Annotated in this window: 45 protein-coding genes and 1 tRNA gene (2 of these 46 only partly in view); 28 read left to right on the top strand and 18 right to left on the bottom strand. The window is 50.9% G+C overall.

Annotated elements, in window-relative coordinates; translation table 11 throughout:
- The 4 genes in view from C7T94_RS13445 to C7T94_RS13435 are tightly spaced (at most 24 nt apart) and all read right to left on the bottom strand, a layout consistent with a single transcriptional unit that may run on beyond the window.
- A protein-coding gene (locus tag C7T94_RS13445) for a hybrid sensor histidine kinase/response regulator (protein ID WP_107215808.1) crosses the window boundary here: on the bottom strand, window positions 1-678 show its 5' portion. 408 nt of this gene lie to the left of the window's left edge; 678 of the gene's 1086 nt are visible here — the first part of the coding sequence; the start codon lies at window positions 676-678; its stop codon lies beyond the left edge, outside the window.
- Between the two features lie 24 nt (window positions 679-702).
- Window positions 703-2853, bottom strand: a complete 2151-nt coding sequence (locus C7T94_RS13440) for a sensor histidine kinase (RefSeq protein WP_162618682.1) — start codon at window positions 2851-2853, stop codon at window positions 703-705.
- Entirely contained in the window at window positions 2846-3541 is a 696-nt protein-coding gene (locus C7T94_RS19385; protein WP_162618681.1) for a hypothetical protein, read from the bottom strand. The genes C7T94_RS13440 and C7T94_RS19385 overlap by 8 nt, the downstream gene beginning before the upstream one ends.
- Window positions 3542-5839, bottom strand: coding sequence for an Rv1355c family protein (locus C7T94_RS13435; RefSeq protein WP_107215806.1), 2298 nt, complete (start codon window positions 5837-5839; stop codon window positions 3542-3544).
- A 119-nt stretch (window positions 5840-5958) separates the two neighbouring features.
- Here C7T94_RS13435 and C7T94_RS13430 point away from each other — a divergent pair, with 119 nt between their 5' ends.
- Together C7T94_RS13430 and C7T94_RS13425 are read left to right on the top strand one after the other, a co-directional pair.
- Window positions 5959-6423 (top strand): response regulator, encoded by a 465-nt coding sequence (locus C7T94_RS13430; protein WP_107215805.1) that lies wholly within the window; start codon window positions 5959-5961, stop codon window positions 6421-6423.
- An 82-nt stretch (window positions 6424-6505) separates the two neighbouring features.
- Window positions 6506-6979: a response regulator gene (locus tag C7T94_RS13425; RefSeq protein WP_107215804.1), complete on the top strand. Its 474-nt coding sequence runs from the start codon at window positions 6506-6508 to the stop codon at window positions 6977-6979.
- 10 nt (window positions 6980-6989) lie between these two features.
- Here C7T94_RS13425 and rpoN read toward each other — a convergent pair whose 3' ends face one another.
- Entirely contained in the window at window positions 6990-8462 is a 1473-nt protein-coding gene (gene rpoN, locus C7T94_RS13420; RefSeq protein WP_107215803.1) for an RNA polymerase factor sigma-54, read from the bottom strand.
- Between the two features lie 186 nt (window positions 8463-8648).
- On the opposite strand from rpoN, the gene mscL reads away from it, so the two are divergent.
- Entirely contained in the window at window positions 8649-9095 is a 447-nt protein-coding gene (mscL, locus tag C7T94_RS13415) for a large conductance mechanosensitive channel protein MscL (protein ID WP_107215802.1), read from the top strand.
- A gap of 16 nt (window positions 9096-9111) precedes the next feature.
- Here the strand turns inward: mscL and C7T94_RS13410 are convergent, their stop codons facing one another.
- The gene (locus C7T94_RS13410) at window positions 9112-10467 is read right to left on the bottom strand and encodes a sensor histidine kinase (protein WP_107215801.1); all 1356 of its coding nucleotides are present in this window, start codon (window positions 10465-10467) and stop codon (window positions 9112-9114) included.
- 10 nt (window positions 10468-10477) lie between these two features.
- Window positions 10478-11845: a sigma-54-dependent transcriptional regulator gene (locus C7T94_RS13405; protein WP_107215800.1), complete on the bottom strand. Its 1368-nt coding sequence runs from the start codon at window positions 11843-11845 to the stop codon at window positions 10478-10480.
- Between the two features lie 263 nt (window positions 11846-12108).
- On the opposite strand from C7T94_RS13405, the gene C7T94_RS13400 reads away from it, so the two are divergent.
- From C7T94_RS13400 to C7T94_RS13355, 10 genes are all read left to right on the top strand, one after another.
- Complete coding sequence (locus tag C7T94_RS13400; protein WP_107215799.1) at window positions 12109-13353, top strand: efflux RND transporter periplasmic adaptor subunit; 1245 nt, start codon at window positions 12109-12111, stop codon at window positions 13351-13353.
- A 26-nt stretch (window positions 13354-13379) separates the two neighbouring features.
- Window positions 13380-14078, top strand: coding sequence for an ABC transporter ATP-binding protein (locus tag C7T94_RS13395; protein ID WP_107215798.1), 699 nt, complete (start codon window positions 13380-13382; stop codon window positions 14076-14078).
- Window positions 14079-14232: 154 nt separating this feature from the next.
- On the top strand, window positions 14233-16545 hold the full coding sequence (locus tag C7T94_RS13390; protein WP_162618680.1) for an ABC transporter permease: 2313 nt from the start codon (window positions 14233-14235) through the stop codon (window positions 16543-16545).
- An 87-nt stretch (window positions 16546-16632) separates the two neighbouring features.
- Complete coding sequence (locus C7T94_RS13385; RefSeq protein WP_107215796.1) at window positions 16633-19005, top strand: FtsX-like permease family protein; 2373 nt, start codon at window positions 16633-16635, stop codon at window positions 19003-19005.
- A gap of 38 nt (window positions 19006-19043) precedes the next feature.
- A complete protein-coding gene (locus C7T94_RS13380; protein ID WP_107215795.1) occupies window positions 19044-21416 on the top strand; it encodes an ABC transporter permease in 2373 nt (790 codons plus the stop codon).
- Between the two features lie 42 nt (window positions 21417-21458).
- Window positions 21459-23846 (top strand): ABC transporter permease, encoded by a 2388-nt coding sequence (locus tag C7T94_RS13375; protein WP_107215794.1) that lies wholly within the window; start codon window positions 21459-21461, stop codon window positions 23844-23846.
- Between the two features lie 34 nt (window positions 23847-23880).
- Window positions 23881-26301, top strand: a complete 2421-nt coding sequence (locus tag C7T94_RS13370) for an ABC transporter permease (protein WP_162618679.1) — start codon at window positions 23881-23883, stop codon at window positions 26299-26301.
- A gap of 15 nt (window positions 26302-26316) precedes the next feature.
- Window positions 26317-27006, top strand: a complete 690-nt coding sequence (locus C7T94_RS13365; RefSeq protein WP_107215792.1) for an ABC transporter ATP-binding protein — start codon at window positions 26317-26319, stop codon at window positions 27004-27006.
- 80 nt (window positions 27007-27086) lie between these two features.
- Window positions 27087-27893: a helical backbone metal receptor gene (locus C7T94_RS13360; protein WP_107216121.1), complete on the top strand. Its 807-nt coding sequence runs from the start codon at window positions 27087-27089 to the stop codon at window positions 27891-27893.
- 116 nt (window positions 27894-28009) lie between these two features.
- A tRNA-Leu gene (locus C7T94_RS13355) sits at window positions 28010-28091 on the top strand.
- Window positions 28092-28581: 490 nt separating this feature from the next.
- Here C7T94_RS13355 and C7T94_RS13350 read toward each other — a convergent pair.
- The gene (locus C7T94_RS13350) at window positions 28582-29052 is read right to left on the bottom strand and encodes a hypothetical protein (protein ID WP_107215791.1); all 471 of its coding nucleotides are present in this window, start codon (window positions 29050-29052) and stop codon (window positions 28582-28584) included.
- Window positions 29053-29221: 169 nt separating this feature from the next.
- On the opposite strand from C7T94_RS13350, the gene C7T94_RS13345 reads away from it, so the two are divergent.
- The 5 genes from C7T94_RS13345 to C7T94_RS13325 all read left to right on the top strand — a co-directional run bounded on the left by C7T94_RS13345 (window position 29222) and on the right by C7T94_RS13325 (window position 35121).
- A complete protein-coding gene (locus C7T94_RS13345; protein ID WP_107215790.1) occupies window positions 29222-30421 on the top strand; it encodes a GAF domain-containing sensor histidine kinase in 1200 nt (399 codons plus the stop codon).
- 152 nt (window positions 30422-30573) lie between these two features.
- The gene (gene tig, locus C7T94_RS13340; RefSeq protein WP_107215789.1) at window positions 30574-31923 is read left to right on the top strand and encodes a trigger factor; all 1350 of its coding nucleotides are present in this window, start codon (window positions 30574-30576) and stop codon (window positions 31921-31923) included.
- Window positions 31924-32268: 345 nt separating this feature from the next.
- Window positions 32269-32961, top strand: a complete 693-nt coding sequence (gene clpP / locus C7T94_RS13335) for an ATP-dependent Clp endopeptidase proteolytic subunit ClpP (protein ID WP_107215788.1) — start codon at window positions 32269-32271, stop codon at window positions 32959-32961.
- Window positions 32961-34199, top strand: coding sequence for an ATP-dependent Clp protease ATP-binding subunit ClpX (gene clpX, locus C7T94_RS13330; RefSeq protein WP_107215787.1), 1239 nt, complete (start codon window positions 32961-32963; stop codon window positions 34197-34199). The genes clpP and clpX overlap by 1 nt, the downstream gene beginning before the upstream one ends.
- 58 nt (window positions 34200-34257) lie before the next feature.
- Window positions 34258-35121, top strand: a complete 864-nt coding sequence (locus C7T94_RS13325) for an AMP nucleosidase (protein WP_107215786.1) — start codon at window positions 34258-34260, stop codon at window positions 35119-35121.
- Here C7T94_RS13325 and C7T94_RS13320 read toward each other — a convergent pair.
- Genes C7T94_RS13320 through C7T94_RS13310 form a run of 3 tightly spaced genes read right to left on the bottom strand, consistent with a single transcriptional unit; the run spans window position 35118 to window position 37232 of the window.
- Window positions 35118-35609 carry a SixA phosphatase family protein gene (locus C7T94_RS13320; RefSeq protein ID WP_107215785.1) on the bottom strand — a complete coding sequence of 164 codons (492 nt, stop codon included), beginning with the start codon at window positions 35607-35609 and terminating at the stop codon, window positions 35118-35120. The genes C7T94_RS13325 and C7T94_RS13320 overlap by 4 nt on opposite strands.
- The gene (locus C7T94_RS13315) at window positions 35606-36628 is read right to left on the bottom strand and encodes a glycosyltransferase family 9 protein (RefSeq protein WP_107215784.1); all 1023 of its coding nucleotides are present in this window, start codon (window positions 36626-36628) and stop codon (window positions 35606-35608) included. The genes C7T94_RS13320 and C7T94_RS13315 overlap by 4 nt, the downstream gene beginning before the upstream one ends.
- Window position 36629: 1 nt before the next feature.
- Window positions 36630-37232: a DUF4254 domain-containing protein gene (locus C7T94_RS13310; protein ID WP_107215783.1), complete on the bottom strand. Its 603-nt coding sequence runs from the start codon at window positions 37230-37232 to the stop codon at window positions 36630-36632.
- A gap of 163 nt (window positions 37233-37395) precedes the next feature.
- Here C7T94_RS13310 and C7T94_RS13305 point away from each other — a divergent pair, with 163 nt between their 5' ends.
- The 7 genes from C7T94_RS13305 to C7T94_RS13275 all read left to right on the top strand — a co-directional run bounded on the left by C7T94_RS13305 (window position 37396) and on the right by C7T94_RS13275 (window position 45017).
- Window positions 37396-39933, top strand: a complete 2538-nt coding sequence (locus C7T94_RS13305) for a hybrid sensor histidine kinase/response regulator (protein ID WP_107215782.1) — start codon at window positions 37396-37398, stop codon at window positions 39931-39933.
- 60 nt (window positions 39934-39993) lie between these two features.
- Window positions 39994-40368: a SpoIIAA family protein gene (locus C7T94_RS13300; RefSeq protein WP_107215781.1), complete on the top strand. Its 375-nt coding sequence runs from the start codon at window positions 39994-39996 to the stop codon at window positions 40366-40368.
- Window positions 40369-40370: 2 nt separating this feature from the next.
- Entirely contained in the window at window positions 40371-40811 is a 441-nt protein-coding gene (locus tag C7T94_RS13295; RefSeq protein ID WP_107215780.1) for a hypothetical protein, read from the top strand.
- A gap of 14 nt (window positions 40812-40825) precedes the next feature.
- The gene (locus C7T94_RS13290) at window positions 40826-41368 is read left to right on the top strand and encodes a cupin domain-containing protein (protein ID WP_107215779.1); all 543 of its coding nucleotides are present in this window, start codon (window positions 40826-40828) and stop codon (window positions 41366-41368) included.
- A gap of 110 nt (window positions 41369-41478) precedes the next feature.
- Window positions 41479-42570, top strand: a complete 1092-nt coding sequence (locus C7T94_RS13285; protein ID WP_107215778.1) for a formylglycine-generating enzyme family protein — start codon at window positions 41479-41481, stop codon at window positions 42568-42570.
- A 192-nt stretch (window positions 42571-42762) separates the two neighbouring features.
- Complete coding sequence (locus tag C7T94_RS13280) at window positions 42763-43662, top strand: NAD(P)/FAD-dependent oxidoreductase (RefSeq protein WP_107215777.1); 900 nt, start codon at window positions 42763-42765, stop codon at window positions 43660-43662.
- 101 nt (window positions 43663-43763) lie between these two features.
- Window positions 43764-45017, top strand: coding sequence for a DUF2130 domain-containing protein (locus C7T94_RS13275; RefSeq protein WP_107215776.1), 1254 nt, complete (start codon window positions 43764-43766; stop codon window positions 45015-45017).
- A 9-nt stretch (window positions 45018-45026) separates the two neighbouring features.
- Here C7T94_RS13275 and C7T94_RS13270 read toward each other — a convergent pair whose 3' ends face one another.
- Complete coding sequence (locus C7T94_RS13270) at window positions 45027-46733, bottom strand: ABC transporter ATP-binding protein (protein ID WP_107215775.1); 1707 nt, start codon at window positions 46731-46733, stop codon at window positions 45027-45029.
- A complete protein-coding gene (locus tag C7T94_RS13265) occupies window positions 46733-47413 on the bottom strand; it encodes a 3'-5' exonuclease (RefSeq protein ID WP_239495013.1) in 681 nt (226 codons plus the stop codon). The genes C7T94_RS13270 and C7T94_RS13265 overlap by 1 nt, the downstream gene beginning before the upstream one ends.
- Window positions 47414-47622: 209 nt before the next feature.
- On the opposite strand from C7T94_RS13265, the gene C7T94_RS13260 reads away from it, so the two are divergent.
- Together C7T94_RS13260 and C7T94_RS13255 are read left to right on the top strand one after the other, a co-directional pair.
- A complete protein-coding gene (locus C7T94_RS13260; protein WP_107215773.1) occupies window positions 47623-49221 on the top strand; it encodes a beta-N-acetylhexosaminidase in 1599 nt (532 codons plus the stop codon).
- Between the two features lie 86 nt (window positions 49222-49307).
- A complete protein-coding gene (locus tag C7T94_RS13255; RefSeq protein WP_107215772.1) occupies window positions 49308-49985 on the top strand; it encodes an NAD-dependent epimerase/dehydratase family protein in 678 nt (225 codons plus the stop codon).
- A 98-nt stretch (window positions 49986-50083) separates the two neighbouring features.
- On the opposite strand, the gene C7T94_RS13250 is transcribed toward C7T94_RS13255, so the two are convergent.
- From C7T94_RS13250 to C7T94_RS13235, 4 genes are all read right to left on the bottom strand, one after another.
- On the bottom strand, window positions 50084-51175 hold the full coding sequence (locus C7T94_RS13250; RefSeq protein ID WP_107215771.1) for a family 43 glycosylhydrolase: 1092 nt from the start codon (window positions 51173-51175) through the stop codon (window positions 50084-50086).
- A 205-nt stretch (window positions 51176-51380) separates the two neighbouring features.
- Window positions 51381-52775, bottom strand: a complete 1395-nt coding sequence (locus C7T94_RS13245; RefSeq protein ID WP_107215770.1) for an arginine decarboxylase — start codon at window positions 52773-52775, stop codon at window positions 51381-51383.
- 169 nt (window positions 52776-52944) lie between these two features.
- Complete coding sequence (ctlX, locus tag C7T94_RS13240) at window positions 52945-53835, bottom strand: citrulline utilization hydrolase CtlX (protein ID WP_239495012.1); 891 nt, start codon at window positions 53833-53835, stop codon at window positions 52945-52947.
- A gap of 29 nt (window positions 53836-53864) precedes the next feature.
- Entirely contained in the window at window positions 53865-55319 is a 1455-nt protein-coding gene (locus C7T94_RS13235; RefSeq protein WP_107216120.1) for an arginine deiminase family protein, read from the bottom strand.
- A 168-nt stretch (window positions 55320-55487) separates the two neighbouring features.
- Between C7T94_RS13235 and argS the strand changes: the two genes are divergently transcribed.
- The gene (gene argS, locus C7T94_RS13230; RefSeq protein WP_107215768.1) at window positions 55488-57257 is read left to right on the top strand and encodes an arginine--tRNA ligase; all 1770 of its coding nucleotides are present in this window, start codon (window positions 55488-55490) and stop codon (window positions 57255-57257) included.
- A gap of 119 nt (window positions 57258-57376) precedes the next feature.
- Here the strand turns inward: argS and C7T94_RS13225 are convergent, their stop codons facing one another.
- Window positions 57377-57671, bottom strand: partial view of an AI-2E family transporter gene (locus tag C7T94_RS13225; protein ID WP_107215767.1) — the 3' portion only. Its footprint extends 839 nt past the window's final position; 295 of the gene's 1134 nt are visible here — the last part of the coding sequence; its start codon lies off the right edge, out of view; it ends in the stop codon at window positions 57377-57379.

Below are 57671 nucleotides of genomic sequence, written 5' to 3'. Positions count from 1 at the left end.
TTCAACCAGTTCAGGGACAAGCGTTTTGAAATCGATCTCAGAATTCTCAGCAGCCGACTTGTTGTTTTTATAATACTGAAGGGTTTTCTGAATGTAGTATTCGAGTTTGTTCGAACAGGTTTCGATCAGTTTCCAGTATTCTCCGCTTGAATTAAAAAGCCCCTCCATCTTGACCAGGTTAATAATGCCAATTACCGAAACCAACGGAGCCCGGAGCTCATGAGAAATGCTGTAAATGAACCGGTTCAATTCGTCGTTCGTCTTCTCAAGTTCTGAGATTTTGTTCCTGAGGTTGATCTTGGACATGTAGGCATCGAACGCGTTCTTGATCGAATTGTGCAGTTCGAGGTCATTCCATGGCTTTTGAATGTAGCGGTAAATATCGCCGTGATTGATTGCGTCTGCCAGCGCTTCGATGTCGGTATAACCGGTTAAAAGGATTCTCGTGGGGTCGGGATGGCTCGTAATAATGCTTTTGAAGAATTCGACGCCCGTCATCTGGGGCATTTTCTGGTCGGCTATGATGACATGAATGGGAACGTTATCCAGGATTTTTAGCCCTTCGGCCGCAGAAATTGCTGTGTAGATCTCGTACTGCCGCCTGAAGCCGGCTTTAAATGCATGAAGGTTATTTTCTTCATCGTCGATGTAAAGAACCCTGATTGTAGAACTACTCATAGTTGGTTTCCTCTTAGCTATTTATTACGCATTTACTGGCAATGTAATAATAAATTCTGTTCCAACATTTATTGTTGATAAAACTTCTATTGTGCCCTTGTGTGTCTCTATGATACGAAATACGATGGATAAACCAAGCCCGGTTCCCTCGCCTACGCTCTTGGTGGTGAAGAAAGGTTCGAAAATCTTATTTTTCACTTCCTCGGTCATTCCCGTGCCGCTGTCTTTGATGCTGACTGCTACGCGGTCGCCCAGGTTTTTAGTCGTGATGGTCAGGAACTCCTCATCCCGCTGTTCAGGCTTATTTTTTATGGCATAAATGGCATTGGAGATCAGGTTCATGAACACCTGGTTAATCTTGCCAGGCAGGCATTCAACCTTTGGCAGGTTGTCGTAATTTTTAATGACCTGCAGGTTGGAAGGATAGATGTTACGCACCAGCACCAAAGTTGAGTCGAGGCCTTCGTTCAGATCGACGGGCTTGGTATCGTTTTCATCCAGCCTGCTAAAATTTTTCAGGCTGCGGATGATCTCGGCTGTGCGCCGGGCACCTTCACCGATTCCTGATAATAAGGTGTTGATCTCATCGTTGACAAAACCAAGGTCGATCTGCCGTTTAAAGCTATTAATGGCTTCCAGTTGCGGATTAAGCTCTTTTTCAGGATCGATCTGTTCGTACATTGATATCACCTCGCGCAGGTCTTTAATGTCGAGCTCCAGCGGTTTGATATTTGATGTGACAAAGTTAATCGGGTTATTGATCTCATGCGCAATGCCTGCAGTCAGCTGACCAAGGCCTGCCATTTTTTCGGCATCGACCAATTGACTCTGCGCATCTTTCAGGTCTTTCAGGGTCTGTTCGAGCGAGGCGTTGGCGCTTTGTAATTCAACGGTACGCTCATTTACCTTGCGCTCCAACTGAATGTTCTGTTCCTTGATGAGGCGCTCGTTTTCCTGGAGCACACGCAGGGCTTCTTCCTGTGACTGCTCTTTCTCTTTCCGGTACACGTTGATCTTGTCTGCAAGTGCGAAAGAGAGGAGTGTAACTTCTACCGCAGAGCCAAGCGGCATCATGTTGTACGTAATCGTGTTGTACGGCAGCAGGTTGTAATCTTTCAGCACAAAAATACAAAGGCCGAGCAGGAAGAACGACCAGGCTATGATAAAATATTTTGCCGGCTGAAAACCTTTGGTATGAACACGCCATGCCGTATAAAGCATCGTAATTGCAATAACTACGGCAGTAACTTGCAAGAGTTGGTAAGACAGGTTCAAATTGCCTATAATGGCAAAAATACCGGCTATGCCGTAAGGCACATAAAAGATATTCAGCCACCGGTGCAGTTTGGGCACGTAAATGTCGCTATGCAAAAAGCGCTTCATAAATTCAAGCGCAGAAAGGGCAGCCAGCGGCGTAAGCAGGTAAACTGCGTAGGTCGCAACCACCGTATTATCGGGCCAGAGGTATTTAAACGTAAATCCCTGAAAATTCGCCTGGAGCAAACCGATAAAGAAAATGTAAATAATATAAAAAAGATATGTGTTGTCTCGCGTACTGATGAACAGGAAAAAGTTGTAAATAAACATCACAATGATAATTCCTGCGTACATACCAAAGACCAGAAAGGCATCTGCATTTTTCCTGTCAATGGTGTCGCTTTTGGTGAGGATCAGAGGCACCTGGACCTGTTCACCACCGCTTACGCGGATCAAGATGGTAGCGGTCTCTTTGCTTTCTAACGAAAAGACGAAGGTGCTGAACGGATTATCAAACTCCCGGCTGTAGTAAGGTCTTGAATCTCCCATTTTCCCGGTTTTCAATAAGTTTCCTCCCTCGTCATATTGATAGAAGTCTACTTTGTCTAAGGTAGGCAACGGAATTTGCAGTGTAAGCTCGCGACCAGAAGTCTCGTTCCTGACCAGCATTTTGAGCCAATAGGCACTGTTGCTGATACCCAGGTTAGGTACATCAGAATCCAGGCGGATGTAATTGGTTGATCTGAAAGCTGCATCAGTCGTCAGTTTTTGCTCAGCATCTGCGAGCATGGACAGGCTTTTGCCAAAATTTGATTTGACCTGCCCGTCTGCGATTTGAATGGTATCTGCCTGTATGGCCAGGACTGCCTGGCAGGTAAGAAAAAATGCGCAGATGCTAAGAAAGATCCGTTTACTCATATGTGGGTATAACCAATTGATAATCGACTTCCAGGTCGCCTTTAGGTCCGGTTTCGATTGTGATCTGCTGTGGATTGTTGCGCAGGTCAAAAATGCGTTCCCGGTCGAATGCCTCAGCCGTTTCCAGCGTTTCGGCATTCATCTTGCGCAGCACGCGCGCAATGTAATTCTCGTTCGGGTAGACAAATTCACCAGCGTTTCCCAGGCTGTCTTCTACCACAAAACCGACCTTTCGTACCATGGGCATGGTGTAATCAGCACAGATTGTGAAAAGAGAGGCCAGCCTGATCTGGTTCACGATCGCAATACCAGCCCTAACCAGCAGGATGCTGATGCCGATACCGGCTACGCTTTTGGCATTCCACAACCCGCACAACTCGCCCGTGCCATCGTCAAAATACTGGTTAATCACCTTGCTCACAAAAGGGTCCATATAACCGACGGCGTCTTCGACCGGCAGCGGATGTACACCATCGGCAATATGAACCCGGACACCACCTACTACAGTGCCGTCTTCCGCCTCCGCTACGATCCCATGAACAGTCGGCAGAGACATCCATTGCCTGTTGTTCGTGGTGATGTTTGTAATTCCATAATCCTTCAGCACCTGCACATGACCCGCCAGGTATCTTTCACAAGTTTCTGGTTCCTTAATGGCGGTGAAAGAACGGAACGTCAATTTTATCATCTATTTTTCGCTTATATGCAAAATCTCCTCAATTGGTTTTCTAAGGGTACGGATGGTCGCTTCGTCAGCATGTGACAAGCGGAACATGAATATACCCTGCTTCTCTGAAAGGGATGAAAAAACCTGGTGCAGGTTTTGTTCAAGCGCCTTGAGTTCCTGCACCATTTTGGCCGGCATGGCTAATTCCTGTTCGTACTTCAGGCGTGCAAACATGAAAAGCGGCGCAGTAAGCGGCTGAACAGCAAGTCCGAGCGTATTTGCGAGCAGCCACGCGCGTTCAAGCGCCTGTCCGCCCTTTAAGAAATTAAGCGGATCATAGTTGGGAAGACTGATCAAACAGATTGCCGAGCTCGATGCGATGGCCTTTTTTGATAGTTTTTCAAAAGCAGCACCACCGCCCCAGCGGTTCAGCATTTTGATAACATCAGGGTTCGAGGCAACCCTCAGCCCGGTCTTGTCGGTCTCAGATAATTCAAGTGTTCGGATGTCCAAACCTTCAGTTACCGGCGCATCGCCGTCAGCGGTCCAGCGGATTTCCTTGTTATAAAAGTCAAAGTGGCCCTGCGGCAGCAGAAATCGCAGTCTTTCGGTAGCTGAAACGACATCTGCCACCCGCTGTATGTCAGCTGCGTCGGTTGTAATCTGCAGGTCTGCAAGTGGCTCTATTTCAACGACAGCCTTCAAACGTGCGGCCACATCGTCAGAGAGGGGCTCGCGGTTGCCAGGTTTCCTGTTGGTTAGGCGCAGGTCAAGACCGCTCCTAAGTTCGGGTAAATATTCAGTTGGCGATGCCGCTGACCGCTCGAAAGTGGCGATGAATTTCCGGTCGGCAGCAGGGAAGATGGTTTCTTCTAGTTCAATGCCAATCTCGGAAGCTTTGATCTTCAGGTTTTCAATGGCCGCACCGAGTGCTACATAAGAGGCGCTGTGTTTGAAATCGATCCAGGACGCAGATTGTTTCTCATCATGGAACAGGTGCAGCCGTCCACCCAGGTAGAGCCATTTCCAGGGCTGCGTATTTCCGCCCGATGGTGCAAAACCCGCTGCCGTAACCAATTTTTCCATTTGTTCCTTTTCAATGGGAAGTTCGGCCGGAACAGCTGCGAAACTCAATGCCAGGTGTTCCATTTCAGCTTCCGTCAGTTCGGGTGCACTATGGTCGATATACGTATATTCGTTGTCTTGTTTCTTTTCTTTATCGCCAACCAAATCTTCCAGATCAACAAAGTACCGTCCCGATTCGTGGTATTGGTCCAGGATAATGCGGCGGCACACATCTGCACCCAGCGCCCCGCCCAGCGTTACAGACGATGCCAGCTGCGGCCAGGTAGAAATCGACTGCCCGACCTCGACCATCGAGGCCTTAAGCCGTGTCGATATCGTATCGATGCCGATCATGGCAAGCAGGAAAGGCACCTTATCTTCATTCGTTTTCAGGTATTTTACCTGTGTATGGTCCAGGTGATCGATCATGCCATGCAGCAGCGGCCGGTCCGGTTCCAGGTCAAACCGCTCCACATCCAGGGTACCGCGATCACTCGTGTCCATGACCACCGGAATTTTCAGATCGCGTGCCATGTAACGCAGCAGGATCTTAATGTCAAGTCCGTCGCACTCGTCGACGACAATGTCCAGGTTGCCCCCTTTGGTAAAGAAATCGCGCATGTTTTCTTCTGTCATCCCGTCGGTATAACAGGTTACTTTCAGGAAAGGATCGATCTCCTTGATCTCGCGGGCCACTATAACAACCTTCGGCACGCCGAGGTGGTGAACCCCAGTACGGATGCGGTTCAGGTTGGTCAGCTCCAGCAGGTCAAAATCTGCAAGGCGGATCTCGCCGAAACTCCGCTCCATGGCCATGGTAATGGAAATCGATTGCCCGACAGAAAGGCCGACCACGCCGATCTTCTGTTTGCCCAGGATATCCCGCTCTTCGGGCGTAATTTTATAAATGTTGCGGTTGGTGCGTACCTCGACGAACTCCGCTTCATCAAGCAGGTGAACCAGGCGTTCGCTCCAGGGGTAATAAACCCAGACGCCGTATTCAAGCATGCTCATGCTGCCGATGTGCGCAGCCTTGAGCTGCTCCAGCTCGGTGTCTGACGGTTTGGCCTTTGGCCGCTTAAGTTTCATCAAATCATCCAGTTGGGTCGACAACTGGTCGTGCACCTGGATGAACGGTTTGCTTTTCAGGAGGCTTTCCAGCGACTTACGGTCTTCTTCATTATAAATACGAAAGAATTGAGGCTCAAAAGAATGTATTTCATCTTTTGATAAATGTTCAAGTAAAAACTCCATTGCAATAAAAATAGGGGGTTGTTTGTTTTTTAGTCTGCGTGTCACAAAATTAGGTATATTTTATAGATTATTTAGTTTTTTGAAGGGATTTCCTCACTTTTGTAACATAAAAGAAATGCATGCAGAGCGAGCCGATTAATATACTTTACGTTGACGATGAGGTGCATAATTTGAATGCATTTAAAGCCGCTTTCCGGCGCTCGTTCAACGTGTTTACGGCTGATTCTGCGAAAGCTGGTATGGTGATACTCGGACAGACACCGATCCACATCATTGTGACCGATCAGCGCATGCCGGAGATGACCGGTATCCAGTTCCTGGAGTCCATTATTCCGCTTTATCCAGAGCCCATTCGCATACTGTTAACCGGTTACGCAGATATCGATGCGGTAATCGATGCGATCAATAAAGGGCAGGTTTACCTGTATATTGCCAAACCCTGGCAGGAAGATGAATTGCGCCTTAACCTGGAAAAAGCATTCGAAGTTTTTGCACTGCGTAAGGCCAACAAAGAATTGAACGAAAAATTGTTTGTAGCCAACCAACAGCTGGAGTTCATGCTCCGGCAAAAATTGCTGTCATAGCCCCCAATCCGGATTCCTGGTCTGCATCACACCTGTTGTACATGATAGATCAATTACTTAGTTTTAGCTTGAATTTGAAAAGATGGATGTATCTGAGCCTATAAGTGTCTTGTACGTAGATGACGAAGTTCATAACCTGAACTCCTTTCGCGCCAGTTTTCGGCGCATATTTCGGGTACATACTGCCGAATCGGCCGCCGAGGGAAGGAAAATCCTGGAGCAGCATCCCGTGCAGGTCATCATTACAGACCAGCGCATGCCGCACATGACCGGCATCGAGTTCCTGGCCTGGATCATTCCCGATTTCCCCGACCCGATCCGCATCCTGCTCACCGGGTACGCCGACATCAATGCGGTGATCGATGCCATTAACCTCGGACAAGTTTATAAGTACCTGCAAAAACCCTGGACAGAGGACGACCTCCGAATTACCATTGAGAAAGCGCACGAACTGTACATGCTGCGAAAGGAAAACAAAGACCTGACTCAGAAATTGATCGAGGCGAACGCACGACTGGAAGAAGGGTTGAAAAAGGATTTCGGTACCGGAGTCTGATCCGGCCTGATTAAAGTTCTTTTCTCAAACGGGCTACCGGGATATTCATCTGCTCCCGGTACTTGGCCACAGTTCTCCTGGCAATGTTATAGCCTCGGTCTTTCAGAATATCTGTCAGCTTCTCATCGGCCAGCGGCTTGCGCTTGTCTTCATTGCCAATACAGTCTTCCAGGATCTTCTTGACCTCTTTGTTTGAAACTTCCTCGCCGGAATCGGTCTGAATGGCCTCAGAGAAGAAAGATTTCAGCAAGAAGGTGCCGAATTCGGTCTGTACGTATTTGGAGTTGGCCACACGCGAAACGGTCGAAATGTCCATGTCGATCTTATCCGCGATATCTTTCAGGATCATAGGCCGCATCTTGCGTTCATCGCCGGTTAGGAAATATTCATACTGATATTGCATGATCGCGTTCATGGTCTTCAGCAAGGTCTGCTGCCGCTGTTTGATGGCATCGATAAACCATTTGGCCGAGTCCAGTTTTTGTTTAACGAACTGCACGGCTTCTTTGAGCTTGCGGTCCTTTTGCGAAGCCTTGTCATAATGCTCAAACATTTCCTGGTAAGACCGGCTTACGCGTAGCTCGGGCGCATTTTTGGAGTTAAGTGTCAGGATCAGCACACCATCATTGTTGTTGATGTGAAAATCCGGAATAATCTGCATCTGTTTGGTTGTTACCTGGTTGGCATCACCCGGCTTCGGGTTCAAACGCAGAATTTCGGCTACCGCCTCCTTGAGTTCCTCGCTGCTCAACCCAAGCGAGCGCTCCAGCTTGTCGTAATGTTTCCTGATAAACTCTTCCAGGTTGTTTTCTACGATTTTAATGGCCTGTTGAATAACGCGGTTCGACTGATCTTTCCTTCTAAGCTGAATGAGCAGGCATTCCTGCAGGTCGCGGGCACCGATGCCCGGAGGGTCGAAACTCTGGATCAGCCGGAGCATTTCCAGAACATCCTCTTCTTCGACAATCACATTTTGGGAGAAAGCCAGATCGTCGATCATCGAGGTGATGGGCCGGCGCAGGTAGCCGTCGTCGTCCAGGCTGCCAATAATCTGTTTGCCGACCACAAAATCTTTATCCGACAAGGGGATCAGGTCCAGTTGTTCCTGCAGGCTCTCGAAGAACGTACTTTCGATGGCGATCGGCGTTTCTTTCTTTTCGTCGTCATCATCAGAATTGTTGTAAGACGTACTGTAATCATTGGCTGAATCGTCCTGCAGATAATCGTCTACGTTGAATTCGTCAAATCCGTCGTCGGTCGATTCGCCTTCAAACTCTTCCTTATTGTCGCTCACGTCGTCGTACTCGCCCTTTGGTTCTTCGAGTGTCATCAGGCTGGGGTCTTCAAGGGCCGGGTTCTCTTCCAGTTCTTCTTTTATCCGGGTATCTAAAGCAACGGTCGGCACCTGCAGCAGTTTAATAAACTGGATCTGCTGTGGTGAAAGTTTTTGAAGAAGTTTTTGTTGTAAATGTTGCTTTAGCATCTGTCTATTGTAGATTACGGGCAAAAATAAGCAATTGATTCCGATAAATATAATTGCGCGGAAGCCTGTCTGCTCGCTTTACGCCCGGTTGATGGCGAAAATTTATTTTGCTCAATAACACGCTCAATGCCGGTAATGTTTCTTACTTTTAATTAATCAAACTAACTTTTTTCAAACAGACCTCCTATGGGATTTATCAAAGAATTCAAGGAATTTGCAATTAAGGGCAATGTAATTGATCTGGCTGTCGGTGTGATTATTGGTGGTGCATTTGGTAAGATCGTGCAATCCCTTGTAAACGACCTGATTATGCCGCCCATTAGTTTGCTGATCGGTGATAAGGGCTTTACCAATTTCTACGTGCCGCTGAATGCGCAGGTACGTGCGGCTTACGATGCCAATCCGAACCTTTCGCTTGAAGACGCCAAAAAAGTGGGGCCCGTTTTTGCCTGGGGTAATTTCGCCACCGAGGTCATCAATTTCCTCATTCTTGCATTCATCATTTTCCTGATGGTAAAGGCCATCAATTCGATGAAAAGAAAACAGGAGGCCGCACCTGCAGCGCCGGCTGCCCCGCCGCGGGAGGAGGTCTTGCTTACCGAGATCAGGGACCTGCTCAAGGCCAGGCAATAGAAAGGCTTACACCCGGTTAGTTGTAATTAAACACCAGCGCGAACGTAGCACCAAGGCCCTCCTGAGAACTGACCTCAATGCTGCCCTTGTGCATTTTCATGATGTTGCGGCTGATCGTCAGACCAATGCCGGAGCCATTTTTCCGTGTTGTAAAAAACGGTACGAATATCTTCTCAAGGTTTTCTGCAGCGATACCTTTTCCATTGTCCTGTACCTCCAGCAGCAGGCGGTTCTGTTCAAGGCGGTAGCCAATGCTGATCTGCGGATTTTCAACCTCTTCTACCGCGTAAATGGCGTTGGTGATGAGGTTGATCAGAACCTGCTCAACCAGTTTGATATCGATCCAAATGCTGACTTTAGAGGAGGTCTGCCCTATGCCAAGCTGCACATTTTTGCCTTCGGCGAAGGGGCGCATCAACACCCTGGTGTGCGAGAGGATCTCCCCAATGCTGTGCAGCTCCAGCCGCGGGGTCGGAAGTTCTGCAATAAGCCTATAGTCTTTGACAAAATCGAGCAATCCTTCAGAGCGGCGTTTAATTGTTTGTACTGCCGGCACCAGATCTTCCAGTTCGGCCGCGCCCAGTTCTGTCCGGCCGGCTACCATGCTGTTCAGGGTATCTGACAGCGAACTGATCGGTGTAATGGAATTCAGGATCTCGTGCGATATGACACCGATCAGACGGTTCCAGGCCTCTGTTTCCTTTTGCTCAATCTCGTCTTTGATGTTCTGGAAAGAAATGATGGTATAATTGGTCTGGTAAAGCTGCAGGGGAATGACTTCGGTAGAAAGCTGGATCAGTTTTTCCTGCAGCCGGAGCTCGATAAAACGTTTGCCACCCCGCATAATGCGCCTGACCTCTGCGCCAAATTCGGGCAGGTGCCGTTCCACGCGCTGCCAGTATTTATAAGCAGGCACGTTCAGCATGCTGCTGGCTGCCTGGTTAAAGAACACAACCTCCGAGCGGTCTGCCGCCTGCGGGTCTTTGATCACGATCACGCCCGCAGGTACTTGTTCCAGGATCGTTTTCATGAGCTGGTACATGGCCTCCTGCTCCAGCTGGATACTTTTCTGACTTTGTATGATCTCATCAAAAGAGGTGTACAGTTCCGGGAAGCTGCCAATGGTCGATTTGTTTCTGAAGTTGAGGGTGTGGTCCCGGGTCTTAACGGCTAATACAAACCGCCTGATGTCTGAGCGGATCTCATTGACAAATGAAAACAGGGAGACCAGTGCACCTGCCAGAATCATGCTCACGCCGGCAATGGTGAACCAGAGTTCAGTGCGGCTAACCAGGTAAAAAAGCAGGGCTGCAAGTAGGTTGATGACGAGCAGCCTGCACATAAGCCTGAAAGTGAATTGCTGGTAAAACATAAGAATGTTGCTAAAGACCAAATTTTTCGATGCGCCGGTACAGGGCAGCGCGGGTCAGGCCCAGTTCACCAGCCGCCTTTGAAATATTGCCCTTGTGTTTGTTCAGTGCGTTGCTGACCATCAGTCTTTCCATTTCTTCCAGCTGCATGTCGCTCGCAGCCGCTGCAGCCGGAAAGTGTGTCTGCCGGAGTTGCAGATCATGCTCGCTGATCCGGTCATCGTCTGCCATGATCACGGCCCTTTCAATAACATGCTGTAATTCACGGATGTTGCCTGGCCAGGCGTATTGTTGAATCAGGCGCGCCGCCTGCGGGTCGATCGTTCTGCAGTCCTTGTGGTACCTGGTGCTGAAGGCATTCGCAAAATGAGCTGCCAGTTCCAGGACATCATCTCCGCGTTGCCGCAACGGCGGGAGCAGCAATTCGACCGTGTTGATGCGAAACAGCAGGTCCTGTCTGAACGTGCCTTTGGCTACCATCTCGTCAAGCGGCATGTTGGTCGCGGCAATCAGGCGAACATCGATCTTCCGCTCGCGGCTTTCGCCCAGGCGTGTCACCGTCCGGTTTTGCAGTACCGTCAGCAATTTCGCCTGCAGGGGGAGGGAAAGGTTGCCAATTTCATCAAGAAAGATCGTTCCGCCTTCTGCCAGTTCAAACCGCCCGGGTTTATCGTCGCGGGCGTCGGTAAACGCACCTTTGGCATACCCGAACAATTCACTTTCGAACAGGTTCTCGTTCAGGGCCCCCAGGTCTACATGCATAAATACCTGGTTGCGCCGGTTCGAAAGCTGGTGCAGTTCGTGGGCAAAAACCTGTTTGCCGGTACCATTTTCGCCCAGGATCAGTACATTGGCGTCTGTGGGCGCCACCTTGCCCAGGGTTCGCTGTACACCAAGCAGGGCCGGCGAACTCCCTATAATGGCGCCGGCCCGGTTGGCCAAGTCGCTCTGCAGGGAAGACCGGATCTTTTCCAGGCGCGATGCCTTCCTGGTCGATTGCCGCAGTTTCCAGGCAGCAGAAAGGGTAGCAAATAACTTTTCATTTTCCCAGGGCTTCAGGATAAAGTCGGTAGCGCCCTTCTTGATGGCACGCACGGCCAATTCCACATTCCCGTAAGCTGTCATGAGTATCACGACATATTCCCGGTCTACTGAAAGGATGTGCTCCAGCCAGTATAAACCTTCGCGGCCGTCGCTGGCGCCTTTCTGGTAGTTCATGTCCAGCAGAATGATATCGACCTCATTTCTGCTTAGCAACACATTGATCTCTTTGGGTGAGCGGCAGGTAGTGACCTGGCTGAAATGGGACTTCAAAAATAGCCTGGCACTTAAAAGGATATCGTCGTCGTCGTCAATAACAAGAATGGTTGCGTTAATCATAGCTGTAAGCGTTGGGTTTGGTTGCGGTTACCTGCATCATGCCTATACTTTGATGGCTGCCGGCCCCGGTGCTGAATTGCCGGGCTGCCCCGGCAGACCGTACAGGGCAAAAGTAAAAATAACTGTCCGCCAACGTACGCCGATTGTCCGGAAACGGACAGTTAAAATAAATAATTTTATTTAAATTTCTGAAAATCAAATAATTATATATTAGTTTTTCTTTGGCATGTGCTTGGCAAAGGGCTAGGCAACCAGCAACTACAATGGATAAAATCATTGAGAAAAAAAGATTTGGCAGGAAAACGATCATCATCGCAGCAGGGGCAGTTATCTTCCTGGGCATGGTGGCTTACGGCTACAGCCTCTCGCTGACCAGGACTTACCGTGCCGATGCCGACAAGCTGACCATCAGCAAGGTGGCCTATGGCGATTTCGAAGATGTTGTCTTGCTGAACGCAAGTGTTGTTCCGCTTACATCGGTTATTGTCAGCTCGTCTGAGGGCGGCGTGGTTGAACAGATCTTTACCGAGAACGGCGCAACGGTGCAAAAGGGAACCCCGCTGCTGAAAATTGCGAACCCCAACGCCATGCTGGGTTACACGTCGAATGAAACGGGAATCACCGAACAGATCAACCAGCTCCGAAAACTGCGGCTCGATCTGGAGCAGAACCAGCGTGTGCTGAACCAGGACATGCTGGACATAGAAAATAGCCTGCGTACGGCCACCAGGCAATACCGGATAGACAGCCAGCTTTTTGCGAAAAAGGTGATCACCCAGATGGAGTTTGCCAAATCATCGCAGGACTATGCTTATTACCAGGGTAAGAAAAAAATCCTGCGCCAGGCAATAGACCAGGAAAACCAGAGCCGTAAATTGCAACTCGCGCAGATCGACCAATCGGTTAACCGCATGAACGAGAGCCTGGAGATCATCCGCAAGAACATAGAGAATATGACGATCAAGGCGCCGGTCTCGGGCAAACTATCTTCTTACGATCCGGTCGTAGGCAAATCATACGGCAGCAATGAAATGATTGGCAAGATCGACGTGATGCAGGGTTACAAACTGCAGGCCGGTGTAGACGAATATTACATCAACCGGGTCAGGGAGGGCCAGTCTGCCCAGTGCGAATTTAACGGCAAAACCTACCGGATGACCGTTAGTAAGGTCATTCCGGAAGTTACTTCAGGCCAGTTCCAGGTCGAACTGGTGTTTGGAAGCGGCGCACCCAACGGGCTCAGGCGCGGACTTTCACTCCAGATCAAACTGACGCTTTCAGACAACAGCAAGTCGCTGCTGCTTGCACAGGGCCAGTTCTTTCAGAGCACCGGCGGCTCCTGGGTGTTTGTTGTCAGCAACGGCAGCGCACAGAAACGCAACATCCGAATTGGCAGAAAAAATTACCTGTATTACGAGGTGCTTGACGGGCTGCAGAACGGGGAGCAGGTCATTACTTCTTCATATGACCAGTTTACACAGTACGACGTCATTGAAATAGATCAATAAATCGCAAACACGATACCATACCAGCAATGATTACCATAGAAAACCTTCAGAAAGTATACAAGACCGAAGAAATTGAAACCACGGCCCTGAATGGCATCAACATGCATGTAGCCGAAGGGGAATTCGTATCGATCATGGGCCCTTCGGGCTGCGGCAAATCGACCCTGCTTAACGTCATGGGATTGCTAGACAAGCCCGAGAGCGGCAGTTACCGTTTCCTCGACACTGAACTGCTTACCCTGCGTGACCGGGACCGGTCGGCCTTCAGGAAAAAGAACATGGGATTCGTGTTCCAGAACTTCAATCTGATCGATGAACTGACCGTCTTTGAAAATATCGAACTGCCGCTCATTTACAACAAAGTAAATGCGAGCGAGCGCAAGAAGCTGGTCAATGAGATCATTGAGCGCATGAACATTGTAAACCGCAACAAACATTTTCCGCAGCAGCTTTCAGGCGGGCAGCAGCAGCGGGTGGCCGTTGCCCGGGCATTGGTGAACAGGCCGAAACTCGTACTGGCAGATGAACCGACGGGCAACCTGGACAGTGCCCATGGCAATGAAGTAATGGAGCTGCTCTGTGAGCTGAATGAACAGGGTACCACGATCGTTATGGTTACCCACTCGGCGCACGACGCCAGCTTTTCAAACCGCATCGTGAACCTGAAAGATGGTCATGTGATCTCTGAAAAAATTAATAAGTCACGCTCGGCAGAGCTGATCTGAGCAAGGTAGTTTTTAGTTAATGATCCTGTATGCGGGCCGCTTCCGAAAGGAAAGCGCCCGGACCGCAGGCACACCGGTAAACGACATGTTTAAACTGAATTTTAAAATCGCACTGAGAAATCTTTGGAAACACAAAGGTTTTACACTTATTAACATGTCCGGATTAACGATTGGGCTGGCTTCCTGCCTCATGTTGCTCCTGTACGTGGGGTATGAATGGAATTTTGACCGGCAGTTCGGTAAGATAGACCGCATTTACGGTGTTTGTAAGAACTACACAAACAATGGCGATACGGCAACTTACGGACCGGTATCCTACGCGTTACCCAACCTTTTGGTCCCCACTGCCCTCGAGCAGGTGCCGGGTATCGAAGCGGCCAGCCGCACTACTTCTGCCTACAGGCTGCTCAGTTACCGCAGGCAGGCGCTGAACATGTCGGCGTTATTTGCTGACCCCGATTTCTTCAAAATATTTGATTATACATTTCTGGAGGGGCATGCGGGAGCACTGCTGGACCCGAACGCGGTCGTCATGACAGCCCGGGCAGCCCGGAAAATGTTCGGTGAAAGCGATGCCATTGGCCGCGCGGTTACCTGGGATAACCGGAGGGTGCTTAAGGTAGGCGCTGTGATTGCAGACCCTGCGCCGAATCAAACTTACCAGTTCGATGTCATGATGAACTGGACCTTCCTGCAGCAGGATGAACCAACCCGAAAATACCAGAACTGGGGCAGTGGTTTCTCGAACGCGGTCGTACTGCTCAAAGCAGAAGCTGACTTCGGCATGGCTGACCGGGCCATGCGGCAACTTATCCGTAAGAACCAGGCCGATCTGGATACTGAAGCGTTTCTTTTTCCCTTTGCAAAAACGCACCTGTACAACCGGTTTGAAAACGGCAAAGCCACGGGCGGCACTGTAGACCAGGTCAGGATCTTTTTCCTGCTGGCCGTTTGCGTGCTCCTGATTGCCTGCATCAACTACATGAATTTGTCAACCGCCCGCTCTGAAAAACGGGCGCAGGAAGTCGGTATCCGCAAAACCCTGGGTTCAGACCGCACCGGCCTGGCGCTTCAGTTTCTGAATGAATCGCTTGTGTTGACGGTGATTGCCCTGGTAGTTGCCTTTGTGCTTGTTGAATTGTGTCTTCCCTTTTTCAATAACCTGCTTCAGATCAGCATGCACATTGACTACGGCAGCCATGAAATCTGGTTGTTGCTTTTGCTGCTTGCCCTTCTTACCGGTGCACTTGCCGGCAGCTATCCCGCGCTTTACCTTTCCTCGTTCTCGCCCATGCGTGCATTAAAGGGAGTAAAGGGCGGCAGACCAAATTTTTCATTTAGGAAACTCCTGGTCATTTTGCAGTTCGGCTGTTCGGTCTGTATGATCGTGGGCGCCATTGTCATTTACCGTCAGATCGCCTATCTAAAGAACAAACCGCTTGGCTTCAATGACCAGAACCTGCTCGAAATGCGGCGAACCGGCAGACTCGAAAACGAATCGGCAAATGAATTGTTGAAGTCGGCTTTATTGCGCTCGGGAGCAGTCATGGCCATCTCGGGCTTGTCTACCTCACTGACCAATAACGGGAATAACAGTGATGACGTGAGCTGGCCCGGAAAGCAGGCAAATGAGCGGATTGTCATGAACATACGCACGACAGATCGCGAGCTGGCTCAAACGCTTGGGTTAACAACCGCTGCCGGCCGTGGCTTCGATGCGGCCCTGCGGAGCGACAGCAGCGGGGTCGTTCTGAATGAAAGCGCAGCCTCGGCCATGCGGCTTGGCAAAGAAGGCATCGGCAAACAGATCTGGTTTGGCGGCCAGGCGTATACCGTGCTTGGCATCTGGAAAAACTTTTCTTACGAATCATCGGCTTACCGCGTGTCGCCCACACTTTTTTTCAAGTCAGACTCGGGACGAAGAAAAACCAATACGCTGCTGATCAGGCTGAATCCCGCCATGGGTATGCAGGCATCGTTAGAAGCTGTACAGGAACTGTTCCAGAAATTTAATCCCGGCTACCCTGCAGAAACAACCTTTATCAGCGAATCGCTCGCGGGCAAACTCGAAAACGAACGTAGGCTGGGTGTGCTTGCGAATGTCTTTGGCGGTTTCGCCATCTTTATTTCCTGCCTTGGCCTGCTTGGACTTGCCTTGTACATGGCCGAACAGCGAAGTAAGGAGGTCAGTATCCGGAAAGTGCTTGGCGCTGATGTGTTCAGCATTTTGGTGCTGCTTAACAAGGATTTTATCTCGCTTGTGCTCGTAGCCAATTTGCTGGCCTGCCCGCTGGCCTGGGTTATTGCGAGCCGCTGGCTGGAGCGGTTTGACTACCGGGCCGCGCCTGGCGTATGGCCGTTTGCAGCGGCTGTCCTGATATCGCTGGTGGTGGCGCTCCTGGCGGTGAGCCTGCAGACCTGGAAAATTGCGCGCTCAAACCCCGCAGCGGTATTGAAGCATGAATAACCGAAAGACGAGCCAAAGCGCAGAAAAGTCGCTGCGGTGCTCCCGTCATAAGCGATTTAACCTGTTATCACGATTAAAAAATAGAATATGTTCCGGCTCAACCTGAAAATCGCCTTGCGAAACCTTTGGAAGCATAAACTGGTCACCGCTATCAACATCGGCGGGCTCTCGGTTGCACTGGCTGCTTTCCTGCTGATCACCTTGTATGTCGGTTATGAAACCTCGTACGACGCTTCAGTTCCTGGCCGGGAGCGTGTTTTCCAGGTTTGCCGGAGCTTGCCTGATTCAAAAACGCCTTACACACCAGCAGCGCTGGGTCAGTTGCTTAAGCGTTCCCTGCCAGATATAGAAGCGACAGGTACGGTTAAAAAAGGCGGCTTTGATTTCGCCGTGACGAAAGAAGACCGAACTTATTTCACAACAGATTACACGCTGATCGATTACGAAGGGGCCAGGCTTTTTGATCTGAAGCCGCAGGGCGGTCTGAAAGAACCTGAAAATGACCAAACGGGGCAGTTCTACCTGAGCGACGCCGCCTTCCAACTGCTTTTTCCCAAAAAAAGGGACAACGCACCCGAACTCGTCGTGCTGGGCAGCAAGTCGGCAGGGTTTACCGCGCCGGTAGCGGGAGCGGCCCATGCAAACCCACACTCAGTTCTTCAATATGATGCATTGTCTGTTCAGAAACAACTTGGCTCGGGCGAAGGTTTCGACAGCAATAACTACTTTACCTATGTTCGCGTAAAGCCGGGAACCAATAAAAGTGTCCTGGAAGCGGAGATCACGAAACTGTACCGGTCGGCGCTTATCGGTGCAGGGGCAGATGCCGGGAGCTCCGAAGTTAAAACGGCGGCCATTATCCTTGATCCCCTGAACAACCTGCACCTGAAGCCGGCATATGGCAGCGATGCTCCCTATAAGACCGTCGTCGCACTTCTTGCGTTGGGCATGCTGATCCTGGTTATTGCCTGCATCAATTTTACGAACCTGAGCATTGCACAGGCCGCCGGCCGGGCACGCGAGGTAGGCATCAGGAAGGTCATGGGCGCTGCCCGCCGCAGGCTTGCACAGCAGTTTATTGCAGAGATCTTTCTCCAGTGCCTGCTTGCGGCCGCTCTTGGTCTCGTCATGGCCGAGCTGCTCATACCCAGGTTTAATTCTGTATTCCAGGTGCCGCTGACCATCCGGCCTTTCGAGAACGGCCTTTTGTGGAAGTTTCCGCTGATCATCATTTTTATCTCTCTGGCAGCAGGGGCCTACCCGGCCGTGGTTTTGTCGGGTTTCAGGCCGGCAGCCGTGCTGAAAGGGAATTTTCAGACATCGGCCGAAACAACCTGGCTCAGAAAAGGCCTGCTTGTTTTTCAGTTTACTGCAGCAGCCGTGTTTATCGCGAGCTTACTTATTGTATCGGCACAGCTCCGCTACATGCGTACCGAAGACAAAGGTTTCCGGGCAGAACAGGTGCTTGCGGTTACGAACATGCGGATTTACAGCGATCCGAAAAAATTTGAACCGGCGCGCGCGCAGCTGCTCGGTATTCCGGGGGTTCGCAATGCCACGGTGGCAACCGATATACCTGACGGTTCTAAAACGGGTACGGCCAGGTATACCATCTCTGGCAAAGAAATCATGACGGGGTTCGTCAATGTTGATTTCGATTACTTCGAAACCCTTTCCATTCCGATCGTCTCGGGCCGATCATTCTCGCCGGCCTTTAAGACCGACACGGCCGATGCCGCCATACTGAATGAGCGCGCGGTTGCGCGCTTCGGACTGACCGACCCTGTCGGAAAGCTGATCCGGGGATGCGACAAGACCTACCGCATTGTTGGCGTTGCAAAAGATGCAAAGGCACAGGGTTTCGCGCAGGCAGTTGAGCCAACAATTTATACCATGAAGAACACCTGTGCAAACCCGAAGGTCCGCATCCTTATCAAGGTTGAAGCCAGCGAAATGTTGTCGGCAATTGCCGCGCTCAGGAAGCGCTGGCCGGAAATTAATAAGGGCGATGGCGAATTCTTCAGGTACCGGTTCCTGGACGAAATTTACGGTCGGCTCTTTCACAAAGAGGAGCAATTGCAGCAGGTTTTTACGGCGGCGGCCGTCCTTACCGTACTGATCGCCATGATGGGCCTTTTCGCCTACGCCCGCTACCTGATCGGAAGCAGAAACAAAGAGATTGCTGTACGCAAAGTCTTGGGCGCGGGCAGTTTTCAGCTGCTGCAGTTATTCAATGCCGGATTCCTCAAACTCGTGCTGCTTGCCAACCTGCTGGCCTGGCCGCTTGCCTATCTGTTTATGCAGGCATGGCTTGGCGGTTTTGCCTACCGGATCAGCATTCCCCTGTTTCCTTTTCTCGCTGCCTGCATGCTAACCGTATTTCTTACGCTTATTACAGTCAGCGCACAGGCATGGAGGGCAATGAAGGCAAGTCCGGCAGGGACACTTAAATATGAATAGCGAAGCACTGAAATAATGACTTTTAAAACCGATAACACATGTTCAAACTAAATATTCGCATTGCGCTGCGCAGCCTGTTGCGCAACAAACCTGCTGCGCTGATCAACATTACCGGTCTGACCATCGGCCTCACTGCCTGCCTCATGTTGCTCCTGTACGTTACTTATGAACGTAATTTTGATCGCCATGACGCGAGAACTACCCGTGTTTATGGCGTCATGACCAATGTTCCGGATGGTAAAGGCGGAATTACGGCCACATTTGATGGCACAACGACGGCCCTGGCGCCAATGTTACGGCAGTCGCTGCCTGCACTTGAAGCCGTTTGCAGGTTAAGTTATGGAAGCATACGTCTGATTGCCAGTGGCGAGCATGCCTTTAAAAAGGAAGCGCGTTTTGCTGAACCAGAAATTTTCCAAATGTACGGGTACCGGTTCCTGAGCGGCGACTCGACAACCGCCCTGGCCGATCCGCACTCGGTTGTACTGACCGCCTCTATGGCCAAAACGCTCTTCGGCAGGCTGGATGTGACCGGTTCCCGGCTGCGTTATCAGGACCAGTATGACCTTAAAGTGACTGCGGTTATAGAAGATCTTCCGCTGAACAGTTCCAACCGGTTCGATTACCTGATGCCCTGGTTATTCTATGAGACTGTCGATCCTTCCGCAAAGGAACTGAACTGGACTAATTACAGCTTCATAACCCTTTTAAAGCTGAAGCCTGGAATTGCCCCTGAAACTGTAAATAAAAGCCTGGTCACGCTGCTTAAGTCTTCGGGAAGCGACAGCGAGCAGCCGCATTTTATCTTTCCGCTGCAGCGCCTGCATTTATACGGCAAGTTCGAGCAGGGCAGGAGTGTAGGCGGCGATATTGAACAGGTCAGGCTTTTTACTGCGCTGGCACTGGGTATCCTGCTGCTGGCTTGTATCAATTTCATGAACCTTGCTACTGCCCGGGCGGGACGCAGGGCCAGGGAAGTAGGGGTAAAGAAAACGCTTGGTGCCGACCGGCGATCGCTGGTATTCCAGTTCCTAACCGAGTCAATGGTGCTTTGCCTGATCAGCGTAGCGCTGGCTGTTGCACTGGCCGAATTGCTGATTCCTGCTTTCAACAGCTTGCTTCGCGTGCAGTTGAATGTGGGTTATTTTAATGGCACAACCTGGTTGGCGCTGTTGGCCATCGTGCTTTTTACAGGTATCCTCGCTGGAAGTTATCCGGCCTTTTACCTGTCTTCCTTCAACGTGATCGGAAGCCTGAAACGAAATGCCCCCCTGCGCCGGTTCCTGCCCTTTTCCATGCGTCAGGTGCTGGTCGTGGTGCAATTCTGTTTTGCTGTCTCCCTGATTGTTGCAACCCTCGTCATCTACAAGCAGATCAGTTACATCAAAAACAGGCCGCTGGGAGTAGAGGTGCAGGCGCTTGTAGAAATGCCGCTTGAAGGCAACCTGAAAACCCGGTTCGAACTGTTCAAAAAGCGGCTGCTTGCCTCGGGCGCAGTAAGCGCGATGTACCAGTCTTCAGTTAAACTGGCGCATCACAGTTCGAATTTTACAGACATTCGCTGGCCAGGTATGCAAGCAGCGGTAAACCGGGTAATGTTTAATAAAGTAGGTACAGGTTATGACTTTATTAAAACCAATGGCATAAAAATGCTGGCCGGCAGGGACTTTTCGCCGGCTTTACCCACAGACTCCGGTGGTGTATTGCTGAGTGCACGCGCAGCGAAAATCATGGGACTGAAAGATCCGCTGGGAAAAGTGATCCAGGTCATGGGTGAGCGCCGCACGGTTATCGGGGTGTTTGCTGATTATGTATGGGATGAACCTGCCAAAACAAATAACCCGATGGTCGTACAGATGGAACCACTGCGCGGCGGCAGCATGACCATGCGTTTAAACACCGCGCACAGCCTGGAAGACAATATCGCGGCCATTTCCAAGATCGCCCGCGAAATGAATCCGGCTTACCCTGTCGAGCTCAGTTTCATGAACCAGGTATATGCCGGAAAATTAGAAAGTGAGCGGTTGCTTGGCCTGCTTTCCAGGATCTTCGGCGGCCTGGCCATTTTGATATCCTGCCTGGGCCTTTATGGCCTGGTCAGTTTCAGTGCGGAGCAGCGCACCCGGGAGTTTGGCGTAAGAAGGGTGCTCGGTGCAACCCTGCTAAACATCATGCAGCTCTTGTCGGCCGCTTTTCTGAAGCTTATTGCCGTGGCGCTGGTCATTGCCGTTCCGCTTTCTTGCGCGCTGATGAACACCTGGCTGCAGGGATTTGAATTTCATACATCCGTATCATTCTGGACCATCGCCGTGGCAACGCTGCTTACTTTGGCGCTCGCCCTGGTTACCATCGGCCTGCAGGCGGTACAGGCCGCGCGGGCCAACCCCGTCGATGCCCTGAAATATGAATAGCCGTTTTATAACTACACGAATGATCCTCATTGTAAAAATTATATGTTTAAATTGAACCTGAAAATAGCCTTGCGAAACCTTTGGAGAAATAAAGGTTATACTGCGATCAATATCCTGGGCCTCTCGGTCGGAATGGCCTGCTGCCTGCTCATTTTCCTGTTTATCCGGTACCAGACAAGTTTTGACAATAATTTTGCGAATGCATCACGCATTTTTCGCGTTGTATCGACATGGGAATATCCTGAAGGGATTTTCCGTTCAAAGGGAACGCCGCGGCCGCTGCCCCCGGCCATGCGCGAGGACATCAAAGAATTCGAAAAAGTGGCAGCCGTTCAGCACAGCAGTGCGATCCTGAAAGTGAACCTGCCGGATGGCAGCGAGAAGCTCAAGGTGAATCGCGCTATTTTTTTTGCGGAACCTGAATTGTTTGAAATTTTCAACTTCAATTGGCTCAAAGGCAATCCGTCGGTACTCAATACACCCAATACCGTCGTGCTGACTGACACCGTCGCCCGGACTTTTTTTGGTAGCGCCGAACAGGCTATCGGCCAGTCTGTCATCATGAATCAGGGACAGCCCTTACGGGTAGCCGGTGTGCTGGCCAATATGCAGCCAAACTCATCCTTTCCCCTGAACATCGTTGTATCGTATAAAACCTATAGAGACCCAAACATGCAAAGCTGGGGCTCGGTGACGTCGGCGTCAGAATGTTATGTGCTGCTTAAGCCTGGCGTTCACCCTGCTTCGCTGCAAGCCCCGATAAGCCGGTTTTTAAAAAAATATTACGATGGTACAGCCCCGGGAAAAGAAGGTCATTTGCTGCAGCCCCTGGCTGATTTGCATTACAATGCCGATTATGGAAACCTGGCTGGACAGATCATGCCACGCAACGAGCTGTATGGCCTGGCGGTGATTGGAATTTTCCTGATCCTCACCGCATGTATTAATTTTGTTAATATGGCCACGGCCCAGGCGGTAGGCCGCTCAAAAGAGGTAGGCATTCGTAAAGTGATGGGGAGCCGCAGAAAAGAACTCATTGTGCAATTCCTGACAGAGACCCTGGCCATATCGGTTTTATCCCTGCTGCTCGCCTGCGTGCTGGCCGAAATGGCACTGCCGGGCCTGAATTCCCTGTTCAGGGAAAACCTTTCATTCAGCCTGTTCAGCCATCCGGTGATCTTTGTTTTTATGGTCGGCCTGGTTCTCCTGGTCAGCTTCCTGGCGGGATTTTACCCGGCCCTGGTCATCTCCGGTTTCAGTCCGGCGCTGGCCATCAAAAACAAAATCAGCCAGGCTGCTTCGGGTGGAATGGGCCTGCGGCGGGTGCTGGTCGTTGTTCAGTTCGCCATTACTATTGTGCTGATTATCGGTACCATCGTCATCCTGGAGCAGATGCGCTACGTCAGGAACCAGCCGCTGGGTTTCGACACGCAGGCCGTAGCACTCGTCAGCGTCCCGAACGACAGTTTGTCACGGCCGCGGTTCGCCAACCTGCGCGACCGGATCACAAAAATACCTGGAGTTACAGAGGTGAGCCTCTGTGATGCACCACCATCGTCTATGAACAACAACCAGAGCAGTTTTAGCTACAACAGTACCCGCGACGAAACGTTCCAGATCAACGTGAAATTCGCAGACGAGCATTACCAGCGGGCATTCGGCCTGAAGCTGGCCGCCGGCCGCTTCCTTGCACGCAGAGATATCACAGCCGAATATGTTGTGAACGAGACACTGCTGAAAAAACTGAACGTTCGTGAGCCCGCCGATGCCCTGGGAAAGTACATTGTCTGTCAGGGTGTGAAGGCTCCCATTGTAGGGGTTGTAAGGGATTTTAACAACATGACGCTTCGCGAAACGATTTCGCCGCTTTTGCTTTGCAGCCGTGCGGCCTCTTACGAACTGCTGGCCGTGAAGATGGAAGGTAAAGCCATCATGCAGGCGATGCCGCAAGTTGAAAAAACCTGGAATGAAGTATTGCCAGAGTACGTTTACAGCTCCTCTTTTATGGACGAACAGATTGCAAACTACTATGAAAGCGAACGGGTAACAGGGACGCTTTTCAAAGTATTTGCCGGTGTGATCATGTTTATATCGTTCATCGGCCTGTTCGGGCTCATATCTTACGTAGCGACCCAGCGCACGCGAGAACTGGCCATCAGGAAGGTACTGGGCGCCTCCACAGCCGAACTCGTTCAATTGTTGAACCGCTCTTTCATCGTCATGGTTTGCTGCGCAAACCTGGTCGCCTGGCCGCTGGCCTATCTCTTTGTGACCCGCTGGTTGTCCCAATTTAATTACCGGATTGAACTGACGGTCTGGCCCTTTGCACTGGCCATGCTGGTATCCATAACTGTTACGCTGGCTACCGTAACGCTCCGTTCATACCGGGCGGCAAAAACCAATGCCATAGACGCTTTAAAATATGAATAACCGGCCTAACCAGGCCGCATTTAAATGAATGACCATGTTCAGACTCAACTTTCGCATCGCAGTTCGCAACCTGCTCAAAAATAAGGCTTATGCTGCCATTAATATAGCCGGGCTGTCGCTTGGGCTTACGGCATTTATCCTGCTCCTGTTGTACATGAACCATGAACGCAGTTACGATGAATGGTCGCCGGGCCTGGAAAATGTTTACCAGGTACGCGAACGCCATGATTTTTCTTCGCCCGATAACCAGGAACGCTGGCAGGATTTCGTAGACAGTCGGGCAGCCGCGCTGCTTGGCTCCAAAGTGCCCTCCATTACCTATGCTACCCGGGTAGATAACAACTGGGATAACGAGGCCAGCTCGGTCCGGCCTGAGCGGGGCGAGCCGCAGCTGGTGAAGGGGCTTCTTGATGCTGATGAAAATTTTTTTAGGGTCTTTCCCTATGTCTTTGTCTGGGGCGATCCGGTAAGCGCCCTGAAAAAGCCCGGAACGGTTGTCCTGAAGCAGGCGACAGCCTTGCGGCTGTTTGGAACCGACCGCGTGCTGGGCAAAACGGTTCGCCTGTTCAGGTGGCGCACCGACCCGGGGCAGGCGCTCACCGTTACTGGTGTTATCAAAGAACCCAAAGGCCCGCAAAGCCTGGCCATGTCTGGAATTCTGCGCACGGGTAACCGCGATAAAGATCCCGACCGGCCTGCCGCTTCAACGTACTGCGCCGTATACGTACGAACACGACCAGCTGCAGACACCTCAGCCCTGGCAAAAACGGTTAGCAGGGTGTACCTGGAACACAGGAAATGGTTGTTCGCTGCACGTAAGATTTCCTGGAAAGCCTACCGGGCAAAAGGCAACTATGCCGGCATGAAACTGCTGCCGTTGAAACAAGTGCACGCCAATCCGCCTTTCGGCGAAAATTGGCTCGAAAAATTGAAGCCTCTGCTCGTCATCTCCGTTTTCCTTTTCCTGATATCGGTTATCAATTTTGTTAACCTGGCAACGGCGCAGTCTGTACAACGCGCCAAGGAGGTGGGGGTAAAGAAGGTGCTGGGTGTGTACCGCAGACAGCTTGTGTTACAATTTCTGCTGGAAGCCGGTCTCCAGGCTTTTCTTGCCTTGTTTGTGTGCATTGCGCTGGTCGAACTGCTGTTGCCGGCATTTAATGCACATTTTGGCGTGTCGCTGACGTTCTGGCACCATCCGGATATCGCAAGCCTCTGTTTGCAGTTGCTGCTGGCCTTTGTACTGGTCAGTTTACTCGCCGGACTTTATCCTGCGCTCGTGCTGGCCAACTATGACCCAGTGCGGGTGCTTAAAGGCAGCTACGAACATGGGTTGAAAGGACTGCGGCTGCGCAACGCGCTGGTTATTTTTCAGTTTGTAATTTCCGTCAGTTTCATTATAGCAATGGGGGTCATGCAGATGCAGATGAATTTCATGACGCATCGAAACCTGGGATTTGAAAAAGCTCACCTGATCAATCTGAGAACAAATTATTCAGAAGATTTCGCAGAACGGCTGCGGCGCATTCCCGGTGTCGAATCGGTTTCGACCACAACGCAGGTCTTAGGTAACACCTTCAACGTGCCCGAAGAGATTACCTATAAAGGCAGGAAAATCAATCTGAGCACCGTTACGGTCAGCATGGATGCGTTGTCGGCGCTAAAGGTTCGCGCCGTGTCGGGACGGCTCTTTTCACCGAACTTTAAACAGGACACGATCAATTCGGTGGTGATCAATGAACAGGCAGCGAAGCTGATTGGCCCTAATCCTGTTGGCCAGGCTTACGATGTGTTGAGCGAGAAGGAAAAAAACACCTTCAGGATCATCGGCGTCATTGCAGATTACCATTACGATGGGTTTGATAAGCCCGTGCTGCCCACGGTTTACAAAGTAACTGCACTCGGGGGGACCTCGAGCACCAATAACTTGCTGCTGCGCATTGCTGCAGGGAATCAGCAAGCTGTATTGGCTCGGGTTGCGGCCGAATGGAAGCGCATGTACCCCGATTTTCCGGTCCGGTACTTTCCGGTTGCCGATGCTTTTGAGCAGGTCATGCAAGCCGATATCCGCCTAAAGAACCTCACAGCCGTATTTAGTGTACTTTCAGTCGTGCTCTCCTTGCTCGGCCTCTTCGCGCTGTCTACATTTACAGCGCGGCGCAGAACCAGGGAGATCGCCGTCCGGAAGGTGCTTGGGGCAACAGACCTGCAGATCGTATCCATGCTGAACCGCTCATTTGTGGTCCTGATCATCGCCGCTAACCTGGTTGCCTGGCCCGTTGCCTACCTGCTTATGGCCAGGTGGCTGAGTGGTTACGCTTACCGGATCGATGTGCCGCTGTTTCCCTTCGCAGCAGCAACAGTGTTGTCTGTGCTCGTGTGCCTGCTTACTGTGAGCATCCAGGCGGGTCGCGCCGCCCAGGCAGACCCCGTTAAGGCCCTGAAATATGAATAATTCAATCCACTTGTTATGATCGAACTGAATAATATAGAAAAATACCATCCTGCCAAGGGCATAAAGCATTATGTGTTGCGGCATGTCTCGGCCTCCATCGCCAGCGGCGAGTTTGTCTCGGTTATGGGGCCTTCCGGCGCTGGTAAGTCCACACTGCTCAATATTCTCGGTATGCTCGAAGAACCGACCTATGGCACATATCATTTTATGGGCGAGGACATCACTTCCATGAATGAACGCAAACGCATTGAGTTGTATCGCAACCACATCGGGTTTGTTTTCCAGGCGTATCACCTCATCGACGAGATGACAGTGCAGGAAAATATCGAGGCGCCGCTTATCTATAAAAAGATCGTTGCTTCTGAGCGCAAAAGCCGCGTAGCTGATCTGCTTGACCGCTTCAACATGGTGGCGAAAAAGGACCTGTTTCCAAGCCAGCTAAGCGGCGGCCAGCAGCAGCTGGTCGGTATAGCCAGGGCGCTTGTTGCTGAACCTTCGTTAATCCTGGCAGACGAACCCACAGGTAATTTACAGTCAGCCCAGGCCGCCGAGATCATGAGCCTGTTTCGTAAACTGAACCGGGAAGAAGGAATTACAATTGTGCAGGTTACGCATTCGGAAAAAAATGCCCAGTATGGCAACCGGATACTGACCATAGAAGACGGCGTTGTACGAACGGACACTCCGGTGGCAGGACAGCTGTAAGAGGGAGCGGGCGCGGTGTCGACAAGGCCGGAACGGTTTGCTGCTGGTTGGTGCATGCAGATTTCGTAGCTTTGCATGCCATGGCAACAAGAACTTACACCGATCAGCTCGGGCGAACGGTTACCGTACCTTTCAGGCCGCAAAAGATCGTTTCGGTCGTTCCTTCGCTGACCGAATTGCTTTTTGACCTTGGCCTGGATAAGGAGGTAGCCGGGGTGACCAAATTCTGCATTCACCCGATCGGCAAATTTGCCGGCCGGCCAAAGGTTGGTGGTACGAAAAAGCTTAAACTCGATATCATTGAAGCGATCGGGCCCGATCTGATCATTGCCAGCAAAGAGGAAAATACCCGCGCAGACATCGAGGCCCTCTCGGCCCGTTTTCCGGTTTGGGTGAGCGATATTGTGACAATCGAAGACAGCTTGCAGGCGCTGACAGAAATCGGGGCCATGGTAGACCGTGAGCCCGAAGCCGCATACCTGAAGCACCTGATCACGGCCGGATTCAACGACCTCGGTTCGCTGGCGCTGAACAGGCAGATTGCGCACAAAACCATGTACCTGATCTGGCGAAACCCATGGATGGCGGCAGGCCAGTCTACATACATAGATTCGATCATGCGCCAGAACGGATTACAGAATGTAGTACAGGAGGAACGTTACCCCGCGCTGGCCGAGGCAGATTTAAAGAAACTTGATCCCGGCCTGGTGCTGCTGTCGTCAGAACCATTTCCCTTCCGCTCAGAACATGCGGCAGAACTGCAGGCCATTCTTCCAAATGCCCGGATTCTGCTGGTCGATGGAGAAATGTTCAGCTGGTATGGAAGCAGGATGGTGAAGGCTGTACAATATTTTTTTGAATGGCAAAAGCTGGTTCAGGGCACCTGAAGCATCGCTCTTCCAAAAATAAAGTGCTGAAAATCTTTGAAGAACGTGCCAAATGCATTATTTTTTTTGAAAAACGCGTTGAACCCTTATCTTTGCAGTCTGAAACAATCCTAACTGCGGAAGTGGCGTAATTGGTAGCCGCACCAGACTTAGGATCTGGCGCTTCACGGCGTGGGGGTTCGAGTCCCTTCTTCCGCACTTGTTTTGAAATCCTGGCCCGACGGCCGGGATTTTTTTTGCTCCGGAGCCCATTGCGCCCGAAGCCAGAAGAGCGCCGGTTTATAAAACCTGCCGTTCTCCACATCAAAATTATGCTTTCATGAACAGGCGGCAACACCTGGCCCTTATGCTGGAGGTTATATTCAGAATCGCCTGATTATTCGCTGTGCTTCTGAACTGGATTGGCGGCCTGTCCCTCTCACGGTGGCACCCTGACGCGCAGCAATAAAAAGTTGCATTGTGTAACCAGATCATAGAGAGGAAGCGAATTTCCCTGCAGCCGGTAAGAGGATCTCGAGGGCATGCATCTGCAAGCGGCCTCATGCCTTTATTTTACTGAATTAAATTTTTTATAGACATATTCAGGATGGCCCGGTCTGGTACCGGAGACTGCTCAGTACCGGGCGCCCGGGGTCTGGTTTATGGCTGACCGGTCTTTCGCAGAAACAATATTTAACGACAGGATGCCCTAAACCGCTTCGCTGTGTTTTTGAGCCTTCGTTAATTTAATCAGGCCGAATATCAGGTTGCCGATCAGCAGCAATTGCCCGAGAACAAAGGCTGCAATCAATTTCTCAAAGATTTTCATCTCTGCCGGCGGCGTTATAAACGGACTTTCGCTGTTAAACCCGCCAATGCGGCCAAGTAGATAAATAATAGGTACCAGGGTGAGAAACAGATGCAGGAAGACCAGCCATTTGGATAACAGCGAACGGCTGTTGAGCTGGTAAACGAGGTAGCACAACACCAGGAACAGGCCAGCGGCGTAATACAGTGTACGTTTTGATAGCACATAATACGTGTCAGCAAGATTGATATCGAAGACGGCAGCGCGGGGGATAAAAAAAGATAGGCCCAGAATTGACAAGGCAACAATGAGCAGCATCTTAAAGGTTTTTTTTCCTGCAGCAGATGCAGCGAATGGTAATGGAGCAGCCATGGAATTGAATTTTGGCAAAGATAGGCAAAAGCTGTTTCGGACTCCCATGTTCTGCGGTTGCAGGGTAGCTTCTTGCAGCTTTTTGACACATCGACCCTGCAAAAATTTGTCGGGCAGATTGGAATTGTCCGAAAAATATTAGCTTTGGCTTAAGCCTTATTTGAAACTTATGGAAGATAACCAACCGATTCCGGCGCACGAAAACGAACGGGTTCTGAGCCTGGCTGAACTTGACATCGATTATTCGGGGCTGAAGGATAACTTCAAGGATCTAACCGAACTAGCTGCCCGCGTAGCGGGAACCGAAATATCACTTATTAACCTGATTGATTCATATACCCAGTGGAGTGTGGCCAGCCATGGCCTCGATGTGGATCAGATGCCCCGCGAAGAGTCCGTTTGCCAGCATACCATTATGGGTGAACGGTCTTTTGAAGTACCTGACCTGTCTGATGATGACCGCTTCAAGGATAAATTTTATGTCAAAGGACCGCTTGAGCTGCGGTACTATTTTGGTCTGCCACTCGAGGTCGAACCCGGCCGGGCAGTCGGCGCGTTGTGTGTCATGGACAGCCGGCGCCAGCAACTCGATCCTGAAAAAGTGGCCATGCTCCGCATTATTGCGGATGAGATCGTGAACCGGCTCAGGTCTTATAAAGCCATTGGCGACCTGAAAGAACAGGTCAAAAAAGTTGATGAGACCCGAAAAAAAGTAGCGCACGATATTCGTGGTCCGCTGGCCGGGATCATCGGGCTTTCTGAGGTGATCAGCCAGCAGGGGCAGGCAAATAAACTGGACGAAGTGCTCGACTTTATTGCCATGATTCATAAAAGCAGCAAATCATTGCTCGATCTGGCTGACGAGATCCTCTCAGACGATCAGGCAAAGCTGAAAACGGGCGACCAATATTTTAATATGCTCGTCCTGAAAGAAAAGTTACTGCGCTTATATGCACCGCAGGCTCATGGTAAAGAAATAGCTCTTCATATCGAGGTAAACCCTGAACGTGCCTCGATTCCTTTTCCAAAACCGAAGCTGATGCAGATTTCAGGGAACCTGATCTCGAACGCCATTAAATTCACGCCGCGGGGCGGCAGCATCCATGTAGATTTTGACCTGCTCACAGATGTAAGCAGCCAGAAGCTGAAAATCCTGGTAACAGACACAGGAGAAGGGATGGACGAGTCCGTTATTCAAGAGATAAACCAGGGTGGCGTAAAAAGCCGTACCGGAACAGCAGGCGAGAAGGGTTACGGTTTCGGGCTGTCGCTCGTCAAGCACCTTATTGAACAGCAGAAAGGCCAATTGAGAATCAGTTCCACCAAAGGGAGGGGTTCCAGGTTCGAAGTGATCCTGCCGCTCGACTAGCAGACTTGACGGGGCCGCCGCTAAATTCCGCCCATTCTTTCATTTGGCTGAAATTTTTCATACTTTTGCAACCCATAAAATAGCCCCTTAAAAGCTGTAGTTCGGCGCGAATTTGTTTTGGGGGGCTGGAAAACAAAAAAGACTTCAACAGAATGAATATCACACAGGAAAAGCAAGGCAACCTTGGTGCGGTCGTAAAAATCAAGATCACACCCGAAGATTACACCCAGAAGGTCGAGAAAGCCATCAAAGAGCAGGCTAAAAAAGCCAATCTCCCGGGCTTCCGTAAAGGAATGGTTCCTCCCGCACACATCAAAAGAATGTATGGCAAAAGCATCCTGGTAGATGAGATCAACAACCTGCTGAACGACACCCTGAACAATTATATTGGCGAGCAGAAACTCGAGATACTCGGACAGCCGCTTCCAAAAATGGACGATACCAAAGAATTTAACTGGGATGGTAACGACGAGTTTGAGTTCGACTACGAACTGGGTCTTGCGCCTTCTTTCGATGTGGATATCACTTCTGCCGATAAATTTACAGGCTATGTTGTAAAGGCTGACCAGGAAACCCTCGATGCCCGTATCAAGAACATCCGCAAAAGTTATGGTAAAATGACCAATCCTGAAGCTGCTGAGAGTGGCGACGTACTTTGGTCAGAGCTGACACAACTTTCACCAGACGGTTCGGTTTTCGAAGGCGGCATCACCAATACAGCTTCCGTTCGTCTTGACCTGATCGAAGACGGCGAGATCCTGAAATCATTGATCGGCCTGAAAGCAGGAGACGAGGTTGAAATTGATCTTAAAAAAGCCTTCGCTGATGACGCGCAGTTGGCAAAGGTGCTGAACATCAGCGAAGAAGACGCAAAAGAACTGCAGTCTAAATTCAGGCTGACCGTAAAAAACGTAAACAGACTTGAAGAAGCGGATCTGAACCAGGAGTTTTTTGACAAACTTTTTGGCAAAGACACCGTGACAGATGAGGCTGGTTTCGTTGCTAAGATAACTGAAGAGGTGGAAGGTATGTTCAAACAGGACGCAGACCGCCAGTTGTCTAACGATATTTACGAAAAATTGCTGCAAAAGTATACACTCGAACTTCCTGATGAATTTTTGAAAAGGTGGCTGAAAGCTACCAATGAGAAACTAAGCGACGAGGAACTGGAGCAGGGATATGCTGATTTTGCTAAAAATCTCCGCTGGACATTGATCGAGAACAAGATCATGAAAGACAACAGCATCGAGATCAAATACGAAGATGTATTCAAAACGGCTAAAGAACGCCTTGATGCACAGTTTCGCATGTACAGCCCGAGCCCGATGCCTGAAGATCAGCTTGCTCAGTACACCGTTCAGTTCCTGCAGGACAAAGAAAACGCCAACCGCATTTTCGAAGAGGTCAAAGCCATCAAGACTTTTGATTACATCAAATCTGTAGCCACGATCGATGAGCAGGAAATTGATTACAAGAAGTTCACCGAACTGACCAAAGCGTAAATCTTTGACAGTGCCGGCCCCGAACGCTGACCGTTTGTCAGTTGCCGGCATGATGACGATATAAAAAAGGAGCAGCATTTACGCTGCTCTTTTTGTACCTGCTGCCAGGGTCAGGGCTTGAAATATCTTCATTTTCTGGTATTTATGTCGGGTTATGAAATGCTTTACAGCGGCGGGCGACGGGCCGGGCGGCTGGTTCCCCGCTGAATAAATTTTATAATCTGGAATATTTAAATAAATTGGCACGTAAATTAACTATACAGTCTGCAGTTATAAAAACGTATCAATTCCCCGGGAGCAGGCAGCCGCAACAGGTAAAAACGACCGGGCCAAAATCATTATTACATGAATATAGACGCTAAAGAATTCAGAAAATTCGCCGTGAAACACCAGGGAATAGGTGGTTTGCACGTAGATAAATTTATTGCACAGGCCAACCTCTCGCCGCAGTCGATGACTCCTTACATCATCGAAGAACGTCAACTCAACGTGGCGCAAATGGACGTTTTTTCTCGTTTAATGATGGATCGCATCATTTTCCTGGGCGATGCGATTTATGATCAGAATGCCAACATTATCCAGGCTCAGTTGTTATTTCTTCAATCGGCAGATGCAGAGCGGGACATCCAGATCTACATCAACTCTCCGGGCGGGTCTGTATATGCAGGTTTAGGGATTTATGATACCATGCAGTATATTCAACCTGATGTAGCTACGATCTGTACCGGCATGGCCGCATCAATGGGTGCAGTACTGCTGGTAGCCGGAGCCAAAGGTAAACGTGCTGCCTTGCCGCACTCGCGTGTCATGATCCACCAGCCATCGGGCGGTGCGCAGGGTGTTGCTGCAGATATGGAGATCAACCTGCGGGAAATGCTGAAATTGAAAAAAGAATTATACGATATCATCTCAGAACACTCGGGGCAAACCTTTGAATGGGTTGAAAAAGCCTCAGACCGCGACTACTGGATGACGGCAGATGAAGCCAAAGCGATGGGTATGGTCGACGAGGTTCTGAGCCGAAACGAAAAAAAATAATGGCCAAAAGTTCAAAAGACATTCGCTGCTCATTTTGCGGCTCCGGCAAACAGGATACACTCATGCTGATTGAGGGGCTGGATGCACACATTTGCGACAAATGCGTATCACAGGCCCATCAGCTGGTTATGCAGGAGATGGGCAATAAAAAGTCGGCAGCTGCCCAGCAAACGCTGACCTTGCTCAAACCGCTGGAAATAAAGCGGCACCTGGATCAGTACGTGATCGGGCAGGACGATGCAAAGAAGGTGCTGGCTGTTGCAGTATACAACCATTACAAACGCCTGAACCAAAAGGTTGACCAGGACGAGGTGGAGATCGAGAAATCGAACATCATGCTGGTCGGGGAGACCGGTACGGGTAAGACTTTGCTTGCAAAGACCATTGCCAAGATCTTACATGTGCCGTTTTGCATCTGTGATGCTACGGTGCTAACAGAGGCCGGTTATGTAGGCGAAGATGTGGAAAGCATCCTGACCAGATTGCTGCAGGCAGCAGATTATGATGTGGCTGCCGCAGAACGCGGTATTGTTTACATTGACGAAGTGGATAAAGTTGCACGCAAAAGCGACAATCCCTCTATTACACGCGACGTATCTGGCGAAGGCGTTCAGCAGGCTTTGCTGAAAATCCTGGAAGGTACCGTGGTTAACGTGCCTCCACAGGGTGGGCGCAAACACCCCGACCAGAAGATGATTGCGGTCAATACCAACAACATCTTATTTATCTGCGGCGGTGCTTTCGACGGCATTGAACGCAAAATTGCAGGCAGGCTGCGTACCCAGGCTGTAGGGTATAAAGTGAAACGTGATGATGCGGAACTGGACCTGAAAAATTTGTACAAGTACATTACGCCGCAGGACCTGAAGTCTTTCGGACTGATTCCCGAGCTGATTGGCCGTATTCCGGTACTGTCGCACCTGAATCCGCTCGACCGCGAGGCGCTGCGCAACATCCTGACCGAGCCGAAAAATTCGCTTGTAAGGCAATATGTAAAGTTGTTCGCCTACGAAAATGTAGACCTGGTGTTTGAAGATGATGTGCTGAACTTCATTGTAGACAAGGCGATGGAATACAAGCTCGGCGCAAGGGGATTGCGGTCTATCTGCGAAGCCATTATGCTCGATGCGATGTTCGACGTTCCATCAGACGATGGTACGAGCGAGTTGCGGATCGACCTGGACTACGCCAGGGAGAAATTCGAGAAAGCAGATTTTAAAAAGCTTAAAGCAGCATAAAGAAATCCCCGGCAAAACCGGGGATTTTTTGTACCTGCGTAATTAAAAGGAGAAATATATGAATGAAGAAAAAGACGTAAAGAAAGATGAGCAAGTCGTAAAAAACGCCAAAAGGGTTAAGGAAGTAGATTCACCGGTTAAATCGGGACTGCAGTCCAAAAACGAGATCGTAACGAACTGGCTGCCCCGGTATACCGGCAGGCCCCTGGCCGAATTTGGCGAGTACATCCTCCTGACCAATTTCAGCAAATACCTGCAGATGTTCAGTGAATGGCATGACAACGCGCCGATCATGGGTCTGGATAAACCCATGCAAAGCGTGACTGCCAATGGAATCACGATTATTAATTTCGGCATGGGGAGTCCGCTTGCCGCAACCATGATGGACCTGCTTACAGCCATTATGCCCAAAGCATGCCTGTTTCTTGGCAAGTGCGGTGGTTTGAAAAAGAAAAACCAGCTCGGCGACCTGATCCTGCCTATAGCGGCTATCAGGGGCGAAGGGACCTCAAATGATTACCTGCCTGCAGAGGTACCTGCCTTACCTTCTTTTGCGCTGCAGAAAGCGATTTCAACAACGATTCGTGATTATGGCCGGGATTACTGGACCGGTACCTGTTATACAACGAACAGGCGGGTTTGGGAACACGACCGCGATTTTAAACGGTACCTGAAATCACTGCGTGCCATGGCTGTTGATATGGAAACAGCAACCATTTTTACAACTGGGTTTGCCAATAAGATCCCAACCGGGGCTTTACTGCTGGTCTCAGATCAGCCCATGATCCCGGAGGGTGTTAAAACTGCAGAAAGCGACAGCTCGGTTACAGAGCGGTTCGTAGAAACACACCTGCGTATCGGTATTGATTCGCTTAAACAGTTAAGCAACAACGGTCTTACCGTTAAACACCTGCAGTTTTAATACGCTTCGGGGCTATCTGTAAAGTCAGCGCGGCCGGTGCCTTGAGATACCAATCGCCATTCATTGAATGGAAATGAAATCATGACCAGGCCCGCAGTAGGCAGGTTGTAGATTTCAGCATCGCTCAGGTAGTTAGCCAGTTCGGTAAGTCCAGGATTGTGCCCTACCAGTATGACGGTGCTTAACTTGTCGCTAAAGCTGGTAACTGTGCGCAGTAAGGTCCTGACCGGTGCTTCATAGACCTCGTCAAGCGTTACAATACCGTCGGCTGGCAGGCCAATGCCGGTGGCAAAAAGTACCGCCGTATCGAAGGCGCGCCGTGCCGGACTGCTGAATACACCTGCCAACCGGATCTGGCGGTCGGCAGTTTTGCCGGCCATGAGCCGAACGTCTTCAGCGCCCGCGGTCGTGAGCGGCCGTTCAAAGTCTGCACCCGCCCTTGCATAGGCGGCTTCACCATGTCTTAAAAGCAACAGTTGTTTGTTCATGATTCCAGCTTCGTCACGATTTTAGAAACGATCTCTTCCGGGCTAATGAGTTCCATACAGGACAGGTGACCGCAATAGCAGGGTTTATTGCCATATATCGAATTGGGCCGGCCGGGATGGTCGGGCTGTATGCAGTCACTGAGTAACTGCCCGTAACCTAGAAATCCCGCGAAGGGGTGCGTAGGTCCCCAGACAGACACAACCGGTACGCCGCAGAGTGAGGCCATGTGCATGCCTGCCGAGTCCATGGTTAACATCAGGTCGAGGTTAGACATAACGGCAAGCTCCTCAGAAAGGTTAAACCTGCCGATCAGGCTGACTGCAGCAGGATACGCTTTTTCCCAGGCCAGCGCTTGCTCTTGTTCTTCCTTTCCTCCGCCAAAAACATACAATTGGTAACCTCTGGCCGAAAGCGCTGCGATAACCGCCTGCATGCTGACCGGCGGATAGACTTTAAAGACATGCTGGGCAAAGGGAGCAATACCCACCAGTTTTTTGCCTGCAGGCAGCGAGAAGCCTGTTGGCAGGGGCAGGGGATTTCGTTCAAGCCGGTGGCTGAGTGAAAACGGAAAGCCGAGCTTTCTGAAGACGTCAGCATAACGTTCGGTGGTAGGCTTGAGCGGAACGAGTTTTTTGTTGCTTTCCCTTGTCAGTGCCGCTTTTTCCCTGCGTCCTTTGTTCAGGCGACATATCCGGATGCCGCGCGCGCGCAGCAGCAGCGAAAGGGTGCGGCTGCGGATGTTGTCGTGCAGATCGGCTACCGCGTCAGGGGCCAGGGTACTCAGTTCTTTTGCGAGTTTGAAAAGTCCGTAAAAGCCCTTGTGTTTTCCTTTAGGCTGCAGGCCATGAAACTGGACAGACCTGATGCCACTGAAAAAGGAGGCGAAGGCTTCGCGACTTACCATGATCAGTTTGGTGTCGGGGTAGGCGGCGCTGAACTCCCTCAGGACCGACGCAACCATAGCCACATCGCCCATAGCAGAAAAACGGAATATTACCAGGGTGCCGGGGCGCTGCATGTCAGGCTTGTTTATAAAGCACGGGGTTCAGGCTGGGATCGTTATACATTTTCATCTGCTTATAGACTTTCATGTATTTACGGCCTGCCGCGATGTCTTCCAGAAGCTGGTCAATGCTCAGCGAAAGGTCCTGCCGCTGGGTAAGTAGAATGTTTAGTTTTTGACGGCAGTTTTCCCGGTGCAGCTCGTCGGCATCGAAGCGGCTGGTCTCCTCCTGCATGTGGTATATTTTCAGGGCCAGGATAGAAAGCCTGTCAACTGCCCATGCAGGGCTTTCAGTGTTGACTCTTGCATCAGGAAGCGCCGTGATGTCCTTGTACTGTTCCAGGAAATAACTGTCGATAAATTCAACCATGTCGGTACGCACCTGGTTTTGGGCATCGATGCGGCGTTTCCAGCCCAGGCCCTCGGCCGGATCGATGTTTGGATTTCGAACCACGTCTTCCATGTGCCATTGGGCCGTGTCGATCCAGTTCTTTGCATAGAGCAGGTGCTCAAGCGTGTGCGCTTCATAGGGATTATTTACCGGGTGGTCAATGTTGTCGAACCGGTGATAGTCTTCGATGGCCCGGTCGAAAATTTGATTGCAGAGTTGGCTGATCATGCCGCAAAAGTAAAGAAAATCGGGCGTATCAGACTATTTTTATACGATCAGGTCCTCCCTCAACGTATTGATAGTGTACATTACCTGGCCACAGCGTACACCGCGGTTTGGTCAGATAATTGATGAGTATTGAAGTCTCCGTACACGAGCGCTTGTTCAGCAGATGAAAAAAGAAAGTACGCCTCAGAAAAGTCTTATCGATGCCGTAAAAGGAAAGGTGATTATCGGCTTTCTGCTGGCTTGTATTGCTTTATTTACAGCCTGGGGCGTTAGCAAGGGGGCATTTAACGAGATATTGAGTACTGTAGACAACATCTCTTCGCCGAACGAGAAACTGCGCCTTGTGAACGACCTGTCGCTGCGTATCGCCAATCTGGACCAGTCGCAGAAGAGAAAAGCATATAATGCGCCGGGCAATTACAGCCGCTTTTTCACTGAATCGAAATTGCTGCGTCTTAAGCTAGATACACTCAACCGGCTTTATGCAAATGATACGGTACAGCTTGCCCGTTTTCAATCTATCGAAAAATTGCTTGCAGCGCGAGATAAGCAGTTTCTTGACTACCTGAAGGTGCGCGAGGGCATGGTGAATAACAAGGCAATTGCAAGCCAGCTGCAGCGGCTCAATGAATTGGTAGACCAGGGCGCCAGGCTTTCTGATACGACTATCGTCGCGACCGAGCGAACCACTTCTACGACAACGCTGGTGCCGGTTGAAAAGGAACGGAAGGGTTTTCTGAATAAGCTTTTCGGAAAGAAACGCGCCGGAGAAGAGCCAGGTGAACCGCAGAGCGTTACCAATGAGCAATTCAACGTAAAGCTCGATACCATTGCGCTGGCCAGACAGGATAGTCTGACCAGGAGCCTGGAAAATTCGCTCAGGATTATCGAGCGTGAACAAAAGGCCAAAAGCAAACGTTTTCTGGACCGGGAAGCTGAGCTGGCAGAAGCCAACGGGCAGCTGATTAACCGCATGCTGAACATTCTTGGCCAGGTTGAAAAACAGGTGGTTGAACAGATCAACCAGAATGTACGGAAGGCCCAGCAAACGGTTAACGGAAGCGTGGACCGGATTACCCTGATCATACTTTCGTTTTTCGTGCTTACGGGAATCCTGCTTTATTTCATCCTTTCAGACATTGTACGGAGCAACCGCTACCGCAGAGAGCTCGAAAAGGCGAAGGAAGAAGCCGAGCAGTATGGCATGGCCAAACAACGCTTTCTTTCAAACATGAGCCACGAGATCCGGACGCCGCTGCAGTCGATTATTGGCTTTTCAAAACTGATCGGCGAACAGGAGAAACCTGAGCGCAGGCACATTGAAGCCATTCACCATTCCTCTGAGCACCTGCTTCAGATCGTAAACGAAGTTTTGGATTACAACCGGATTGTTTCGGGCGAGCTGACCTTTTCGGAGCAGGTATTTTCCATGCCGCAGCTGCTGGACGAGGTGCTTGCAGCCATGCGGCCACATGCCGAGGCAAAATCACTTTCGCTGGCTGCAACTTACGATCTGCATGAGGTTGAATTTGTTAAAGGCGACCCTTTCAGGCTGAAACAGGTTCTGTTCAACCTGCTTGGCAACGCGGTCAAATTTACCATGCAGGGCAGCATCACCCTTGCTGTGAGCTGTAAAACGCAGGCCGAAGAACTTCATTTCAGTTTCTCGGTCCGCGATACCGGTATCGGCTTCGATGAGGCAGACAGCATACGGATCTTCAGGGAATTTGAACAGGTGGAGATGCCTGAGAAGAGCATCATCAATCAAACCGGTACCGGCCTTGGCCTTGTGATCAGCAAGTCGATCGTGGAAAGTTTGGGTGGGCGTATTTATGCGCGCAGCAGGCCCGGGGCAGGGAGCACCTTTGTGTTCTACCTCACGTATATGCGTGCAGAACGGCCGGCGGCAACAGATGAGCAGCAGGTACGCAGGTTCAATTATCCATTTAAGGTCTGGATTGCAGACGATGATGCACTCATCGTTGATCTATGCAGCCTGATCTTCAAAAAGCATGGGATCGCGTTTCAGGCTTTCACATCGCCATTGGCCATGCTGGAAGCCACACTGACGCCCGATGTCAGGTATATTCTGCTCGACATCCGCATGCCCGGTATGTCGGGGCTTGAACTTTGCAGCCACATGCGGCAGCGTGTTGCCGCGGGGGTCAGCATATTTGCCATTACCGCCCAGGTCTTGCCTGACGAGCGTCAGAAAGTAATCGATCAGGGCTTTGACGGCATCTTAACCAAACCTTTTCGTGAGGAAGAATTGCTGGCCATGCTGCAGGGAAATGCGGCGCCGGCAGAGCCGCCGGTAAACATGATCGCCGACACACCTGAAGTCCGACCACCGGATTTATCAAGGCTGGAAAAAATGACCTTTGGCGATGCACGGCAGATGAGCCGGATTTTGCATCGTTTCGTAACCGATACGGAAAGCGACCTCGTTGCCCTTTCAGCTGCACTCAGATCTGATGATTCAGACAAGGTGCACGGCCTGGTTCACAAACTTGCCGGTCGTACGGGGCAGATCGGCGCCGGCGATATTGCGGCCGACCTGAGGGAAATGGAGGCTGCACTTTATGCCGCCAGCGGACTCAGACCGGGTGACGCGCCTGCGATCGAACAGCTGGCAGACAGGCTTTTGCTGGTAGTGGCACAGATCAGGCGCATGGACGTTTACACGCAGGCCGTATCCTGATCCGGCAGTCTTTTTTGAAACATTCAGCCCGCCCGGCGTGTTCAGAAAGGAAAAACACCTATGCTTAAACCGATTGAAAACCTTCCCTCGCATGTTGTAGGCGTGCGGGCATCTGGGGAGGTGACTGAAACCGATCTGAAAGAAGTTTTACTGCCGGCACTCGATGCACTGGTACAAAGCCAGGACGAAATTTATTACCTGCTCGTATTAGACACAACGGTGCAGAACTTTACCGCTGGTGCCTGGATCCAGGATATGGTAGCCGGGCTGCGGCACTTTACCAAATGGAAAAAAATGGCCATCGTAACGCCGCAGGAATCGGTGGAGACCTTTACCAATTACTTCTCATACATCAGTCCCGGCGAGGCACGGGGTTTTAAAAAAGACGAACTTGACCAGGCAATCGCCTGGGTTAGCACTAAAAACGAAAAATAGATATGGAAAAGCTCAGATCGCTTCTGGCCGGCTTCGCCGGGTCGGTAGCGCTTAACCTGCTGCATGAATCGATGCGAAAGCAAGACCGTGAAGCACCGCGGGTAGACAAGGTGGGAAAAGAAGCCCTTGCACGTGCCCTGAATTATTTTGGCGCACCGGTGCCGGGGAAAAAAGAACTTTACCAGGCCACACTTGCTTCAGACCTGGTTGGCAACGCCTTTTACTATTCACTGATCGGTGCCGGCGACCCGCGGTTCGTCTGGCCGAGGGGTGTTATGTATGGGCTGATGGCAGGGGTAGGGGCAGTGCAACTTCCCGAGCCTATGGGGCTTAATCCCGATCCGGTAACCCGTACAACCAAAACCAAAGTGCTGACTGCCGGCTATTATCTTTTTGGCGCACTCGTCACCGCGGCAGTATTTAACATGATCAGGAAAAAATAGTTCAGGAACAAAACATGGAAGAGAAAAGAAACCGGTCCACTTATAACCGGCCTGCCGGAGACCGGACCATTGACGCCGAAGTATTACATATAGACTTACCCAAATTCAGGGTTCAGATTAAAACAGAAGAGGCCTGGCTCAAATCTGACCGGAACGCCATTACCGTTTTCAAAACCGAAGGCATGACGATCACCCTGCTCGCGCTTCACCAGGGTGCGTTGCTGCAGCCGGGAAGTTATGAAGGTACGGGACTGCTGACAGTACAGATCCTGGAGGGCGAAATGGAATTCGTTACAGAGGCAGATGTTTTCAGGCTTACAGAAGGGCAACTGATCAATCTCCATGAACACTTGCCGTTTCGCTCTTCAGCTACGCAGGAAACGCTCGCATTGTTGACCATGGTCCGGTTTGCTGAGCCTGGGCCGGTAGCAGAGCAGCCAGAAAGCCTGCAGGCGGACGGCTTCGGCAATATGATCGACAGGCCGCCGATTTCAGGCAGCACGCCGCCTTTGTCAGAGCTTGACCGCACGCGAATGGAGAATCCGCCCGATGCCTAAGCCGCAAAAGGATGCGGGTACAGGAGAGAACCGGGAGGCTAACACAATCTTGTTACAGAAATCTGATATCAGACGGTTTTCCAGTATACTTGTGTTTCGAACAAAGACGAATGAAGTTGATAACGAGAATGCTGCTGGTGCTGCCGCTTGCGGGATCTTTTTTAATGCAAGCCTGCAACAGCGGGAAAAGCAAAACGCCTGTTGCAAGCCAGGCTGACGCCGTGCCCGGCGGCGCGGTGATCCGCTTTAATGGCGATACATCTACGGTCGGAATGGTCCGCGTACCCGGTGGTACGTTTATGATGGGGGCAGACAACGATCAGGCTGACCAGGATGAATACCCGAAGCACCAGGTAACGGTCAGCGCCTTCTGGATAGATGAACATGAAGTGACCAATGCGCAGTTTGCCGCATTTGTGAAGGCTACGGGTTATCAAACCACCGCAGAGCGGAAACCGGACTGGGAAGAACTGAGGAAGCAGCTGCCGCCGGGCACGCCAAAGCCAGATGATAGCCAGCTTGTTCCTGCGTCACTTGTTTTTAGTCCGCCGGCACAGCCGGTCGACCTGAACGATTTCAGCCAGTGGTGGAGCTGGGTGCCTGGTGCCAACTGGCGGCATCCCGAAGGGCCGGGAAGCGATATTACAGGCAAGGAGAACCATCCGGTTGTTCACGTAAGCTGGGATGATGCCAATGCCTATTGCCAATGGGCAGGTAAGCGGCTGCCAACAGAAGCCGAATGGGAGTTTGCTGCCCGGGGAGGACGGGAAAACCAGATTTATCCCTGGGGCAATGAGCATATAGAGGCCGGAAAGCCAAAAGCCAATTCCTGGAACGGGCATTTTCCTGATAAAAATACTTCTAAAGATGGATTCCAGGGCCTCGCTCCGGTAAAGTCCTTCAAAGCGAACGGATATAAGTTATACGACATGGCAGGTAACGTTTGGGAATGGTGTTCAGATTGGTACCGCAATGATTACTATGCCAGTGTTGCACGGGCAGGAGGCGTAATCAATCCGCAGGGGCCGGCAGACAGTTACGATCCGGAAGAGCCGTCAGTCCCCAAGCGTGTGGCAAGGGGTGGGTCATTCATGTGCAATGACAGTTACTGTTCAGGCTACCGGGTAGCCAGGCGAATGAAAAGCTCATATGATTCAGGTTTGAGCAACATGGGGTTTCGGTGCGTGCGCTCAGAAAAATAAAAAAAAAATGAAAATTTTTTAACTTAAAGTTGGTAACTTTACGAAAGTTACCAACTTTGCAGGACTCGTACTGAATCCCAGGCACTCCGCCTAAACCCTGTCAGAACGCATCATGGCCGCGTCATAAAATATTTATGTTAATGCATCATTGTTGCATTAATAAGTAATTGTCTATTTTTGTGAAAAAGAGTTATGATGAACGAGAAAAATTTTGACGTAATCGTCATTGGCGGAAGTTTTGCCGGCCTTGCTGCCTCGCTTGCCCTGGCACGGGCCCGCAGAACTGTATTGGTAATCGACAGTGGCAAGCCCTGCAACAGGTATACGCCGCATGCGCACAACCTGATCGGATTTGACGGCATTCCGCCGACAACCGTTCTCGAAAAAGCGAAGGCCGATGTTGCCAGATACCCGACAGTGTCGTTTTTGAATGATCTGGCTGTAGAGGCGCTTCCCGAGGGTGAAGGGTACCAGGTAAGAACGGCAGGTGGCGGATCTTTCCGCACACGCAAGCTATTCTTCGGCACCGGCGTGCAGGATCTTTTCCCCGCCATTCCAGGCTTCGAAGATTGCTGGGGACGTTCGATCGTTCATTGCCCATACTGCCACGGTTATGAGCTTGCGGGCAAACCAACCGCTCTTTTTGCCGCCGGCGATGACGCCATGCATTTCGCGAAACTTTTGCCGCAGTGGGCCGGAAGCCTGACATTGGTTACACACGCACAGGGGACCTTCACTTTATCGCAGCTCGAATACCTGAAAGCGCATAGCATCCCGGTCATCGATACACCGATCGCAGGATTCGAACACAGCAAAGGCATGTTAACGGCCATCCGCTTCGAGGAGGGTCCTGCATTGGAAGTTGCTGCCATGTATGCGCGTATTCCTTTCAAACAGCACTGCGAGCTGCCTGAGCAATTGGGATGCCTGCTGAACAGCGACGGCCTGCTCATGACGAATGAAATGCAGGAAACGACCGTCGAAGGAATTTACGCTGCTGGCGACAATACGACCCAAATGCGTTCACTGGCCAATGCCATAGCGCTGGGAACAAAAGCCGGCGCCATGATAAACGGTGCATTGCTCAACTGAGTGCCCGGTACCTCCGGTTGCAAAACGGCAGATGAACGCTTCGCGGCATTGTTATCTTGCGTCAAGAAAGCTAATTTTGTATTCCACTCAAATGCCCCGTAATGCCCACAGAGATCAAATGCCCAAGTTGTGCCCATGTTTTTCCGATGGAAGATGCCATCGCCGAAGACTACAAAAAGGAATTGCGCGAGCAGATGCGTTCCTTTACCCAGAAAAAGGAAGAGGAGTACCGGCAGAAACTGGAAAAAGCTGAGCGTGAAAAATCGGACCAGCAGCGCCTGTTTGAGCAAAAACTGACTGAAGAAAAAAACAAGCTGAAAACAGATCTCGAAGCCAATCTGCGCAAAAACATTGCAGCCGACTTTGAAACACAACTGCGGCTTCTTGAAGAAAATGCCAAAGACAACGCTGAACGGCTGCGCCTGGCCAGGGAGAAGGAAATCCAGTTTTTGCAACGCGAACAGGCGCTGAAAGACAAGGAGGCCGAAATGGAACTGGCCCTACAGCGGCGCATCCAGGAGCAGCGGAATGAACTGGTCGAGCAGATCAGGAAACAGGAAGCAGAAAAAAATGCGATTAAAGATACCGAGCACCAGCTGCGGTTAAAAGAACTTGAAAAACAACTCGACGACCAGAAAAAGCTGGCCGAAGAAATGCGCAGAAAAGCCGAGCAGGGCAGCATGCAGCTTCAGGGCGAAGTGCAGGAACTGATTCTCGAAGAGCTGCTGCGCAACAACTACCCGTTCGATGTAATCGAAGAGGTCGGCAAGGGCGTAAGGGGCGCAGACTGCATTCAGCTGGTTAGAAACCAGTTTGGGCAGGAGTGCGGGCGGATCATTTATGAGAGCAAGCGTACCAAAGATTTTTCTGCCGAATGGATTGAAAAGCTCAAACGCGATATGCGGAGCCTGGGAATCGACGTGGCCGTGATCGTAACGCAGGCGTATCCCAAGGGAATGACTTGTTTTGGGCAACGGGACGGTGTCTGGATCTGTTCTTTTGAGGAAGTAAATGCTGTGGCCTATGTGCTCAGAGAAGGCATCCTCAGGCTTTCAGGGGTTATGAAATCGCAGGAAAACAGGGGAGACAAGATGCATCTCCTGTATGATTATCTGACCAGTTCCGAATTTTCCGAGCAGTGGAAGGCCATCCGTGAGGGGTTCATGAGTATGAAATTATCCATACAAAAGGAGCGTGATGCGATGGAGCGGTTATGGAAAGCCCGGGAGAAACAGCTTGAAAAGGTATTGCTCAATGCGGCCCATATCCGCGGTTCGATCGAGGGCATCGCAGGCAGCGAAAACATCCAGCTTGGTTTGACCGACGAGGAGGAAGACCCCCTGCTGATCGACTGACCGGTTCAGCTATAAAACTTTTTTACCGGGTATGGCATCAATGAGTTTCTGGGTGTAAGCAGCTGTTGGCCTTGCATAGATGTCATCCGGATAACCTTCTTCTTCAATTTTTCCCTTGTTCATGACGATCATCCGGTCAGAAATGTGTTTAACAACGGCCAGGTCGTGCGATATAAAAATATAGGTGAGCCTAAACTCTTCCTGCAACTGCCTGAGCAGGTTCAGTACCTGCGCCTGCACGGATACATCGAGCGCCGATACCGATTCATCGCAAATGATAAACTCAGGCTGCAGTGCCAGGGCCCGGGCAATTACGACCCGCTGACGCTGTCCACCGCTGAACTCATGCGGATACCTGTTAAAGTGCTCCGCTTTCAAGTCTACTTTTTCAAGCAATTCGACGGCGCGATCTCTCCGGTTCCGGTCGCTGCCATGAAGGCCATGGACCTTTAGCGGCTCGGTAATGGAGTCACCGATGCTGATGCGGGGGTTAAGCGAAGAATAAGGGTCCTGGAAAATAATCTGCATGTTTCGCCGCATGTCCTGTAGCTCCTTCCGGTTTTTTTCGCGCATTTCAGATCCTTTAAAAAGGATGCTTCCTGCACTGGGCTCGACCAGCCTCAGCAAGCTGCGGCCCAGCGTGGTTTTGCCGCATCCCGATTCTCCGACCAGACCCAGCGTTTCGCCCGGAAAAACCTTGAAACTTACCGCATCTACTGCGCGCACCACTTCTGTAGACTGTCCGAACAGTCCTTTTTTTACAGGGTACCAGGTGCTCAGTTCTTTTACCTCGAGCAGCGGTGCCTGTGCATACAAGGTCGATCTCCGTGCCTGGATTTCCGCTTCTGTATAGCTGTTTTCGGCTTGCAGGTGCCGTACCGACTGGCTGGCATCGGCATGTAAAAAGTCGGCTACCACGGGCAAGGTCTTCAGGCGCAGGCTGGGAGCCGGCCGGCAGGCCAGCAGGCCTTTCGTATAGGGGTGCTGTGGGTTCTGAAAGATCTGTGCCGCAGGCCCCTGTTCAACTACATCGCCACGCAACATCACAGTCACCGTATCGGCAATTTCACTGATAACCGCCAGGTCATGCGAAATAAAGATCATGCCCATGTTGCGCTCAGTTTTCAGTCGGAGCAATAATTGCAGGATCGTTTTCTGGACCGTAACATCGAGCGCAGTGGTTGGTTCGTCGGCAATCAGCAGTTCGGGGTTGCAGCTCAGCGCCATGGCAATCATGACCCGTTGTTTTTGCCCGCCCGAGATCTGGTGCGGATAATTGTCGAAAATCTGTTCGGGCCTTGGCAGCTGGACTTCATTGAACAGCGCAATGGTTTGCTGCCTTGCTTCGGCGCGGCCAACTTTACGGTGCAGCATAATGGCCTCGGCCACTTGTTCTCCGCAGGTAAAGACCGGATTTAGCGAAGTCATCGGTTCCTGGAAGATCATCGAAACTTTGTTGCCCCTGTAGGCCCTGATCTCCTCGGCACTCAGCTTAAGCAAGTTCCGCCCGTTGAAACGGATGGTGCCCTTTATGTCGGTCCGCTTTTCATCGTGCAGGCGCATGATGGCAAAGGAACTTACCGACTTGCCCGAGCCCGATTCGCCGACAATGCCGAGGACCTGCCCGCGGGCTACATTCAGGTCGATGCCTTTAACGGCTTCAATTTTTTCGCCTTCGTGGCTGAAGGTAATATGCAGATCTTGTACGTCGAGCATTAGTTTATAATTTTAATATCATGCTCACTGAGCAAGGGTTCGCCCTTAAATTTCAGGAGGATCTGGGCAGTGGTGATGACATCTTTCTGGCAATACGTTACAATGCGTTCCAGATTTTGGTCTTCATAGTAAACGCTGCGAACATGGCTTCCATCCATATCGTCTTTTGGCGTAGCAATTCCGAACACTGATGCGAGCAGGTTGAGCGAGGTGAAACTTTTGCGGTCCCCAAACCGCCAGAGTTCCATTGTATCAATATGGTTAACTTCCCAGGGGCGTTTACCCCATAACTGAAGCTGCGGCGGAAACGGCACGCCCTGAGCCAGCAAACGCCGGCATAAATAAGGATAGTCGAATTCCTTGCCATTGTGGGCGCATAAGGAAAGCTCGGTGCTCTGGCGCAGCAGCAGGTTGCCGAAGTCCTGCAGCAACGCTTTCTCGTCATGGCCATAAAATGATTTGATCCTGAACTCCCGGCTGTCGGCCCTGAAATTGAAGATTCCGGCGCTGATGCAGATGATCTTTCCAAATTCGGCCTGGATGCCGGCATTTTCATAAAATTCCTCTGCCGTCTGTTCTTTGCGCTGCAAGCGGGTCTTGGCAGCCCAAAGTTCCATGACCTGAGCTGGTACCGCCTTCGCGTTGGGGTACTGGGGAACGGTCTCAATGTCGATGACCATTACCTGGTTCAAGTTTAGGCCGGATAACATGCCCGAAAGATAAGGAAATGCCTTTATAACTCAAACCTGCGGCTGCCGGCTGTTCATGTCGCGGCAGGGACCAACCTACGGATCTTTTTTTGCAGCCGCCATGTGGCCTGCGTCGCATTAAATGTGTAATATTAGCACACCTGAACAACCCTTCTTTTTTTGAAACCCGATTGAAACACATGCGTATCTTGTTTTTTGCCCTGCTCCTGTTGCTCGCCACCGGCTCATCCGGTCAGCAGCTTTCGCTTGTTCCTTACCCAAAAACCCTTGTGCCGCTTAACGGAAGTTTCCGGCTGGATGAAAAAGGTACTGTCTTTCCTGCCAGCTCGACGGTCAGACCGCTGGATCTTTATCTCAGGCAGGAAATATTCAAAGTTACCCGCCAAACCCTTCGCCAGGCACCGCGCGAAAAGCAGGCCGCTATCGTCCTGTCGCTCACTTCTGCCAAAGGCCGGGTACCCGGAGCCTATAAACTGACCATCGCCTCCCGGCAGATCAGCATCCGTGCAGGCGACCAGGAGGGGCTTTTTAACGGGATCCAGACACTGTTGCAGCTCATTCGCCTGGCCAATGCAAAAGGCGTTGTGACATTAACAGCAATGCATATTGAAGATGAACCACTGTACAGCTGGCGCGGCCTTATGCTCGACGAATCACGACATTTCTTTGGCAAGGAAAAAGTGAAACAGTTGCTCGATTGGATGGCGGTTTATAAATTAAACCGTTTTCATTGGCACCTTACCGATGAGCCGGGCTGGCGCATGGAAATCAAAAGATATCCACGACTGACGCTTGTGGGCGGTATAGGTAACCATACTGACTCAAACCAGCCTGCGCGGTACTACACGCAGGAAGACGTCAGGGAAATCGTTGCTTATGCCGCAACCCGTTTCATCGCGGTTATTCCCGAAGTAGATATGCCCGGGCACGCCACCGCTGCAAACCGCGCTTATCCTGAATACTCGGGCGGCGGAACAAAAGCACATCCAGAATTTACCTTTAACGCCGGCCATGAGCCAACGTACAGCTACCTGACCAATATCCTTAAAGAAACCCAGCTTTTATTTCCTTCTAACCTGATTCACCTGGGCGGCGACGAAGTGCGCTTTGCGCATGACGGCTGGAAGGCCAATCAGAAGATCACAGCACTCAAACAGCGGCTGTCGCTGGCAACAGAGGTCGACGTCGAGAAGTATTTCATGAAACGAATGGCCGATTCAGTATTTAACCTGGGCGCGAAGGTTCTGGTATGGGATGAAATGGTGCGGGCGGGGTTGCCTGTTGATCAGACCATCATTTTCTGGTGGCGCCATGACAAGCCGGCTGAGCTTGAGCATGCCATTGGTATGGGCTATCAGACTGTATTGTGTCCACGGTTGCCCCTTTATTTTGATTTTGTCCAGGACAGTACACACCTGCACGGGCGCAAGTGGGGCAAACAGTTCAATGATTTGCTTTCTGTTTACCGTTACGATCCGACCGGTCAGCCCCTTAGACTCAAGTCGCAGAATATACTGGGGCTGCAGGCTAACTTGTGGACCGAGACGATACAGAACAGCGAAAGGCTGGACTTCCTGACTTTCCCTCGCCTGGCCGCCTTGGCCGAGGCTTGCTGGTCAAACCCCGGCCAGAGGAACGAGACGCGTTTCCTGACGACACTTAAAACGCATTTGTCCTGGTACCGCGAGGCCGGTCTGCATTTTTATGATCCGTTCAAACCTTCAGAGTCACCTGAGCCTGCTTCGAGAAAGAGAATTGAACAAAGTTACATCGACTAAGAGACCAGCTTTTATGCCGCAGGGGCAAACCGGCAGGCCTTTCGCGCTGTTTCAAAGCAAGGGCACATGAAGTGTACGGCAACAGGATGAAATTAAAGGTCATTATTACAGGTGCTACAGGAATGGTAGGCGAGGGCGTTTTGCACGAATGCCTGAACAGTTCGCACGTAAAAGAGGTACTGGTTGTGAACCGGCGGCCGTGCGGCGTGGTGCACTCAAAACTTCAGGAGGTGATTTTGGACGATTTTATGCATCCGGAACAAATTTCAGAACAGCTTTCGGCATATGATACCTGCTTTTTCTGTCTTGGTATTTCCTCGATCGGCGTTGATTCAGCTACGTACTACCGCCTCACTTATAACCTAACCGTCGGATTTGCAGAAGCCTTGTTGAGGCATAACCCCGGGATGAGTATCACTTACGTGTCTGGTGCAGGTACCAGCGGGCTGGAAACCAGCCGCTTGAACTGGGCGAATGTAAAGGGGAAGACGGAAAATGCGCTGCTGGCCATGAATTTTGCAGGCGCCTGGATGTTCCGCCCGGGCTTTCTGAAGCCAACGCCCGGACTGAAACATGCGCACCGCTTCTATAAATACATTGGCTGGACGTTCCGGCCGCTGCGTTTTTTGTTCCCGAAAAGGATGAACACACTGGCAGAACTCGGACAGGCCATGATTTATGTGTCGATGAACGGCTTTGCCAAGCGGATACTCGAAACGGGCGATATTGCTGCTGCCGCTGCGGCGCTGAAAAGTGCCGAATAGCGACCCGGCTGGCCGGAACCTATTACGAGTCCTGCAAAGTTGGTAACTTTCACAAAGTTACCAACTTTAAGTTACAAAAACCAGTTTTATATAAACTTTCAGTTAAAAAAAGGAGCGTTTTGAGTTGTGCCTTTCGTCGGCGTTACGATCAGCTGGTCACTGCTGTTTCTGAACAGTTCATCGACGCAAACCGCACGGTCGCTCCACGATTCGCCGGCGGTGGTCTTGATCCGGTAAATCAGCCAGCGAACACCGGCATCATCAACCACGGTATTTGGAGATCCCGGTCCGTAAATGCCTTTTGCCGGGTCCTGGCGAACGAGCGGGTTCAGACCCGGCGTACTGCCTTCAGCCGCCTTCGTAAATGGTCCGGCAGGAGAAGAAGAATACGCATAACCAATGGCGTAGCGGGCCAATGCGCCGCCCGAACCATTATATAACATATAATATCGCCTTGAGGCAGCCGCATTCGGCGCATAGTAAACCAGCGGATGTTCAATGTTGATGTTTTCCCAGGCCTGGCTGATCGTCAGTACGGGCTGATCGGTACCGGCAATGGTGTTCAGTCCGTCGGCGGTAAGCTGCACCACCCGTAGGTCTGGCAGCTGGTCGGCGCCCTGGCCCACATTCCGTGCATAAAAAAGATACACTTTGCCATCGGCCGGATCCTGGAACACCGAGGGGTCGATAACCGGTGTGTATTCGCCATTGGCCTTCTGCTTGACCACCAGGCTGGCATTTGCATCCTGGTAGGGGCCGCCGGGTGCGTCTGCCGAGGCAACGCCGATTGTTCGGTTGTTGGCACCCTTTACATGGGTATAGTACAACAGGTATTTGCCGCCTGCGCGAAATGTTCCTGCCGACCAGAAAGATCCAGTTGGCTTTGAAAAGCAGCTGTTTGTTACGGCGGTCCAGTTCACGAGATCGGGCGATGAAAAAACTTTATAATTCGCTCCGTTCGGATGAAACAGATAAAAGTTGTTGTCGGCGCCTCGCATGATCTGCGGATCTTTGGGATTTTGGCTTGCCGGAATGACCGGGTTCTGAAATGTGCCTGCCGCGACGCTGAAGGCTTGTGCATTGGCGCCGGTGCCAAGGGCATCAGGCGGGGAAGTTTCACGTTTGCATGAGGCAAACAGCGCCGAGATGGCCAGGGCCAGTTTGAGGCCCTGAAAGATCGTTGTTTTCATAGGATAGGTCTGAAAGGCAGCCACACATGCAGCTGCCTCACGAAATTACCCCCTGCCGCTTAAACCACCTTTTACGAAATCGTTAAATCCTGTAAATTTTGTCGTCCGGGAAGCCGGTGCCGCATCGGCAGACAAACCGAGGCGTAACATCCTCTATGGATACAAAAAAGCCGGCTTTTGGCCGGCTGTTGGTTCTTTGTGACAGCTAACTGCCATATCCCAATATTTTCAATACCTGTTTGCTGTTTTGCTCTTCACCGAAAACTTCGAAGTTAAAACTCTCGTCACGGTTTCTCCTGATAATAACGTGTTTGGGGCTGGGCAATAAACAGTGGTGTATGCCGCCGTAACCGCTTAATACTTCCTGGTAAGCACCTGTATGGAAAAAGCCCAGGTACTGCACTTTTCGCGTTTTTGGCATAAATACACTGTTCATATGTGCCTCCTGGTTGTAATAGTCTTGTCCGTCGCAGGTAATGCCGCCCAGGTTTACACGCTCGTATTCTGCGTCCCAATTGTTAATGGGCAGCAAAATGTACTTCTGGTTCAGCGCCCATACATCCGGCAGGTTGGTAATGAACGAACCATCAAGCATCAGCCACCGCTCCCGGTCATTCTGCTGCTTGCGGCCAAGTACTTTATACAAAATCCCAGACGCTTCGGCTACCGTATACTTTCCAAATTCAGTGATGATATCCGGCTCCATGACTTCGTGGATGGCGCAGATTTCTTTGATGCGTTTAACAATCTCATTTACCATGTATTCGTAATCGAAATCGAAAACCAGCGAATCTTTAAAAGGCATACCTCCGCCAATGTCGAGTGTATCCAGATCAGGATTGATTTTCTTGAATTTGCAGTAAAGCGTAACGTATTTTTCCAGCTCGTTCCAATAGTATGGGGTATCTGAAATCCCTGAATTGATGAAAAAATGAAGCAGCTTTACTTTGAAATTCGGGTTGGAAACGATCTTGCTGTTGTAAAAATCAATGACGTCTTCCATTCTCACACCCAGGCGCGAGGTATAGAACTGTGAATCGGGCTGTTCTTCTGCCGCAATCCGGATGCCCAGCGCGCAGGGCTCATCCAGTTCGATCTCGTCATCGTACAGGTTAAATTCTTCCTTGTTGTCAAGAACGGGAATGATGTTCTTGAAGCCGTCGTGAAGCATATCAACGATGTACTGTTTGTACTGGTATGTTTTAAAGCCGTTGCAAATGACCGTGATGTCTTTCTTGACCACGCCTTTTTTCTCGAGCGCATCGATCATCGGCATGTCGAAAGCAGAAGACGTTTCCAGGTGAATGTCGTTCTTCAGCGCTTCTTCCACAATGTGCCTGAAATGTGAGCTTTTGGTGCAATAACAGTACTTATAATTGCCGCGGTAGTTGTTCTTCAGAATGGCGGTCTGGAAGAGAATTTTGGCCTGTTGTATTTTTTTACTGACCAGCGGCAGGTAGGTGAAACGCAGCGGCGTACCGTACGTTTCAATCATCTCCATAAGGTTCAGGTCCTGGAAATAAAGCTCATCGTCGATGACTTCAAATCCTTCCTGAGGAAAACCGACGCTGAGGTCGAGAAATTCTGAATAACTCTGCATTTTTATCTTGCTGGTATTTTTTGCAAAAATGTAATTTTTATATGGAAATGTCCCTGCTGCCGGGAATAATTTTTGGCCGAAAAAGCCCGTTGCGGGCCGGTTGCGGAAAGTATGACAAATTCGCTACACTTAACGCCCGGGTTACGGCTTGAAACAGTCTGGTATCTCGCTAATTCTCTGGTAGATGGATCTCGGCGAGCATGCAGCGCGCACTGCCGCCCCCATTGGTTTCTATCGTTGTTAACGGAGCATAAATCAGCTTTCCATATTTCTCAAGAATACCTGCCTGCGCCGGAAGCAGCGACCGGAAGGCCTGCTCTGACATGACGATCAGTTTTTCCGACCGGCCCTGCAGCTGCAGCATGTTGCCTGCAAAGCGGTTCATCTGATCGAGGCTGATGCCGACTGTTTCTTTCCCGGTTGACCGGATCGCATCCAGCAGCAACCGGCGCTCGGCCTCCAGCGGCAAGGCATCAAAGCAGGCAAGCACGAAGCCGTCGCCCACGCACATCATCACATTGGTGTGGTAGATCGGGAAACCTGAGGCATCGGTAGCCGAAAAAACGACGGGCCGATAGCCTGCACGGGCACAGAAGTCATGCAGCACCTCGGCATCGGTACGCTGCGACCGGCATGCGTAAGCAATCTTGTGGTCGCGGTCAAGTACCATGCTGCCAGTCCCCTCCAGGAATCTGGCCGTATTTTCATAGCTGCTCAGGTCCTCGACAGCCGACAGCCTGAAGCGCGTAGCGAGCAACTGGATAATATCGTCCCGGCGTTCTTTGCGCCGGTTCTCTGAAAACATCGGATACAGGAAAGCACGACCATCTTCATGAAGTGAAATCCAGTTATTCGGAAAGATCGAGTCAGGAGTTTCAGGGTCCAGTGTATCGTTCACGATGGTGACGTTTACGCCCTCATGGCGAAGCAGGCCGGCAAATGCATCGAATTCGGCAAGCGCCCGTTGCTGGACCTGTTCCTGCAAGGAGCCTGGCTGTACCTGGAAGCGGTTGTTTGCGGCTGTCTGTGTGTTGAACTTGAAGTCGACTGGCCGGATCATTAAAACGTGGTTGGTTAGCTGCATCTCTATTAAACGGTAAGATCAAGGGAATCGCGCCTGATCGGCAGGCTCATGCAATGAAAGCCGCCGCGTGCACGCGACAGTTCTGCCGAAGGCATCAGGATAAGCGTGTCTTTAAGACGGGCCGCTTCAAGTTCGCCGTTTTCCAGCTTATCGATCAGCGCCGCCACATGGATTACCTCGAAACCCTGCGTTTTAAATGCCTGAATGGTGTTGTCGTTCCGGTCGTAGCCGAGTACTACGCCCTCACGAATGGCCAGCAGGTTGCAGGAGTCGGTCCACTGCTCGCGGGCATCGTAGGGAAAGGTATCATTGCCACTATAAATGAAGCGCGTTTCCTCCCGGCTGCCCAGGTCGTTTCTGCTGATGTCGTCGAGCAGCGACTCGATGCTCTCAAATCGTTTAGGCTGCATCGGGTCTTCCCGGCGAAACTGGATGATCTCAGTCTTGTCCCGGTTTTCCTGTTCTACAAGCAGGTGAATAGGCTCCCTGACACCGCCGCCCTGGCGGGATACCGAACTCAGTACCACCCAGACGTTTCTCTTTACCTGCGTAAAAACGGTATCAATGTGCATGAAATCCCGCTTGTTGGGAATCTTGACCACTGTTACTTTTTCGACCACCTCATGCTGGAACAGCAATTTGATCGCTTCGTTGGCCCCAAGGGGCGAGGTACGTTCGCTGCAGCCGATCAGCACATGGCCTGGACTAACCACCATGACGTCTCCACCTTCCAGAGTGGTGCGGTGGTCTTCGTCCTCTCCCGGACGAAGAAAATGCTGCAGCGGGTCAGGGATCTCAAGGATATTGTCACGATAGTCGGCAAAATAGGGATGATTGAAAAATATATACCGCATGAGCAAGGTTTCGCGGCTCCTTGCTTTTTTTGCCGGCTTGTTGAGCAGCACGAAGTTGTTGATCGTGATGCCCACATCGCGGGTAAAAATAAGGTTTGGTATCGGTGCAAAGATCATGCGCTCGTCTGGGAGCGTACCCGAAATAAATATTTTGGCGAGCAGCCGGGCATCTGTAGCGATCAATTCCTGCTGCAGCCGGTACGTGCAGCCTTCTATGGCACAAACTGAAGCTGTCAGTTTTTTCCGGATCCCTTCGTTTTCCAATATTTCTGCCAGCAATTGCTGCAGCTCGAGCACCTTGTCTGACCCATGAAAATTGGGATGGTCCGGCTTGTAAAATGCCCGGTCATTTTCCTCCGCATCAATTTCCCGGAGTTTTCCCTTGATCTTTCCCGGGTCCAGGAAATACATCAGCACTTTCAGATAATAATCGTATTCCGCTTTACGAACCGTATCAAGGTGTACGATATCTTCGAAGAGCCAATCCTGCGCTTTTGAAGGCACCACTTTACCCAGGCCACTGTCGGGACTGTGAATCAGCAATGCTCGAAGCGTACCGATCTCATTCGGTACGTGTATGCCGTTGTCGTGTTTTTTTATGCTCATAAGTTTTGGTTGCTGCAAAGTTACCTTTATTTTTCCAATGCCTGAGCAGCGGTCACATACCATACCGCACAGCCGGTCATACGTCCCGGTTTGGCGGGCAGATGCTCTGCTGAAATAAATTTTCGGCCCCAAAGGCAAATTTCGCTGGCCGATAGCTATTTTTGCCGCATGGATTTTATCGTTGCGGCGGCCCGGAAGGCCATCGAGGAACTGTACGGAACCCAGGTTCCAGCAGATGTGATTTCTTTGCAGGAGACCCGGAAGGAATTTGAAGGTCAGGTTACGATTGTCGCTTTTCCCATCGTCAGGTATTCGAAGAAAAACCCGGCCGAAACGGCTGAAGATATCGGGAAATACCTGCAGGCGAATGTAGCTGAAGTGGCGGCTTTTAATGTTGTTAAAGGTTTCCTGAACCTGGTACTTGATCAGCAGTACTTCCTGCGTGTGTTTCATGAAGAGATCCTGGGAACCGGCTTTGGCCGCATTGCCCCGAACGGCAAAAAGGTCATGGTCGAATATTCCTCGCCCAATACCAATAAACCTCTGCACCTGGGCCACGTGCGCAATAACCTGCTGGGCTACTCGGTCGCCGAGCTGCTTAAAGCGAGCGGTTACGAGGTCATTAAGGTAAACCTGGTCAACGACCGGGGTATACACATCTGTAAGTCCATGCTGGCCTGGCAAAAATGGGGCAATGGCGAAACGCCGGAAAACTCTGGGATGAAAGGCGACCACCTCGTTGGTAAGTACTACGTCGTTTTTGACGCCGAATATAAAAAGGAAATCAAAGCCCTGATGGATCAGGGACAAACTGAAGAACAGGCAAAAAAAAGCGCGCCGCTTATCGTCGAGGCGCAACAGATGCTCCAGCAATGGGAAGCGGGCGATGCCGGGGTCATTGCACTCTGGGAAAAAATGAATGGATGGGTATATGAAGGCTTTGGCGTTACCTATGCCAATCTGGGCGTAGACTTTGACCGTTTTTATTACGAAAGCAATACTTACCTGCTCGGCAAGGATACAGTAGAAGAGGGCCTGGAGAAAGGCGTCTTCTTCCGTAAGGACGATGGGTCTGTCTGGATTGACCTGACGGCCGAAGGGCTTGACGAAAAATTGGTGCTGCGGGCAGATGGCACTTCCGTTTATATTACGCAGGATTTGGGTACCGCCCAGATGAAGCAGGACGACTACCAGATGGATGAATCCATTTACGTAGTCGGCAATGAACAGGATTATCATTTTAAGGTACTGTTCCTGATCCTCGAAAAACTGGGTAAACCCTGGGCAAAAGGCCTGTACCACCTGTCTTATGGCATGGTAGACCTGCCCAGCGGAAAAATGAAATCGCGCGAAGGCACGGTTGTCGACGCAGACGACCTCATAGGCGAAATGATCCGCACGGCGAAGTCTAAGACAGAGGAATTAGGCAAGACAAACGACTTTCCTGAAGAAGATAAAAATGCGCTTTACCGCAACATCGGTCTTGGCGCATTGAAATATTTCCTGCTGAAAGTAGAACCGAAGAAACGGTTACTTTTTGACCCGAACGAATCGATCGATTTTCAGGGCCACACCGGGCCATTTATTCAGTATACCCATGCCCGCATCCGGTCCCTGCTTGCTAAGGCAGCTTACCAGCCTGGTGGCGACGCTGCCGGCGTTGAATTATCTGACACGGAACTGGACATGGTCATGATGCTTGGCAAGTACCCCGCCCAGATCAGGGAGGCTGCAGCAACGCACAGTCCGGCGGTCATGGCGAACTACCTTTTTGAGCTGGCAAAAGGCTTCAATAAATTTTATCATGAGATCCCGCCGATCGTGAAAACAGAGGCAGGTGCACAGAAACAGTTCAGGCTGAATATCTGCAGGGTAACCGGCGATGTGCTCAGACAAGGCATGAGCCTGCTGGGTATTACCGTGCCTGAGAGAATGTAATCAGCCAGTTTTTTATCCTCAGTCAAATGCAGACCCGTTCTGGCGGCTCTGTCTGTTCTGCTGTCGCTGAGGTATGCTTACGAAACCGTCTGAACTGTTGTTACATGGCCAAAGCCTGCCTATTTTTCGCCGGTTTTCGGCACGTCACCCGATTTTGTAGGAATGGGTTTTTTCTTCCTGAAGGTCGGAAAAGTCATAGGGCTTCTTGCCGGGCGCTCGTCGCCTAACAAAACACCCCATTGCTTGAACATGTCTGAACGGTCGAAAATAATCTTCAGCACGGCAATAATTGGCAGGGCCAGGAACATCCCCGAAACACCAGCTATGCTGCCGCCTATAAACACGCCCAAAATGGCAAAGAGGGCATTGATCTTAACTTTCGAGCCTACAATGCGCGGCATTAAAATGTTGTTG

The sequence above is a fragment of the Pedobacter yulinensis genome (assembly GCF_003029735.1).
Classification (GTDB): domain Bacteria; phylum Bacteroidota; class Bacteroidia; order Sphingobacteriales; family Sphingobacteriaceae; genus Pedobacter; species Pedobacter yulinensis.
Note: the sequence above shows the minus strand (reverse complement) of the source record. Positions and strands in the feature narration are given on the sequence as shown.

Coding starts and splice junctions, on each gene's coding strand:
- C7T94_RS13380 (WP_107215795.1), top strand. CDS start 19,044: ATGTTCAAACTAAATATTCGCATTGCGCTGCGCAGCCTGTTGCGCAAC.
- C7T94_RS13325 (WP_107215786.1), top strand. CDS start 34,258: ATGAATGAAGAAAAAGACGTAAAGAAAGATGAGCAAGTCGTAAAAAAC.
- C7T94_RS13265 (WP_239495013.1), bottom strand. CDS start 47,413: ATGGTCATCGACATTGAGACCGTTCCCCAGTACCCCAACGCGAAGGCG.
- C7T94_RS13350 (WP_107215791.1), bottom strand. CDS start 29,052: ATGGCTGCTCCATTACCATTCGCTGCATCTGCTGCAGGAAAAAAAACC.
- C7T94_RS13280 (WP_107215777.1), top strand. CDS start 42,763: ATGATGAACGAGAAAAATTTTGACGTAATCGTCATTGGCGGAAGTTTT.
- C7T94_RS13360 (WP_107216121.1), top strand. CDS start 27,087: ATGGCAACAAGAACTTACACCGATCAGCTCGGGCGAACGGTTACCGTA.
- C7T94_RS13385 (WP_107215796.1), top strand. CDS start 16,633: ATGTTCCGGCTCAACCTGAAAATCGCCTTGCGAAACCTTTGGAAGCAT.
- C7T94_RS13315 (WP_107215784.1), bottom strand. CDS start 36,628: ATGCAGCGCCCCGGCACCCTGGTAATATTCCGTTTTTCTGCTATGGGC.
- C7T94_RS13275 (WP_107215776.1), top strand. CDS start 43,764: ATGCCCACAGAGATCAAATGCCCAAGTTGTGCCCATGTTTTTCCGATG.
- C7T94_RS13255 (WP_107215772.1), top strand. CDS start 49,308: ATGAAATTAAAGGTCATTATTACAGGTGCTACAGGAATGGTAGGCGAG.
- C7T94_RS13270 (WP_107215775.1), bottom strand. CDS start 46,733: ATGCTCGACGTACAAGATCTGCATATTACCTTCAGCCACGAAGGCGAA.
- C7T94_RS13320 (WP_107215785.1), bottom strand. CDS start 35,609: ATGAACAAACAACTGTTGCTTTTAAGACATGGTGAAGCCGCCTATGCA.
- C7T94_RS13345 (WP_107215790.1), top strand. CDS start 29,222: ATGGAAGATAACCAACCGATTCCGGCGCACGAAAACGAACGGGTTCTG.
- C7T94_RS13245 (WP_107215770.1), bottom strand. CDS start 52,775: ATGCAGAGTTATTCAGAATTTCTCGACCTCAGCGTCGGTTTTCCTCAG.
- C7T94_RS13440 (WP_162618682.1), bottom strand. CDS start 2,853: ATGAGTAAACGGATCTTTCTTAGCATCTGCGCATTTTTTCTTACCTGC.
- C7T94_RS13310 (WP_107215783.1), bottom strand. CDS start 37,232: ATGATCAGCCAACTCTGCAATCAAATTTTCGACCGGGCCATCGAAGAC.
- C7T94_RS13235 (WP_107216120.1), bottom strand. CDS start 55,319: ATGAGCATAAAAAAACACGACAACGGCATACACGTACCGAATGAGATC.
- tig (WP_107215789.1), top strand. CDS start 30,574: ATGAATATCACACAGGAAAAGCAAGGCAACCTTGGTGCGGTCGTAAAA.
- C7T94_RS13370 (WP_162618679.1), top strand. CDS start 23,881: ATGTTCAGACTCAACTTTCGCATCGCAGTTCGCAACCTGCTCAAAAAT.
- argS (WP_107215768.1), top strand. CDS start 55,488: ATGGATTTTATCGTTGCGGCGGCCCGGAAGGCCATCGAGGAACTGTAC.
- C7T94_RS13285 (WP_107215778.1), top strand. CDS start 41,479: ATGAAGTTGATAACGAGAATGCTGCTGGTGCTGCCGCTTGCGGGATCT.
- C7T94_RS13405 (WP_107215800.1), bottom strand. CDS start 11,845: ATGATTAACGCAACCATTCTTGTTATTGACGACGACGACGATATCCTT.
- ctlX (WP_239495012.1), bottom strand. CDS start 53,835: ATGATCCGGCCAGTCGACTTCAAGTTCAACACACAGACAGCCGCAAAC.
- C7T94_RS13430 (WP_107215805.1), top strand. CDS start 5,959: ATGCAGAGCGAGCCGATTAATATACTTTACGTTGACGATGAGGTGCAT.
- C7T94_RS13395 (WP_107215798.1), top strand. CDS start 13,380: ATGATTACCATAGAAAACCTTCAGAAAGTATACAAGACCGAAGAAATT.
- C7T94_RS13410 (WP_107215801.1), bottom strand. CDS start 10,467: ATGTTTTACCAGCAATTCACTTTCAGGCTTATGTGCAGGCTGCTCGTC.
- C7T94_RS13290 (WP_107215779.1), top strand. CDS start 40,826: ATGGAAGAGAAAAGAAACCGGTCCACTTATAACCGGCCTGCCGGAGAC.
- C7T94_RS13365 (WP_107215792.1), top strand. CDS start 26,317: ATGATCGAACTGAATAATATAGAAAAATACCATCCTGCCAAGGGCATA.
- C7T94_RS13305 (WP_107215782.1), top strand. CDS start 37,396: ATGAAAAAAGAAAGTACGCCTCAGAAAAGTCTTATCGATGCCGTAAAA.
- C7T94_RS13390 (WP_162618680.1), top strand. CDS start 14,233: ATGTCCGGATTAACGATTGGGCTGGCTTCCTGCCTCATGTTGCTCCTG.
- C7T94_RS13425 (WP_107215804.1), top strand. CDS start 6,506: ATGGATGTATCTGAGCCTATAAGTGTCTTGTACGTAGATGACGAAGTT.
- C7T94_RS13400 (WP_107215799.1), top strand. CDS start 12,109: ATGGATAAAATCATTGAGAAAAAAAGATTTGGCAGGAAAACGATCATC.
- mscL (WP_107215802.1), top strand. CDS start 8,649: ATGGGATTTATCAAAGAATTCAAGGAATTTGCAATTAAGGGCAATGTA.
- C7T94_RS13295 (WP_107215780.1), top strand. CDS start 40,371: ATGGAAAAGCTCAGATCGCTTCTGGCCGGCTTCGCCGGGTCGGTAGCG.
- C7T94_RS13300 (WP_107215781.1), top strand. CDS start 39,994: ATGCTTAAACCGATTGAAAACCTTCCCTCGCATGTTGTAGGCGTGCGG.
- C7T94_RS19385 (WP_162618681.1), bottom strand. CDS start 3,541: ATGATAAAATTGACGTTCCGTTCTTTCACCGCCATTAAGGAACCAGAA.
- C7T94_RS13375 (WP_107215794.1), top strand. CDS start 21,459: ATGTTTAAATTGAACCTGAAAATAGCCTTGCGAAACCTTTGGAGAAAT.
- rpoN (WP_107215803.1), bottom strand. CDS start 8,462: ATGCTAAAGCAACATTTACAACAAAAACTTCTTCAAAAACTTTCACCA.
- C7T94_RS13435 (WP_107215806.1), bottom strand. CDS start 5,839: ATGGAGTTTTTACTTGAACATTTATCAAAAGATGAAATACATTCTTTT.
- clpP (WP_107215788.1), top strand. CDS start 32,269: ATGAATATAGACGCTAAAGAATTCAGAAAATTCGCCGTGAAACACCAG.
- clpX (WP_107215787.1), top strand. CDS start 32,961: ATGGCCAAAAGTTCAAAAGACATTCGCTGCTCATTTTGCGGCTCCGGC.
- C7T94_RS13260 (WP_107215773.1), top strand. CDS start 47,623: ATGCGTATCTTGTTTTTTGCCCTGCTCCTGTTGCTCGCCACCGGCTCA.
- C7T94_RS13250 (WP_107215771.1), bottom strand. CDS start 51,175: ATGAAAACAACGATCTTTCAGGGCCTCAAACTGGCCCTGGCCATCTCG.